The 57,671-nt window shown below is 68.7% G+C and carries 55 protein-coding genes (1 of these 55 running past the window's edge); 34 read left to right on the top strand and 21 right to left on the bottom strand.

Annotated features, from left to right (window positions below):
* Together A5694_RS07535 and A5694_RS07530 are read right to left on the bottom strand one after the other, a co-directional pair.
* Positions 1–31, bottom strand: partial view of a hypothetical protein gene (locus A5694_RS07535; RefSeq protein WP_064921213.1) — the start only. Its footprint begins 488 nt before the window's first position; the window shows 31 of its 519 coding nt (coding positions 1–31); the start codon lies at positions 29–31; the stop codon falls past the left edge of the window.
* A 199-nt stretch (positions 32–230) separates the two neighbouring features.
* On the bottom strand, positions 231–830 hold the full coding sequence (locus A5694_RS07530) for a TetR/AcrR family transcriptional regulator (protein WP_082952568.1): 600 nt from the start codon (positions 828–830) through the stop codon (positions 231–233).
* A 69-nt stretch (positions 831–899) separates the two neighbouring features.
* Between A5694_RS07530 and A5694_RS07525 the strand changes: the two genes are divergently transcribed.
* The 7 genes from A5694_RS07525 (at position 900) to A5694_RS07495 (ending at position 7,749) form a co-directional block, all read left to right on the top strand.
* Positions 900–3,101, top strand: coding sequence for a molybdopterin-dependent oxidoreductase (locus A5694_RS07525; RefSeq protein WP_082952564.1), 2,202 nt, complete (start codon positions 900–902; stop codon positions 3,099–3,101).
* A gap of 17 nt (positions 3,102–3,118) precedes the next feature.
* A complete protein-coding gene (locus A5694_RS07520) occupies positions 3,119–4,057 on the top strand; it encodes an NADP-dependent oxidoreductase (RefSeq protein ID WP_064921211.1) in 939 nt (312 codons plus the stop codon).
* 6 nt (positions 4,058–4,063) lie between these two features.
* A complete protein-coding gene (locus A5694_RS07515) occupies positions 4,064–5,038 on the top strand; it encodes an LLM class flavin-dependent oxidoreductase (RefSeq protein WP_064921210.1) in 975 nt (324 codons plus the stop codon).
* Entirely contained in the window at positions 5,025–5,672 is a 648-nt protein-coding gene (locus A5694_RS07510; RefSeq protein WP_064921209.1) for a maleylpyruvate isomerase family mycothiol-dependent enzyme, read from the top strand. The genes A5694_RS07515 and A5694_RS07510 overlap by 14 nt, the downstream gene beginning before the upstream one ends.
* 187 nt (positions 5,673–5,859) lie before the next feature.
* Positions 5,860–6,819: a TNT domain-containing protein gene (locus A5694_RS07505; RefSeq protein ID WP_064921208.1), complete on the top strand. Its 960-nt coding sequence runs from the start codon at positions 5,860–5,862 to the stop codon at positions 6,817–6,819.
* A 253-nt stretch (positions 6,820–7,072) separates the two neighbouring features.
* Positions 7,073–7,345, top strand: coding sequence for a type II toxin-antitoxin system Phd/YefM family antitoxin (locus A5694_RS07500; RefSeq protein WP_064921207.1), 273 nt, complete (start codon positions 7,073–7,075; stop codon positions 7,343–7,345).
* Positions 7,342–7,749, top strand: a complete 408-nt coding sequence (locus A5694_RS07495) for a type II toxin-antitoxin system VapC family toxin (RefSeq protein ID WP_064921206.1) — start codon at positions 7,342–7,344, stop codon at positions 7,747–7,749. Before A5694_RS07500 ends, A5694_RS07495 begins: the two co-directional genes overlap by 4 nt.
* 306 nt (positions 7,750–8,055) lie before the next feature.
* Here A5694_RS07495 and dnaB read toward each other — a convergent pair whose 3' ends face one another.
* From dnaB to rpsF, 5 genes are all read right to left on the bottom strand, one after another.
* Positions 8,056–9,432, bottom strand: coding sequence for a replicative DNA helicase (dnaB, locus tag A5694_RS07490; protein WP_064921205.1), 1,377 nt, complete (start codon positions 9,430–9,432; stop codon positions 8,056–8,058).
* 484 nt (positions 9,433–9,916) lie between these two features.
* Positions 9,917–10,375 carry a 50S ribosomal protein L9 gene (rplI, locus tag A5694_RS07485; RefSeq protein WP_064921204.1) on the bottom strand — a complete coding sequence of 153 codons (459 nt, stop codon included), beginning with the start codon at positions 10,373–10,375 and terminating at the stop codon, positions 9,917–9,919.
* Between the two features lie 31 nt (positions 10,376–10,406).
* Positions 10,407–10,661: a 30S ribosomal protein S18 gene (gene rpsR, locus A5694_RS07480; protein ID WP_019736050.1), complete on the bottom strand. Its 255-nt coding sequence runs from the start codon at positions 10,659–10,661 to the stop codon at positions 10,407–10,409.
* 33 nt (positions 10,662–10,694) lie between these two features.
* Positions 10,695–11,207: a single-stranded DNA-binding protein gene (locus A5694_RS07475; RefSeq protein WP_185746628.1), complete on the bottom strand. Its 513-nt coding sequence runs from the start codon at positions 11,205–11,207 to the stop codon at positions 10,695–10,697.
* A 70-nt stretch (positions 11,208–11,277) separates the two neighbouring features.
* Entirely contained in the window at positions 11,278–11,568 is a 291-nt protein-coding gene (rpsF, locus tag A5694_RS07470) for a 30S ribosomal protein S6 (RefSeq protein WP_064921203.1), read from the bottom strand.
* A 206-nt stretch (positions 11,569–11,774) separates the two neighbouring features.
* Here rpsF and A5694_RS07465 point away from each other — a divergent pair, with 206 nt between their 5' ends.
* On the top strand, positions 11,775–12,422 hold the full coding sequence (locus A5694_RS07465) for a sensor domain-containing protein (RefSeq protein ID WP_064921202.1): 648 nt from the start codon (positions 11,775–11,777) through the stop codon (positions 12,420–12,422).
* A 13-nt stretch (positions 12,423–12,435) separates the two neighbouring features.
* On the opposite strand, the gene A5694_RS07460 is transcribed toward A5694_RS07465, so the two are convergent.
* The 6 genes from A5694_RS07460 to A5694_RS07435 all read right to left on the bottom strand — a co-directional run bounded on the left by A5694_RS07460 (position 12,436) and on the right by A5694_RS07435 (position 20,954).
* Positions 12,436–13,233, bottom strand: a complete 798-nt coding sequence (locus A5694_RS07460) for a sensor domain-containing protein (protein WP_125225100.1) — start codon at positions 13,231–13,233, stop codon at positions 12,436–12,438.
* A gap of 34 nt (positions 13,234–13,267) precedes the next feature.
* Complete coding sequence (locus A5694_RS07455) at positions 13,268–13,885, bottom strand: sensor domain-containing protein (protein ID WP_165605193.1); 618 nt, start codon at positions 13,883–13,885, stop codon at positions 13,268–13,270.
* Positions 13,886–14,085: 200 nt separating this feature from the next.
* Positions 14,086–15,678, bottom strand: a complete 1,593-nt coding sequence (locus tag A5694_RS07450) for a glycosyltransferase family 87 protein (protein WP_064921199.1) — start codon at positions 15,676–15,678, stop codon at positions 14,086–14,088.
* Positions 15,675–17,897, bottom strand: a complete 2,223-nt coding sequence (locus A5694_RS07445; RefSeq protein ID WP_275080501.1) for a transglycosylase domain-containing protein — start codon at positions 17,895–17,897, stop codon at positions 15,675–15,677. The genes A5694_RS07450 and A5694_RS07445 overlap by 4 nt, the downstream gene beginning before the upstream one ends.
* Positions 17,898–18,049: 152 nt before the next feature.
* Positions 18,050–20,611: a transglycosylase domain-containing protein gene (locus tag A5694_RS07440; protein ID WP_428844261.1), complete on the bottom strand. Its 2,562-nt coding sequence runs from the start codon at positions 20,609–20,611 to the stop codon at positions 18,050–18,052.
* Positions 20,529–20,954, bottom strand: a complete 426-nt coding sequence (locus A5694_RS07435; protein ID WP_064921198.1) for a DUF5318 domain-containing protein — start codon at positions 20,952–20,954, stop codon at positions 20,529–20,531. The genes A5694_RS07440 and A5694_RS07435 overlap by 83 nt, the downstream gene beginning before the upstream one ends.
* A 103-nt stretch (positions 20,955–21,057) precedes the next feature.
* Between A5694_RS07435 and A5694_RS07430 the strand changes: the two genes are divergently transcribed.
* The 9 genes from A5694_RS07430 to A5694_RS07390 all read left to right on the top strand — a co-directional run bounded on the left by A5694_RS07430 (position 21,058) and on the right by A5694_RS07390 (position 29,390).
* Positions 21,058–21,909: a DUF1707 SHOCT-like domain-containing protein gene (locus A5694_RS07430; protein ID WP_428844262.1), complete on the top strand. Its 852-nt coding sequence runs from the start codon at positions 21,058–21,060 to the stop codon at positions 21,907–21,909.
* 174 nt (positions 21,910–22,083) lie between these two features.
* On the top strand, positions 22,084–22,626 hold the full coding sequence (locus A5694_RS07425; RefSeq protein ID WP_064921196.1) for a PadR family transcriptional regulator: 543 nt from the start codon (positions 22,084–22,086) through the stop codon (positions 22,624–22,626).
* 76 nt (positions 22,627–22,702) lie between these two features.
* Positions 22,703–23,794, top strand: a complete 1,092-nt coding sequence (locus A5694_RS07420; RefSeq protein WP_064921195.1) for an inositol-3-phosphate synthase — start codon at positions 22,703–22,705, stop codon at positions 23,792–23,794.
* A gap of 70 nt (positions 23,795–23,864) precedes the next feature.
* Positions 23,865–24,749, top strand: a complete 885-nt coding sequence (locus A5694_RS07415) for an alpha/beta fold hydrolase (protein WP_064921194.1) — start codon at positions 23,865–23,867, stop codon at positions 24,747–24,749.
* Between the two features lie 31 nt (positions 24,750–24,780).
* On the top strand, positions 24,781–25,578 hold the full coding sequence (locus A5694_RS07410; RefSeq protein WP_064921193.1) for an LLM class F420-dependent oxidoreductase: 798 nt from the start codon (positions 24,781–24,783) through the stop codon (positions 25,576–25,578).
* Between the two features lie 157 nt (positions 25,579–25,735).
* Positions 25,736–27,403, top strand: coding sequence for an ABC transporter substrate-binding protein/permease (locus tag A5694_RS07405; protein WP_234786335.1), 1,668 nt, complete (start codon positions 25,736–25,738; stop codon positions 27,401–27,403).
* Positions 27,400–28,146, top strand: a complete 747-nt coding sequence (locus tag A5694_RS07400; protein ID WP_064921192.1) for an amino acid ABC transporter ATP-binding protein — start codon at positions 27,400–27,402, stop codon at positions 28,144–28,146. Before A5694_RS07405 ends, A5694_RS07400 begins: the two co-directional genes overlap by 4 nt.
* A 57-nt stretch (positions 28,147–28,203) precedes the next feature.
* Entirely contained in the window at positions 28,204–28,725 is a 522-nt protein-coding gene (locus tag A5694_RS07395) for a MarR family winged helix-turn-helix transcriptional regulator (protein ID WP_064921191.1), read from the top strand.
* Complete coding sequence (locus tag A5694_RS07390; protein ID WP_064921190.1) at positions 28,725–29,390, top strand: SDR family oxidoreductase; 666 nt, start codon at positions 28,725–28,727, stop codon at positions 29,388–29,390. Before A5694_RS07395 ends, A5694_RS07390 begins: the two co-directional genes overlap by 1 nt.
* Positions 29,391–29,436: 46 nt before the next feature.
* On the opposite strand, the gene A5694_RS07385 is transcribed toward A5694_RS07390, so the two are convergent.
* Complete coding sequence (locus A5694_RS07385) at positions 29,437–30,108, bottom strand: sensor domain-containing protein (protein WP_064921189.1); 672 nt, start codon at positions 30,106–30,108, stop codon at positions 29,437–29,439.
* A 42-nt stretch (positions 30,109–30,150) separates the two neighbouring features.
* Entirely contained in the window at positions 30,151–30,813 is a 663-nt protein-coding gene (locus A5694_RS07380; protein ID WP_064921188.1) for a sensor domain-containing protein, read from the bottom strand.
* 158 nt (positions 30,814–30,971) lie between these two features.
* On the opposite strand from A5694_RS07380, the gene A5694_RS07375 reads away from it, so the two are divergent.
* Genes A5694_RS07375 through A5694_RS07355 form a run of 5 tightly spaced genes read left to right on the top strand, consistent with a single transcriptional unit; the run spans position 30,972 to position 34,438 of the window.
* On the top strand, positions 30,972–31,685 hold the full coding sequence (locus A5694_RS07375) for a sensor domain-containing protein (protein WP_064921187.1): 714 nt from the start codon (positions 30,972–30,974) through the stop codon (positions 31,683–31,685).
* On the top strand, positions 31,682–32,491 hold the full coding sequence (locus A5694_RS07370; RefSeq protein WP_064921186.1) for a sensor domain-containing protein: 810 nt from the start codon (positions 31,682–31,684) through the stop codon (positions 32,489–32,491). The genes A5694_RS07375 and A5694_RS07370 overlap by 4 nt, the downstream gene beginning before the upstream one ends.
* Positions 32,492–32,510: 19 nt before the next feature.
* A complete protein-coding gene (locus A5694_RS07365; protein WP_165604283.1) occupies positions 32,511–33,206 on the top strand; it encodes a sensor domain-containing protein in 696 nt (231 codons plus the stop codon).
* 27 nt (positions 33,207–33,233) lie between these two features.
* Complete coding sequence (locus A5694_RS07360) at positions 33,234–33,851, top strand: hypothetical protein (protein ID WP_064921184.1); 618 nt, start codon at positions 33,234–33,236, stop codon at positions 33,849–33,851.
* 8 nt (positions 33,852–33,859) lie between these two features.
* The gene (locus tag A5694_RS07355) at positions 33,860–34,438 is read left to right on the top strand and encodes a hypothetical protein (protein ID WP_131809539.1); all 579 of its coding nucleotides are present in this window, start codon (positions 33,860–33,862) and stop codon (positions 34,436–34,438) included.
* A gap of 248 nt (positions 34,439–34,686) precedes the next feature.
* On the opposite strand, the gene A5694_RS07350 is transcribed toward A5694_RS07355, so the two are convergent.
* Positions 34,687–36,180: a hypothetical protein gene (locus tag A5694_RS07350; protein WP_064921182.1), complete on the bottom strand. Its 1,494-nt coding sequence runs from the start codon at positions 36,178–36,180 to the stop codon at positions 34,687–34,689.
* A 5-nt stretch (positions 36,181–36,185) separates the two neighbouring features.
* The gene (gene leuS, locus A5694_RS07345) at positions 36,186–39,062 is read right to left on the bottom strand and encodes a leucine--tRNA ligase (protein ID WP_065019422.1); all 2,877 of its coding nucleotides are present in this window, start codon (positions 39,060–39,062) and stop codon (positions 36,186–36,188) included.
* Positions 39,063–39,247: 185 nt separating this feature from the next.
* On the opposite strand from leuS, the gene A5694_RS07340 reads away from it, so the two are divergent.
* Both A5694_RS07340 and A5694_RS07335 read left to right on the top strand, forming a co-directional pair.
* The gene (locus A5694_RS07340) at positions 39,248–40,126 is read left to right on the top strand and encodes an LpqN/LpqT family lipoprotein (protein ID WP_064921180.1); all 879 of its coding nucleotides are present in this window, start codon (positions 39,248–39,250) and stop codon (positions 40,124–40,126) included.
* Between the two features lie 28 nt (positions 40,127–40,154).
* The gene (locus A5694_RS07335) at positions 40,155–40,592 is read left to right on the top strand and encodes a hypothetical protein (RefSeq protein WP_064921179.1); all 438 of its coding nucleotides are present in this window, start codon (positions 40,155–40,157) and stop codon (positions 40,590–40,592) included.
* 18 nt (positions 40,593–40,610) lie between these two features.
* Here A5694_RS07335 and A5694_RS07330 read toward each other — a convergent pair whose 3' ends face one another.
* A complete protein-coding gene (locus tag A5694_RS07330) occupies positions 40,611–41,216 on the bottom strand; it encodes a YqgE/AlgH family protein (protein ID WP_064921178.1) in 606 nt (201 codons plus the stop codon).
* A gap of 130 nt (positions 41,217–41,346) precedes the next feature.
* On the opposite strand from A5694_RS07330, the gene A5694_RS07325 reads away from it, so the two are divergent.
* Both A5694_RS07325 and A5694_RS07320 read left to right on the top strand, forming a co-directional pair.
* Positions 41,347–42,654: an MFS transporter gene (locus A5694_RS07325; RefSeq protein WP_109535628.1), complete on the top strand. Its 1,308-nt coding sequence runs from the start codon at positions 41,347–41,349 to the stop codon at positions 42,652–42,654.
* Entirely contained in the window at positions 42,641–43,414 is a 774-nt protein-coding gene (locus tag A5694_RS07320) for a TIGR03084 family metal-binding protein (protein WP_064921176.1), read from the top strand. Before A5694_RS07325 ends, A5694_RS07320 begins: the two co-directional genes overlap by 14 nt.
* A 165-nt stretch (positions 43,415–43,579) precedes the next feature.
* Here A5694_RS07320 and A5694_RS07315 read toward each other — a convergent pair whose 3' ends face one another.
* From A5694_RS07315 to A5694_RS07305, 3 genes are all read right to left on the bottom strand, one after another.
* Complete coding sequence (locus tag A5694_RS07315; protein WP_064921175.1) at positions 43,580–44,446, bottom strand: PE-PPE domain-containing protein; 867 nt, start codon at positions 44,444–44,446, stop codon at positions 43,580–43,582.
* 325 nt (positions 44,447–44,771) lie between these two features.
* Positions 44,772–45,311 (bottom strand): hypothetical protein, encoded by a 540-nt coding sequence (locus A5694_RS07310; RefSeq protein WP_064921174.1) that lies wholly within the window; start codon positions 45,309–45,311, stop codon positions 44,772–44,774.
* A 25-nt stretch (positions 45,312–45,336) separates the two neighbouring features.
* Positions 45,337–46,779, bottom strand: a complete 1,443-nt coding sequence (locus A5694_RS07305) for a CCA tRNA nucleotidyltransferase (protein ID WP_064921173.1) — start codon at positions 46,777–46,779, stop codon at positions 45,337–45,339.
* Positions 46,780–47,030: 251 nt separating this feature from the next.
* On the opposite strand from A5694_RS07305, the gene A5694_RS07300 reads away from it, so the two are divergent.
* The 8 genes from A5694_RS07300 (at position 47,031) to A5694_RS07265 (ending at position 57,604) form a co-directional block, all read left to right on the top strand.
* The gene (locus A5694_RS07300) at positions 47,031–47,795 is read left to right on the top strand and encodes an NUDIX hydrolase (RefSeq protein ID WP_064921172.1); all 765 of its coding nucleotides are present in this window, start codon (positions 47,031–47,033) and stop codon (positions 47,793–47,795) included.
* Between the two features lie 98 nt (positions 47,796–47,893).
* Positions 47,894–50,203, top strand: a complete 2,310-nt coding sequence (locus tag A5694_RS07295) for a hypothetical protein (RefSeq protein ID WP_082952567.1) — start codon at positions 47,894–47,896, stop codon at positions 50,201–50,203.
* Positions 50,200–53,598, top strand: coding sequence for a murein biosynthesis integral membrane protein MurJ (gene murJ / locus A5694_RS07290; protein ID WP_064921220.1), 3,399 nt, complete (start codon positions 50,200–50,202; stop codon positions 53,596–53,598). Before A5694_RS07295 ends, murJ begins: the two co-directional genes overlap by 4 nt.
* 87 nt (positions 53,599–53,685) lie before the next feature.
* On the top strand, positions 53,686–54,294 hold the full coding sequence (sigM, locus tag A5694_RS07285; RefSeq protein WP_064921171.1) for an RNA polymerase sigma factor SigM: 609 nt from the start codon (positions 53,686–53,688) through the stop codon (positions 54,292–54,294).
* 32 nt (positions 54,295–54,326) lie between these two features.
* Positions 54,327–54,830 carry a hypothetical protein gene (locus tag A5694_RS07280; RefSeq protein ID WP_064921170.1) on the top strand — a complete coding sequence of 168 codons (504 nt, stop codon included), beginning with the start codon at positions 54,327–54,329 and terminating at the stop codon, positions 54,828–54,830.
* Between the two features lie 73 nt (positions 54,831–54,903).
* Positions 54,904–55,905: a thioredoxin-disulfide reductase gene (gene trxB / locus A5694_RS07275; protein ID WP_064921169.1), complete on the top strand. Its 1,002-nt coding sequence runs from the start codon at positions 54,904–54,906 to the stop codon at positions 55,903–55,905.
* Positions 55,902–56,237 carry a thioredoxin gene (trxA, locus tag A5694_RS07270; RefSeq protein ID WP_064921168.1) on the top strand — a complete coding sequence of 112 codons (336 nt, stop codon included), beginning with the start codon at positions 55,902–55,904 and terminating at the stop codon, positions 56,235–56,237. Before trxB ends, trxA begins: the two co-directional genes overlap by 4 nt.
* A 146-nt stretch (positions 56,238–56,383) precedes the next feature.
* Positions 56,384–57,604 (top strand): N-acetylmuramoyl-L-alanine amidase, encoded by a 1,221-nt coding sequence (locus A5694_RS07265; protein WP_064921167.1) that lies wholly within the window; start codon positions 56,384–56,386, stop codon positions 57,602–57,604.
* Positions 57,605–57,671: the final 67 nt, after the last annotated feature.

The raw sequence follows: 57,671 nt of genomic DNA, 5'->3' as shown, positions 1-57,671 counted from the left end.
GCACCGCGATCGCCAAATGCCGGTCGCTCATACGGTTTACCCGAAACGATGCCTGATACGCCCCGTACCCTTGCTCTCGGGCGATCGCCGCCGCACGCGGGGTGAGGTCATCCTGCGGCGCTGGAAGTCGTGCAGTCATAAGGCCCGGTCTCGTCGGGTGCGGCGGCCCGGGTGGGCCACCCGGCCTAGTGTGCGCCTCTGTCCGACCACACCGCCGGTGCGCCTTCGCGTCATCGGCCAACGACGATACCGTTGAGCAGGTTTTCCAGGGCCACGAGGGAATCCTTGCTCGCGCGCTTCGGGTCCGCTGAGCGGGCAACCGTCATCGCGGCTTCGCACATCGCGCCGTGAATAAGGTGCGCCAGCGGCTCCACGCGCTGGCGGCCGAGGTGGCCGTCGGCGATCGCTTGCGACAGGCCCTGCCGCAGCAGGGAAGTGACATGCTCGTCCTCAAGCTTGCGCATCATCTCCCAGCCGAGGACAGCGGGCGCGTCGATCAGCGTGATGCGCTGAACCCCCGGATCCAGCACAGCGTCGAAGAACGCTCGGCAGCCGGCCAGGAAATTCTGCCAGCTGCTCTTGCCGCCTCGGGCAGCGCGCAGCACCGCCTGGCCGATCGCGGCCTGCTCGGCTTCGTAAACCGCGGCGAACAGCGCGCGTTTGCCGGCGAAGTGGTGGTAGAGGGCGCCCTTGGTCATGCCGGCACGTTCGACGATGCCATCGACGGAGGTGGCGTCGAAGCCGTCATCGGCGAATGCGCGGCGCGCCACCGACACGATTTGCTCGATGGTGACGCGCGTGCGTTCTGCCTGGGTACGCGGGCCGGTCACAGCGGTCAGCATAACGTACTTGCGGTACATACTTGCGGTACATACCGGCAGTCTGTTTATACTGCCGGTATGCAAATCCGACGGCATGTCTGTTCGCTCTGCGAGGCCGGTTGCGGTTTGGAGAGCAGCGTGGACGGGGGCGCGGTCGTCTCGATTCGCGGCAATCGTGACCACGTGTTGAGTCGCGGACATGTGTGCCCGAAAGCCCTCGGGCTCAAGGAGCTTCACGTCGATCCCGACCGGTTACGTACACCGCATCTTCGCGGCGCCGACGGGCGGCTCCAGCCCACGTCCTGGGAGGAGGCGTTCGCGGTCGTCGATCAACGACTCACCGCGGTGATCGACCGGCACGGTGCAGATGCCGTGGCCGTGTACCTCGGCAACCCGGTGGCACACGACTTCGCCACGACGCTGTATGCCAGTGCCGCGATGCGGGCCCTGGGCTCACGCAATATCTACACCGCCAACACCGTCGACGCGATGCCGAAATTCGTTTCCTGCCAGCTGATGTTCGGCGGGATGTACACGGTGCCGCTGCCCGACGTCGACCGCTGCTCCTATCTGTTGATCTTGGGCGCGAATCCGGTGGTGTCCAACGGAAGCCTGCTCACCGCTCCCGGGATGCGGGCCCGGCTACGCGCACTGCGTCACCGCGGCGGACGGTTGATCGTGGTCGACCCCAACCGAACTCGAACCGCCCAGGAGGCCGACGCGCACTACCCAATCCGGCCGGGGACCGACGCGCTGCTACTGGCGTCGTTAGCGCAGGTGCTGTTCAGTGAGGGTCGAATCGATCTTGGTCGGCTGGGCCCGCACGTTCGCGGCGTCAAGACCGTGGAGGAGGTCGTGCGCGAGTTTTCTCCGGAGACCGTTGCGCCCTATTGCGACATCCCGGCCGAGGAGATCCGCGGGCTCGCACGTGATCTCGCCGCCGCGCCGGCCGCGGCCGTGTACGGCCGTACCGGCACCTGCACTCAGCGATTCGGGACCGTGACGAGCTGGCTGGTCGACGTCCTCAATGTGCTGACCGGCAACCTCGATCGGCCCGGCGGTGCCATGTTCGCCCGCCCGGCGGCCGATCTGCGACTGGTGACGGCGGGGCGGACGGGCAGCACGATCGGGCGGTGGCGCAGCCGGGTGCGAGGCGCCCCCGAAACGCTCGGCGAGCTGCCGCTGGCGTGCCTTGCCGAGGAGATCGACACGCCGGGAGCAGGGCAGGTGAAGGCGCTGATCACCGTAGCCGGAAATCCGGCGCGCTCAGCCCCGAACAGCTCTCGCCTCGCGGCGGCGTTCGAGCAGCTCGAGCTCATGGTCAGCCTGGATCTGTACCGCAACGAAACGACCCGGCACGCGCACGTAGTGTTGCCGGCGCCCTCGCCGCTGACCAAGCCCCACTACGACTTGTTTTTCGGCCATTTCGCGATCCGCAACACCGCGACCTATTCGCCGCCGGTGCTGCCCGCGCAGCCCGGAGACCAGGCGGACTGGCAGATCTTGCTGCGCTTGATCGGAATCCTGGCACGGCAAGGCGCCGCAGCCGACCTGAATGTGATCGACGATATGGTCGCCGAAACGCTGAACCGTGCCGTCTACGGGGCCGGGGAAGCCGGCGTCGATTCGCCGGCCGAGCTGGGCGGCCCGGAACGTCTGCTGGACATGTTGTTGCGGGCCGGGCCGTACCGCGACGGTGACCAACCGCTGACCCTGGCCCGAGTGCGCGAGTACCCCGACGGGATGGATTTCGGCCCCCTGACCCCACAACTGCCCGGGATACTCAACACGCCGTCGGGGCAGATCGAGCTCGCCCCGCCACCGCTGGTCGACGATGTCGCCCAGCTGCGCACCAGGCTGCTCCGGTCCCCGAAACGCAGCATGGTGTTGATCGGGCGGCGTCACCTGCGGTCGAACAACTCCTGGATGCATAACCTGCCCACGCTGGCCAAAGGACCAGACCGGTGCACGTTGCAAATTCACCCGACCGACGCCGCACGCCTGCAGCTCAGCACGCACGCCCGGGTAAGGTCGCGCGCCGGCGTCGTCGACGCCCCGGTGGAGGTGACCGACGCGGTGCGCCCCGGCGTGGTCTCACTACCGCATGGGTGGGGACATGACGAACCCGGAACGGTTGCCGCTTTCGCGGCACAACAGCCGGGAGTCAACAGCAACATCCTGGCTGACGGTCTAGAACTCGATCCGCTATCCGGCACCGCGGTGCTCAATGGCATCCCGGTACAGCTCACTGCGGCCCCCGCACCGCCGACCAAACCGTAACTGAGGAGGCAACGTTCGTGCGCGCCATCATCCAACATGCGTGGGACGGCCCCGCCTCGGTACGGTTAGCGGAGGCCCCTGAACCGCGGCCGGCTCCGACCGAGGTGAAAGTCCGGGTCCACGCCGCAGGCGTCAACCCGGTTGACTACTACACAAGTGCAGGTCGGGCATACAATCGGGTGCTCACTCTCCCGTTCATTCACGGCTGGGACGTGGCAGGGGTCATCGAGGAGATCGGCTACGGCGTCAACCGATTCCAGGTCGGCGATCGGGTTTTCGGAATGCCGTGGTTCCCGCGGCAAGCGGGCGGGTACGCCGAGTTCGTCACCGGGCCGTCACGGCACTTCGCGGCGATGCCCGCCGGATTAGACTTCACCGAAGCAGCCGCCCTTCCGCTCGCCGGGCTCACCGCATGGCAGATGCTGGTCGACGTCGCCCACGTTGCGCCCGGCCAGCGCGTGCTGATATCGGGAGCCGCTGGGGGCGTTGGGCATTTGGCGGTCCAGATCGCCAAGGCGCGCGGCGCCTACGTCATCGGCACCGCCCGCGCCGCCAAACACCGTTTCCTTGCCGAGCTGGGTGTTGACCAGGCGGTGGATTACACCGTCACGCCGGTCCACGAGGCGGTCCGCGAGGTCGACGTGGTGATCCAGATGTTCGGGGGTGATGCCGGTATCGAGGCATTGGCGTGTCTTCGTCCCGGCGGGATCCTGGTCAACGCTCAAGCCGCCTGGACGCCAGGGCTTTACGAGCGTGCGAAGGAACTCGGCGTTCACGCCCGCGGCTACCTGGTCGAGCCCGACGCGGCCGGCCTGCAGAACCTCGCGCAACTCGTCGAATGCGGACAATTGCGGGTGCACATCGCCGAGCAGCTCCCGCTCTCCGCCGCCGCACGTGCCCTGACCATCAGCAGCCAGAGCCGCACCAGCGGCAAGATAATTCTCACGGTGGCGTGACCGACCATGACTTCTCATGCATTGCGTGTCGGGGTGGTGGCGCTGCTGGCCGCCGACCAGTGGCCGGGTACCGAACCTGGCCAACTCGTCCGTATGGTGCGAACCGTCGAGGATCTCGGCTTCGACTCGCTGTGGGCCAACGACTCGTTGATTGGCCCCCGTATCGAAGCACTGACATTCCTTGCGGCCGCCGCTTCGGTGGCTGAGCGGCTAACACTGGGCACCGCCGCGCTTCTTCCCGCATTACGCAGACCTGTGCAAGCCGCGCAAACGCTGGCCTCCCTCGATCGATTGGCGCAGGGTCGACTCGTCGTCGCCGTCGGTGCCGGCTTTCCGGGGCTATCGGAGACCGAATACGCGGTGTCGGAAGTATCCTGGCGACGCCGCTCCCGGCGGCTCGATGAGACCGTTGCGCTCTGGCGGCAGCTCTGGGCCGGAGCGGGCCCGAGCACGTTTCGCGGCGAAACGCTGAGTCTTAGTGACATCCCCTCTGGCATAACGCCGTTCAATTCGGGCGGGCCGCCGGTCTGGCTTGCCGGCGACACTGCGCGCGCCCGTGCCCGCGCGGGGTCGACCTATGACGGTTGGCTGCCCTACCCGCCGACACCATCGCGTTTCGCGACCGGTCTCGGTGAGGTTCACGCCGCAGCCGCGCTGGCTGGGCGAGCGACTGACGCCGTCACCCCGGCGCTCTTTGTGACGGTCCTGGTGACGGACTCGCCAGATGGCGGCCGATCCGAACTTGATCGATTCACCACCGCTACGTATGGATTTCCGCTGGCGGCCGTCGAAAGTATCCAGGCCTTCGCCGCCGGGTCCGCTGAGGCGGTTGCGGCCAAGCTGGCGACCTACATCGAGGCCGGAGCGCGTCACTTAGTCTGCCGTATCGGAGTGCTCACGCAGGACGCGTTCCAGGTGCAGCTGAGGCGGCTGCGAGATGTGCAGGAACGCTTGGAGGAGTCGTCCTGTGCTCACCCGTGAGCGCACGACGGCCGGCTTGCTCCGCGAGTACCAGAGCTTCGCGGATCTGCTGGCCACGCTCGATACATCGATGTGGACTTGTGCCAGCCGCTGCACCGGTTGGCAGGTGCGCGACGTCGCCGCCCATGTGGTGGGTCAGGCGCTCGACACCGTCACGGGCGCAAGCGGGACGCGCAACGCCGATAAGCAGGCGGCGTCGCTGCGCGCCCAACCGCCCACCGGCCTTGCCGCCCAGATGCGGAAGATCGGCGAGGCGATGGCCGAGCTGGTGGCCGCCTTCGACGACCACATCTGGGCCCGGCCCAGCCCCTTACCGCGTTTCACTATTGGTGAGGCGATACATGCGCTCTTGATGGACGCCTACGTGCACGCCGACGACATCCGCAACGCCATCAAGGCGCCATCGGATTTGGGCGAGGGGCTTTATGACAGCCTGGATTTCGTCCTTGGCGCCCTACGCCGCGACCCGATCGCTGCGGCCGACTCGGGCTTGGCCCGCCTGCTTGCGATACCGGCCGCGGCATTCCCGGAGGAAAGCGGAATCGACGCCCACGAATTCCTTCTCGCTGCTACCGGGCGCCACGACCCACGCACCCTGGGACTTCGCGAGACAGTCAACATCTTTCGGGTGTGACCGGTGACGGTGCCGGCAACTCCGTAGCCGAGATAATCGGGCACGGGGCGATGCGTTCCCAGCCTACGCGACATCCGCCGGCGCTTGCCGCATGGCCTTCCGGCTGCCGGGTCGCCCGATGACTGAGCCCCGCGCGCCGGCGGCGTTCCGTGCGGCGCATCGCAGGGAAGTTGGTTAGCCTGAGTCGGTGATCGTGGAGCTCAACGGGAGCCAACGGGGAGGGTGGCTCTATGCCGACGGCACCCCTTATGCGCAGCGATCGCTTCCTCCCAATCTAGCGATCAGAGAATTCTCTCGGTTCGAGCTCGCCAGTGGCAGCGAGCTTCCCCTCGGATGGCATATCGAGTCGTTCGTCGCGGCTCCATGGTTCGGCCAGCCTGGCGGTGGTACTGCGTATCGGCTGCTCGATCAGAACAACCACACCGGCCCCTTGTTACGGCTCATCGATGCCGGGCTCGCGAGACCGACGCGTGCCGAGATCGCGTCGCTCCCCCTACCCCCGGACCACATCGCAGTTCCCAGGGTCGATCTGCGTGCCTACCCCGAGCCGTACCGCCCTGTCGCCCAGGCGTGGTTTCAGTGGCGGATTATCGCGACCGAGGGCAGGCACCCGTTTTTCGACGCCGAACGATTTCCTTGGCTGCCTGCGGACTTTGGGCCTTTGTTGACGGCCAGCGAGAGACTGTGGGGTGAGGAGCACCCGTCAGTCACCGATGGCATGCTCACCTTCAGTCTGGGCGGTATTGAGTTCGGGTTATTTCTCAACTCCGACGACAGATGGGTTGTACAGCAACGTGATCGCAATACCTGGCGCCAGAATTGGGGGTTCCTCCTACTCGACGACGCTCAGAAGTTCCTGTTGTTCCTGATCGCAGAGGAAGCCAGAGCCTTGCGCGGACTACCGAACATCGGCACCAGCTGGTACCGCGACAAGCCGGCTCGCGGAATCGAATTCGTTCGATACCAGCAGGACTCGCGCGCAGGGGCGGTGTTCGTACGGACTGCGGGGTCCATGAGTGAGTACTTGGCGTGGATGGACGAGTGGGATGCCACCCGGTTCGCACCCGCTTTCGGGTACAGCTACGACGAACTGCACACGGTTCTCAGCCAAGATATTCCACCCGCGTGGTTCGTCGAACTCGAGTGAGCCGCTGCATGAAGACTGCCCCCGCCCGCATGACACGAGTTGAGACGTACGGCCAGGGCATGACACCGTCACGCCCCGTGAGGCACTAAAGAGCAACGTGCGCGACATCGCGTTCAATCTTGTCGAGCACGCCTTCTCCGCGACGATCCCGGCGTAATAGCCGACGCGATTGCGCCATCTCGCCGCTGGGCCGAGGACGCCAAGTGCCGTACCCGCACGTGTTGGTAGCACTTTATGTGCTACAGTCCGGGGCGTGAACGTTATTGGGGTCCGCGAGTTACGACAGAACGCGAGTAAGTACCTGGCCCGGGTCGACGCGGGTGAGGAGCTGTCGGTAACGATGCGGGGCCGGTTGGTAGCGCGGCTGGTTCCGGTCACCGCCACTGACCGCACCCGAGACAGCCTCATCGCCAGCGGTTCCATGAAGCCGGCCCGCCGGCGCGGCGGTCTCGCTTCGATCGAGACCGAGGGCCTGCCACGGCGGGACTTGAGTGCGGTCCTGACCGAGTTGCGCGAGGACCGATGATCTACATGGACACCTCCGCGCTGGTGAAGCTGATCGTGCGGGAGCCCGAGTCGGCCGATCTTCGGCGGTGGCTGGTCAACGCCCAGGACCGCGACCATGTCACCAGTGCGGTGGGGCGCGTGGAGTTGATGGGAACCGCGCTCCGGAGCGGGGACACCGAGATCGTCGCCACCGCGCGGCGCATCCTGGACGAGGATCTCGACATCCTTGCCGTCACCGACGAGGTGGTCGAGATGGCCCAAACGATCGGACCGGAGACGCTGCGCTCTCTGGACGCCATCCATCTCGCGTCCGCTGCCCAGCTGGGTGATGCGCTCACTGCTGTCGTGACCTACGACCACCGACTGATCGAGGGCTGCCGCGAGCTCGACTACCCGGTCGAAAGTCCTGGAGCAGTCCGGTGAGGCTACAGCCATCGGAGACCGACGTTTAGGCGCGGCCTCGAACGGAGCCCGGGCAGGCGCGCTCGAACGAAGCCGGGCATTTCACGCGGCTATCCTGGCTGCCGCCACGGACATCGGCCTTGCTTTGTAATCAATTCCATTTCTACTCATTCCTATTGGCGCCCGCTCGCGTCACGACTGCTAGCGGGGCCGGTGCGAGCTACATGGGTGCGGGCGCGCGACACGTTCGTGAGACACATGACAAGGACGTGACACGGCCGCGGAGAATATGACACGCAGCGTGAGACCCTACAAAACTGGCAGTCCCTAGTGCGCCATATTCGTAAACCGCGACAAGTGCAGTTGATGCGCCACCGTTACGGTCTTCGTCGGCCCATTGCGGTGCTTGGCCAAAATCAGGTCGGCCTCTCCCCCGCGGGGGTCGTCGCGCTCGAAGGCGTCAGGGCGGTGCAAAAGTATAACCATGTCCGCGTCTTGCTCCAAACTTCCACTTTCGCGAAGATCTGCCAGCATTGGCTTCTTGTCGGTGCGCTGCTCGGGGCCACGGTTGAGCTGGCTAAGGGCGATCACCGGCAGCTCCAGCTCCTTAGCCAAAAGCTTGAGATGCCTTGAGAATTCAGAGACCTCGATCTGCCGCGACTCCACCTTTTTGCCGGAGGTCATCAGCTGCAGGTAGTCGACGACCACCAGGCGCAGGTCGGCCTTCTGCTTGAGCCGGCGGGCCTTGGCGCGGATCTCCATCATGGTCAGGTTCGGCGAATCGTCGATATACAGTGGCGCTTCGCTGATTTCGCTCATCCGCCGCGCCAGCCGGGTCCAGTCGTCGTCGGTCATCCGGCCCGAGCGCATGTCGCCCAGCTTGATCTTTGCCTCGGCCGAGAGCAGCCGCATGACGATCTCGGACTTGCCCATTTCCAGCGAGAAGATGACGCTGGGCAGGCGGTGTTTGATCGAGCACGACCGCATAAAATCCAGTGCCAGAGTCGATTTGCCCATACCCGGCCTCGCCGCGATGATCACCATCTGCCCCGGGTGCAGCCCGTTGGTCACCTCGTCGAGGTCGGTGAAGCCCGTCGGCACGCCGCGTGCGATCCCGCCGTGCGAGGCGATCGCGTCGATCTCGTCCATGGTGGGCTGCAAAAGGTCTTCGAGCGGGACGAAGTCCTCGGACAGGCGCCGGTCGGCGACGTCGTAGATCTCGGCCTGGGCCCGATCGACGATCTCGGCCACATCGGCGCCCTCGGCGCCGGCGTAGCCGTACTGCACCACGCGGGTGCCGGCCTCCACCAGCCGGCGCAGCAGCGCCTTCTCGGCGACGATGCCGGCGTAGTAGCCGGCGTTGGCCGCCGTCGGCACCGTCGAGATCAGCGTGTGCAGATACGGAGCCCCACCCACCCGGCGCAGCAGGCCGCGGCGGTCGAGTTCGGCGGCCACCGTCACCGGGTCGGCCGGCTCGCCGCGCCCGTAGAGATCCAGAATCGCGTCGTAGATGTTCTGGTGCACCGGCCGGTAGAAGTCGCCGGGCCGCAGCCGCTCCAGCACGTCGGCGATGGCGTCCTTGCTCAGCAGCATGCCCCCGAGCACCGACTGTTCGGCGGCGACATCTTGGGGCGGCTGGCGGCCGACATCCTCGCGGGGCGGCTCCTCGAGCTCAGAGTGCCCACGATCGTCGACCACTGCCATACGCCCCACCTCCTCCGCGGCACGTTCGAACGTCTATTCGACGCTGATGCCGCGACCATAATCGCGGGCACCGACACCCCCGTCGCTTCGTGCCGGGTTGACGGTAGGCGTTGCTGGCGGACGCACCAAACGCGCTTGTTCACAAAGCTGTGGATGAAGTGTGCACACCGGTCCTCCACTTGTTTGGGACGGTGGGGAAGACCTGTGGATTGTTCCCTTCCGTTCCGCTATCTCCGCAGGTAAGCGCACCACACCGAGGCGTTCGAGCTGTGGAGGACAATCTCTTCGGCGTGTCGTTTCAGGTTGCCATCTTGGGCGTGTTGCCTTGCGAGCAGGTGGACGGCGCTCCACGACCCGGTAAATAGCACCAGGACTATGCACGTGCCCAAAAGTTAGCCAGAGTTAACCGACGTTAACCGGATCCGAGCACAGCAAAGCCCCGGCGGAGCCGACCAGGGCCCGCCGGGGCTGTGCGAGTAAGCGCTTAGTTCGCCGCGGTGACGTCGAGCGTGACGTCGACGTCGACGTCGGGGTGCAGGTGCACCGACACCGGGTGGCTGCCGACGGCCTTGATGTGGGCCTTGGGCAACCGGACGATCCGCCGGTCGAGGTTGGGCCCGCCGGCCTTCTTGATCGCCGCGACCACGTCGGCGGCGGTCACCGAACCGAACAGCTTGCCCGAGTCGGCGGCGGTCTTCATCGGCAGGGAAACGGTGCCCAGCGCCTGCAGAGCCTCCTTGAGCTCCTTGGCGTGGTCGAGGTCGCGCACCTGCTTGGTCTCGCGGGCCCGGCGGATGTCGTCGGCCTGCTTCTGCGCGCCGCGCGAGGCGACGATCGCCAGCCCCCGCGGGAGCAGGTAGTTGCGGCCGTATCCGTCCTTGACCTCGACGGTGTCTCCGGCCGCCCCGAGGTGATCCACCTCAGCGGTCAAAATCAGCTTCATCGTTTCGTACTTTCTCGGCTGGACTGATCGGCTAGCGCGCCGACGAGGTGAAGGGCAGCAACGCGACCTCGCGGGCGTTCTTCACCGCGAGCGCGATGTCGCGCTGGTGCTGAACGCAGTTGCCGGTCACACGGCGGGCGCGGATCTTGCCCCGCTCAGAAATGTAGGTGCGCAGCAGCGAGGTGTCCTTGTAGTCGATCACCTGCTTCTTGTTGGAGCAGAATGCGCACTTGCGGGTCTTGATCGGCTTTTCGGGAGCCGGCCGCCGCTTGTTGGATTTCGCCATCTATCTATCTCTTTCGTGCTGTGGTTCGTTGGTCTAAAAGGGCGGTTCGTCGTCGGCGCCGCCGAACGAGCCGGACGCCGGAGCACTGCCCCACGGGTCTTCGGCGGGCGCGCCGCCGGACGGGCCCGCCGAGGCCGGCATGCCGCCGCCCCCGCCGAAACCGCCTCCGCCGCCGCCGCGGCTGACCTTGTTGATCTTGGCGGTGGCGTACCGCAACGAGGGGCCGATCTCGTCGACCTCCACCTCGTAGACGGTGCGCTTCTCGCCCTCGCGGGTTTCGAAGGACCGCTGCCGCAGCCGCCCGGTGACGATCACCCGCGATCCGCGGGTGAGGCTCTCGGCGACGTTCTCCGCGGCCTCACGCCAGATATTGCACCGCAGGAACAGCGCGTCGCCGTCCTTCCACTCACCGCTCTGCCGGTCGTAGACCCGCGGGGTGGACGCCACCGTGAAGTTGGCGACCGCCGCCCCCGACGGGGTGAACCGCAGATCCGGGTCCGCGGTCAGGTTTCCGACGACGGTAATCGTGGTGTCACCAATAGCCACGGGGCCCTCCTAGGGTCGGTGTCGACGCTGCATGTGTCAGCTGAGCCTACGCAACGGCGGCGACAGCCTGCTACGACTTGTCGGTCCGCATCACCTTGGTGCGCAGCACTGCCTCGTTCAGGCTGAGCTGACGGTCAAGCTCGGACACCGTGGCCGGGGCGGCCTTGACGTCGATGACCGCGTAGATGCCCTCGGCATGCTTGGCGATCTCGTAGGCCAGCCGGCGCTTGCCCCAGATGTCGACCTTCTCGACCGTTCCGCCGTCCTTGCGGATGACGTTCAGGAACGTCTCCAGGGACGGGGCGACGGTGCGCTCGTCGAGGGTGGGGTCAAGGATGACCATGATTTCGTATGGACGCATGGGAACCTCATCACCTCCTATGGTCGTAGTGCGGCCGTGGATCTGACCACGGCAGGAGGGTCGCCTGCGTCGGCAACCCGGCTAGGTTACCGGAGGCAGACCGCCGGTGCGAAATCGGTCGGACCTGCCCCCCGATTAGGCTCACCGCCATGGTGAGACTCCGTCATGGCCGCGCTGTCCCGTCACGCCACCGCCGATCATGCGTCGTGGGGGCGATTGCCGCTGCGGCACTGGGCGCGTTTCCGGCTCCGGCGGTCGCCGACGACAACTGGGTGCAGCCCGGCCAGGTCATGACGCTGATCCCGTCCGACGACGAGGTCAGCGGCTACGCCGGGATGCCCATGTCCAGCACGGGTCCGGTGAGCATGGTGCCGGCGCCGCCGGAGCGGCTCCGCCAGCGAGATGACTGTCGGGCCTTCTACGAGGTGGGCACCACCGAGCTGGTGGGGAGCAACTATGCATCGCACCGATGGCAGCGGTGGGAGAACCGCTCCCAGGACGCAGCCGCGGTCGTCGCGGTGACGACCTTTCCGTCGGTGGCGGAGGCGGACGCGGCGTTCACCAACACCTACAACCGGCCCGCGATCGACCGCTGCCGCAATGCACGGCTGGCTGGGGCCGATGTCGATCCGGGCGTCACCATGGACCTGGTGCACATCGAATCCAACCCGGACGCGAGAGTGATCTCCTGGCTGCTCTCGGCTCGCCACAACGGCGCGAATATGGGATTCACCTCTGCGTTCCTCGTCGCCGTCGGCGCCAACTTCATGATCGAGGTGATGACCAGCCAGTGGGGCAACGCCGCGGTGACGATGGATCGGCTCAGCCAGCACGTCTTGGACCGGGTGCACTGACCCCGGCCGCGGGTCAGACGGCCGGGATCCAGACCATCAGCCGCTCGGCGAGTCGGGCCGCCTCCTCAGCCCCGCCGCCGTCGCGCCGGCACAGCGAGGTGTACAGCAGCACATTGCTTTTGACGTCGGCCTCATAGGCGCAACTCCAGTCGACCGGCTTACCGTCGACCAGCTGCACGCGACTCCACTGCGCGCGGGTGCCCTCGACGGTGGTGACGTGGAACTGCCAGCTGAGGTTGGCGGCGGTGTCCCGTGGGTTGTGCACCGCAACCCCGTCGCACTTGCGCAGCTCGGCGGGGAACGCCGCGGCGAACGCGGCGCGGGCCTTGTCCGGGTCGGGGTAGGACGCCACGCCCTGACCGACGACGGTGTCGGCGTTGTCTTCCCGGTCCTTCTGCTGGGCGCCCTTGTAGGCCGTCCACTCGAAGCCGAAGGCGGGCATGGCCGGGCCGAGCAGCACCGCGCACTCGGCGTGCTCGCCCAGATCCACCGGTGGGGCGGGCTGGTCGTAGCGCTTCTCGAAACCCAATGGTGACCCGACGATGGGGCCGGAGACGTCGGGCGGCAACAGCAGCGTGCGCAACCGATCCGGCAGCACCAGCGGTGGCGGAACCGGGGTCATCGAGGAACGGGCGGCGGGCTCCCCGGTGGGGGCCACCGCCTCGGACGTCTGGGCTTTGGTGGTCTCCCCCGGGGCCGGCAGCCGGACGGCCTGCGCGGGTTCGTCGGCCGGGTCACCGTTGTGCGAACACCCCAGCAGCGCCATCGCCGACAGAGCCGCCGCACCCATCCCTGCAAAAACCCGCTTCATCAGGCCACTCCTGGACGATTCGTCGTTCACCTAATCAGCCACCGATCCGGTCTGAGATCAGATCCGCCATCTGTTGTGCGGTTGCCACCGGGTTACCGAACTGGCATGCCCCAGCGCGCTGCATCACGTTGCGCTGCACGCGGATCCGCGTTGAGCAGCGCCATCCGGTCATCTGTTGGTGACGGATTTCCGACAGCGTCACGGACAATGCGGAGCCGGTCACCGTGAGCGAATCGACACGCCACGTCGTCTGCTCATCGTTCTCGGCGGGCAGCGTCGCCGTTTTGCAGCGCGCCTGCAGACCGGGGTTGATGCTGCGCTGAAACACCCGGGACGCGGTTCGGGTGTCCTCGTAGGTTGCGGCACCCTGCCACGCGAAGAAGTTCACCTCGTCGCTGTCCTGATGTGCGACCTGCCGGTAGGCGGTGAAGTCACTGGTCCACAGATCCTGGTCGGAGACCGTCAAGACCTTGCAGTCGTTGCGATCCCGCAGCGTGACCACAGCACCGGGCCTTTTCCAGCTGCCGGTCGGCTGCATCGGCAGCCCGACGATGTTGCTGATCGTGTCGTCGGAGAGCAGCAGGGCACCGAGGCGCCCGGGCGGCAGCCCGTCAGGGGGCGACGCGGCGGTGGTCTTGGCGGCCGAAGACACATCGGCCATCATCGCTTCGACGGGGACTCCTGCCGTGGTCGTGCTACAGCCGGCCGTCGCCAGCAAGACCAGCGAAGAGCACGCCGCGACACGAACTGCACGGTTCATCGGATATCCCATATCTCTCGGTAGCAGCGCCGGGTCAGATCGTCATGATCGTAGCGGCTACTCGACGGCGGAGGGCTGTTCTGCCATCGGGTTCATGCGGCGGTCCCGGCTTCAGCTCCCCGCCGTCGAGCCGCGCTGAACCGCCGGGCATCGGGCACCCGGTCGAACACCCCGCCGGCGGGGTCGTCGACGCCGCGCTCGCGCACCAGATCCAGCTGCGGGCGATAGATCTGCCGAATCACCAAGGCGCACAAGCCCAACACCGCCAGATCACGCACCAACACCGTGGTGGTGAACCACTGCTCGGGCAGACTGCGATCCGGGACGCTATAGAGGTAGTACATCCGCGGCACCCACACCAGCGCGTCGACGGTCATCCAGGCCAGCAGCAACCGGCGGTGCGGCAAGGCCAGCACGGCCAGCGGGACCAGCCACAGCGAAAACTGCGGACTCCACACCTTGTTGGTCAGCAGGAAGGCGGCGACTACCAGAAAGGCCAGCTGGGCCAGCCGTGGCCGCCGCGGCGCGGTCAACGCAATGTAGCCGATGCCGACGCAGCACAGCCCGAACAACACCATGACCACGATGTTGAGCACCGTCGGGGGTTCCCACAACCCCAGTTCGCCGTCGAACCCGCGCCAGCCGGTCAACGACTTCACCACGTTGTACAGCGAATCCATGTCGTCGCCGCGGCGGGAGTTCAGCCGGAAGAATTCACTCCAGCCGCGCGGGGCGAACACCAGCACCGGCAGGTTCACCACCGCCCAGGCCAACGCCGCCGCCACCGCCGTGCGCCTGACCTCACGCAGCCGCCCGGTCCTCAGCCCCAGCACCAGCAGCGGGAACAGCAGCAGCACCGGATACAGCTTGGCCGCGGTGCCCACCCCGAGCAGCACCCCGGCCGCCATCGGCCGCCGTCGCGCCCAGGCCAGCAGCCCGCACCCGGCGAACGCGGTGGCCAGCGCGTCGAAGTTGGTGAAGATCTGGAAGATGACCAGCGGTGAGGCGGCCACCAGCGCCGCATCCCACACCCGCCGCCCGGCCAGCCCGGCGGTGGACCACACCGTCGCCAGCCAGGCCAGGGCCAATCCCAGCGCGACGACGTCGAAGAACACCACCACTTCGGCAACCCCGCTGAGCGCCGGGATCTTCACCACTTTGCTGATCGCCGTGTAGGTCTTGGCCAGCGCCATCGCCGAGTACTGGTAGAGCCCGGTCACCACCGGATACTCCATGTAGCGCTTCGCGGGCTGCCCGTCGTAGCGGATCTGCTCCTTGCCCGAGGAGTCCTTCTCCACCCAGCTGGACTTGTAGGGGAACTTGCCCTGGTTCAACAGCTCGGCGGTGTAGAGCGGTACGACGTCGGAGTAACACAACTGGAAGTAGGCGCGTTCGTTGTTCCAGTTGGCCACCCGCTGATCGGGTCCGCCGCTGCCGATGCTCTGCAGGCATGGCGACTTGGTCGTCCAGCCCAACGCCAGGAACAGCACGGCGATCAGGAACATCACCCGCAGCGGCGTCATGAACCGACTGCGCCCGATCAGCGCGTGCCGGCCCACCGGCCCGCCGATGGTGTTGGACAGGGCGTGCACGATTGCGTCGGTGCGGCTGGGCAGGTCGCGGTCGTCGGCGCTGCGCAGATCAGCGGCCAACGGCTGCGGCGAGCAGACCGTGCGTTCCGTCACGGCAGAGCCTCCGGTGGCGGTGGCGGTGGCGGGAACATCTCCGGCAGCGGGAAGGGCGGCGGCGGAGGAAGTTCCGCCGGCTCGTCCGGTGGCGGTGGCGCATACCAGATCGGCGGCGGGGGCGGCGGCGCCGCGGGCACCCCGGCGAAGCCTCCGATCGCGGCGGGCTTGGGGAAGCCCCGGATGGGGGTGCCCGACAGCGCACCGTCCATGCTGGCCTTCCAGATCTGCGCCGGCAGGCCCGCGCCGTACACCGGCCCGCCCCACTTGTTCGTCAGCGGCTCATCTCCCTTGTCGGTGCCGACCCAGACCGCGGTCGACAGAGTCGGTGTGTAGCCGACCATCCAGGCGTCCCGGTTGGCACCGGTGTTACCGAGCTGGGTGGTGCCGGTCTTGGCGGCAGCGGGCCGCCCGCCGGCCAGCTCGTGCCCACCCGCCCAACCCGGGATCGCCTTCATGGCGTCGGTGACATTGTCGGCCACCGCCGTGGGGATGCGCTGCTCGCCGGTGTCCCGGGCGGTGACTGTGACGTCGAACAGTACCCGGCCGTCCGGCCCGGTGACCTTCTGGATGAAATGCGGCCGGTGATAGACGCCCGAGTCGGCCAGGGTGGCGTAGGCCGAGGCCATGTCGATCACCCTGGTCTGGTACTGGCCGAGCACGATGCCCGCCGCCGGCGGCCCGCCGCGGCCGTCCTCGGACAGCGTGTAGGGCACACCTGGGAAGCTCTCGGCGATGCCGGCGGCGTGGGCAGCATCGGCGACGTCTTGCGGGCCGTGCTCGAGCTTGAGCATCAACCGGTAGTAGGCGGTGTTCAAGGAGCGCTTGAGCGCCTCGGCGATGGTGCAGACCCCGCAGCTGGCGCCGCCCACGTTGGTGATCGTGGTCCCGCCGACCGTCAACGGTGCGCTATCGACTCGGTAGCCCAGGCCGAGGCCTTGCTCCAACGCGGCGACCAGCGCGAACACCTTGAACGACGACCCGGTCTGCAGCCCGGCCTGGGCGAAGTCGAAACCTGCCGGATCGGCTCCGCCGTAGTATGCCCGGACCGCGCCGCTGGTCGGGTCGATGGCGACCACCGCGGCGCGCAGCGCCGATTTCTGCCCGGCCATGACCGCGCCCACCGCCTTCTCCACCGCCCGTTGCGCTTTCATGTCGATGGTGGTGGTGATCCGCAGCCCCTGCATGTTCAGCGTCTGCTCGTCGATGCCGAACATATCGAGCAACTCGGCGATGACCTGACGCTGAATCAGCCCGCTGGGCCCGGACGCCTGGTCGGCGTTGCGCGCCTGGTCCGGTGGGATGGTGGCCGGGAACCGCTGCCGGGCCCGCTCGGCGAACGTCAACGCACCAGTCGTCACCATCCCGTCAAGCACCCAGTTCCACCGGTTGACAGCGCGTTCGGCGTTGATCGCGGGATCCAGGGCCGACGGCCGCTGGATCAGCGCCGCCAGCAGAGCACCCTCGGCGACGGTGAGGTCCTCGACGGGTTTGCCGAAATAAGCCCGTGCCGCCGCGGCGATCCCGTAGGCGGTGCGGCCGAAGTAGATGATGTTGAGGTAGGCCTCCAGCACCTCGTCCTTGGGCCACGCCTGCGACATCTTGGTGGCGACGACGAGCTCTTTGCCCTTGCGGACCACGCCGGCGACACCGGCGCGCTCGGAGCCGACCAGCGCGTTCTTCACGTACTGCTGGGTGATGGTCGAACCGCCCTGGGTGTCGCCGCCGAGCAGGTTGTTCTTGACCGCCCGGAACAGTCCCGGGAACGAGTAGCCGGAGTTGGTGTAGAAGTCGCGGTCCTCGGCGGCCAGCACCGCATCGCGCACATGGACCGGCACCTGGTTGATCATGACGTCGATCCGGTTGCCTTCCGGCGGAACGATTCTCGCCAGCTCGGTACCGTCGGCGGCGAGGATCGTCGATACCTGATCGGTGTGGATGTCGCCGGGGTCGGGAATCTCGACGGTGCGGTAGGCCATCCCGAAGGTCACCATCGGGGCCACCAGCACCGTCGCAGTGACGGCATAGAGGCCCCGCCGGATCCAACGCCAGTTGCCTCGCCGGCGGTCCACGGTTCCCCGGGAAACCCTTGCCGAACACGGCTTTTCGGGCAGCGGCCGCTCCAGGGCCGCGACGACCAGCTCGATGGGGTCGCGCAGATCCGGTTCGTCGGCGATGGTGCTGTCGAGACCCGGCGCCGCCGGGCCCCCGTTCTTCACCGCAGGTGCGCGCAGCGGCCGGAAGTCACCCCGGTCAACGGCGAAGCGCCTGGAAGCCCGTCCTCCCGCATGCGTCGCTGCAGTCGCATGCTCACCAGCGTACGTCTGCGGCGGCCGGCGTCGCGCTGAATCCAGACGCCGAAAGGCGCTGGCTAGGGCGCTGGAACCGCCGGTTCGGCCGGCGCGGGCGCGGACTGCTCGGGTCCCCCCGGAGACTGTGGTTCCTGGGCCGTGGAGGGCGCCGGTGGTACGGCCGAGATCGTGGTGGGCGGACCGATCGGGATGGTGATGCCCGGCGCGATCTCGATCGTCGGCTGGATGACTGTCTCCGAGGGTTCGGTCGGCGGCGCGGACTCCGGCGCCAGCGGCGGTGGCGCAGCGGCCGGCACGCCCGCGTAGCCGCCGATCTCGGTGGGCGTCGGGAAGGATTCGTTGGAGGTGCCGCGCAAGGCGCCGTCCATGGTGGCCTTCCAGATGTCGGCTGGAATGCCCGCGCCGTACACCGGCCCGCCCCACTGATTCACCAGTGGCTCATCGCCGCCGGTGGTGCCGACCCACACCGCGGTCGACAGCGACGGCGTGTAGCCGACCATCCAGCCGTCCCGGTTGGCCCCGGTGTCACCGAGCTGAGTGGTGCCGGTCTTGGCCGCCGACGGCCGGCCCCCGGCCAGGTTGTGCCCGCGCGACCAGCCGGCGATGGGCTGCATGGCCGCGGTGACGTTGTCGGCGACCGCCTTGGGGATGCGCTGCTCGCCGGTGTCTTCCGAGGTCTGCGCGTCGAACAGCACCTGGCCCTCGGCGTTGACCACCTTCGCGACGAAATGCGGCGGGTGGTAGACCCCCGAGTCGGCCAGCGTGGCGTACGCCGAGGCCATGTCGATCACCCTGGTCTGGTACTGGCCCAGAACGACGCCGCCTTCGGGCGGGCCGCCGTCTTGGGAAAGGGTGTGGGGCACACCGGGGAAACTCTTGGCGACGCCGGCGGCGTGCGCCGCGTCGGCGACGTCCTGCGCCCCGTTCTTGAGCTTGAGCATCAACCGGTAGTAGGCGGTGTTCAGGGAGCGTTTGAGGGCCTCGGCGATGTTGCAGACTCCGCAGCTCTCGCCCTCGGAATTGGTGATCTTGGTTCGGCCATTGTCGAGGGTCAGCGGCGAGCTGTCGATCTGATACCCCAGGCCGATGCCCTGTTCCAGCGCGGCCACCAGCGCGAACACCTTGAACGACGACCCGGTCTGCAGGCCGGCCTGGGCGAAGTCGAAGCCGTTGGCGTCCGAGCCCCCGTAGTAGGCGCGCACCGCGCCGTCGCGCGGGTCGATGGAGACCACCGCCGAGCGCATGTTGGGGATCTGGTCTTTGAGGTAGGTCTCCACCGCGTCCTCGGCGGCCTTCTGCGCCTGCGGGTCGATGGTGGTGGTGATCTGCAGGCCCTGGGTGTTCAGGGTCTGCTCGTCGATATTGAACAGCTCCAGCAGTTCCTTGGTGACCTGGCGCTGGATCAGCCCGTTGGGCCCGGTGGTGATGTTCTGGGAGCGGGCCAGCTCGGGCGACACCGTGTCCGGGAACTGTTGGGCGGCACGCTCACCGGCCGTCAACGCTCCGGTCTCCACCATGCCGTCGAGCACCCAGTTCCACCGATCGAGCGCACCTTCGGGGTCGACGGCCGGATCCAGGGTGGACGGACGCTGGATCAGCGCGGCCAGCAGCGCGCCCTCGGCGACGTCGAGCTGTTCGACGGGCTTGTCGAAATAGGCCTTGGAGGCCGCGGCGATCCCGTAGGCGCCGCGGCCGAAGTAGATGATGTTCAGGTAGGCCTGCAGCACATCGTCCTTGCGCCACGCGCTGGACATCTTGGTGGCGATCACGAGTTCTTTTGCCTTGCGGACCAACCCGCCCAGACCGGCGCGCTGCGATCCGACCAGCGCGTTCTTGACGTACTGCTGGGTGATCGTCGAACCGCCCTGGGTGTCACCGCCGAAGAGGTTGTTCTTGATCGCGCGGGCGAACCCGGACACCGAGAAGCCGGGGTTGGAGTAGAAGTCGCGGTCCTCGGCGGCCAGCACCGCGTTGCGCACGTGCACCGGCACCTGGTTGATGTCGATGTCGACCCGGTTGCCTTCCGGCGGAACGATTTTGGCCAGCTCGGAGCCGTCGTTGGCCAGGATCGTCGACACCTGGTTGGTTCGGATATCCCCCGGCGAGGGCACGTCGGTGATGGAGTAGGCCATCGCGAAGGTGATGATCGGCAGCAGCAGCATCACCGCGACGGCGATGTAGAGCCCGCGCCGGATCCACTGCCAGTTCGGTGGGTGCCGGCGCAGCCAGTCCCGCAGGTCGGGTGCAGCGGGCCGCTCCGTCTGCTCGGACCGCGTGGTTCGCCGCGGCAGCACCGGGGCCGGTTCCTCCGGCGGTGGCCGCCGGGAACTGCGTCCGCTCAACGCCTGCTCGCGTTGCCGCGGCGCACCGTCGAGAGCCGCCTTGACGGCGTCGATCGGGTCGCGCAGGTCGGCGGTGACGGCGTCGTCGACGGCCGGGATGATCGTGGTCTGCCGGTCATCGGGCGCCGCCGGCGCGCGGCGAGCCCCGACGTCGGAAGACCCGGCCGAGGAAGCCTCCGGCCGGTCGTCGCGGTGTTTACTCACTGGCGGTACGGGCTCCGCTGCGTGCCGTCCGCCGACCCCGGGACCCCTTCGGCGGGCGCGCGAGGCCCAGCACATATGACTTCACCAGATGATTCCAGCTGCAGGTCCGGCACACCTCGACCACGTGCACCGAGAACTCCGGGTAACGGGTGGCCAGCAGGACCAGTTCCTCGGCGGAACGCGCCGAACCCGACACCGGCCCCAGGTCGTCGCCGTAAACCCACGAGACCAGGGTGAGCTGCTCCTTGCGGCAGATGGGGCAGACCACCGCACTGGGCTTGCCGTGGAACTTGGCCGCCCGAAGCAGATACGGGTTGGCGTCGCACACCTCGGACACCCCGGTACGCCCGGAGTAGACCTCGGCCAGCAGGGAACGGCGCCGAAGCGCGTAGTCCACCACCTGTCGCTGCAATCGCACGGTGACCAGAGTACGTCGGGTCCGCGCGGGCGGGTGTGACGAACGCCCCTATCCCGCACCGACCGGCGGATTCGCCGGCCCTCGTTGGCCTCGGGCTTCTAGCATCATCGCCGTGGCAACGCGGCAGACGCCCGGAACCCGGGCCAAGGACAGTGACCGAGATGACACCTGCCGGATCCTCGATGCCGCTCTGGCCGACGGCCAGTTGTCGTCCGAGGAACACCGGGAACGGATCAGCGCGGCCACCCGCGCGGTCACCCTCGGCGAGCTGCGCGACCTGATCACCGATCTGCAGACCGCCAGCGCGCCGGTGCAGCTGCCGGTCCTGGCCAAGCCGTTGAAACTGCCTAGTCGCGGTATCGCCGCGGGGGCGTTGGTCGCCGCCGGCCTGCTCGGGATCGGGATCGGCTGGGGCGTCTACGGCAACACGAGTTCCCCGCTGGATTTCACCAGCGACCCCGGAGCCAAACCGGATGGCGTCACCCCGGTGGTGCTGACCGCGCCCCGGCAGCTGCATTCGCTGGGCGGGTTGAGCGGCCTGCTGGAGCAGGCACGCCAGAAGTTCGGTGACACCGTGGGATACCGGCTGGTCATCTACCCCGAATACGCGTCGCTGACCCGGCCCGATCCCGCCGAGGCCCGCCGCGAACTGAACTACACCTATCGCGGTGGCTGGGACGACCCGTCCAGCTCGGCCAAGAGCAGCGATGCCGTCGCGGTCGACCTGAGCGGGTTCGACCCCAAAGCCGCGGTCGGAATCCTGCGCGGAGCCCCCGAAACGCTGGGGATCAAGCCCTCCGACGTCAAATCCACCTATCTGATCGTCGAGCCGGCCCGGGATCCGACCACACCGGGCGCGGTATCGCTGTCGGTCTACGTCTCCAGTGACTACGGCAGCGGCTACATCGCCTTCGCCGGCGATGGCACCGTCAAGCGCATCAATTACCCGTCCTGACCGGCCGACTACGGCGGGCGGTGTAGTTCGGCGAGCACGAAATCCGGCTGGCAACCTCGCCCCGGTGAACGTTGGGCGAACGCTAGGCCACTTGGGTTCGGTTATATCGGCGCGATACTATGGCCCGAACCGTCGAACGGTCGTAGCTAACTCATCAAAACGGGAGGTGAATCGGTGCTTGAGCTTGCCATACTCGGCTTGCTGCTCGAGTCGCCGATGCACGGCTACGAGTTGCGGAAGCGGTTGACCGGTCTGCTGGGCGCGTTCCGGGCGTTCTCCTACGGCTCGCTGTATCCGGCGCTGCGGCGCATGCAGACGGCCGGGTTAATCGCCGAGGACGCTGCACCGGCCGGGACCCCGGTGCGCCGGGCCCGGCGGGTGTACCGGCTGACCGACGCCGGCCGTCAGCGCTTCAACGAGCTGGTGGCCGACACCGGACCGCAGAACTACACCGACGACGGCTTCGGGGTTCACCTGGCCTTCTTCAACCGCACCCCCGCCGAGGCGCGGATGCGGATCCTCGAAGGCCGCCGCCGCCAGGTGGAAGAACGCCGCGAGGGCCTGCGCAACGCCGTGACGCGGGCCAGCAACTCGTTGGACCGCTACACCCGCCAACTGCACCAGCTCGGGCTGGAATCCAGTGAGCGGGAGGTCAAATGGCTCAACGAGCTGATCGCGGCCGAACGCGTCTCGCAGGGCCGAGCCGAATCCTCTTGAGCCTGCACGGCGCGGGTCTCAGGACAACACAAACAAGCACGTCAGCAGTGACAGCAGAAAAAGGAGAACGTCGGAAATGACTGAGCAAACGACGGATGTGCGGGTCGCCATTGTCGGCGTCGGTAACTGCGCCTCCTCGCTGGTCCAGGGCGTCCAGTACTACCAGAATGCCGACGACAGCTCGACGGTGCCCGGCCTGATGCACGTGCGATTCGGTCCCTATCACGTCCGCGACGTGAAGTTCGTCGCTGCGTTCGACGTGGACGCCAAGAAGGTCGGCTTCGACCTGTCCGAAGCCATCTTCGCCTCAGAGAACAACACCATCAAGATCGCCGACGTGCCGCCGACCAACGTGGTGGTGCAGCGTGGCCCGACCCTGGACGGTATCGGCAAGTACTACGCCGACACCATCGAGATCTCCGACGCCGACGCCGTCGACGTGGTCGCGGTGCTCAAGGAGGCCAAGGTCGACGTGCTGGTCTCCTACCTGCCAGTGGGCTCGGATGAGGCCGACAAGTTCTATGCCCAGTGCGCCATCGACGCCGGGGTGGCCTTCGTCAACGCGCTGCCGGTGTTCATCGCCTCGGACCCGGTCTGGGCCAAGAAGTTCACCGACGCCGGCGTGCCGATCGTCGGCGACGACATCAAGAGCCAGGTCGGCGCCACCATCACCCACCGGGTGATGGCCAAGCTGTTCGAGGACCGCGGCGTCACCCTAGACCGCACCTACCAGCTCAACGTCGGCGGCAACATGGACTTCAAGAACATGCTCGAGCGCGAGCGGCTGGAGTCGAAGAAGGTGTCCAAGACCCAGGCCGTCACCTCCAACCTGACCGGCTCGCTGGCCGGCAAGGTCGAGGACAAGAACGTGCACATCGGGCCGAGCGACCACGTGGCCTGGCTCGATGACCGCAAGTGGGCCTACGTGCGGCTGGAGGGCCGGGCCTTCGGTGACGCGCCGCTGAACCTGGAGTACAAGCTCGAGGTGTGGGACTCGCCGAACTCGGCCGGCATCATCATCGACGCGGTGCGCGCCGCCAAGATCGCCAAGGACCGCGGCATCGGCGGGCCGATCATCCCCGCCTCGGCATACCTGATGAAGAGCCCGCCCAAGCAGCTGCCCGACGACGTTGCCCGGGCCGAGCTCGAGCAGTTCATTGTCGGCTAGGCGTTGACTCTGCGCTGAGGGCCCGGTCTACTCGCACTTTTCCGCCGTGGACGCTGAGTCAACGCCCAAGATGACTGACGACGAGCTGGCCGGGCTGGGCGAGTTCGCGCTGCTGGCCGGCAACGCCGAACAGGCCGGCGTGACCGGTCCGTTGCCCGCCGTACAGCGCATTCAAACCGCAGACGTCAGCGCGCTGAGCTGGGGGACCGCGCCGCCGCGGGTGGTGTTCCTGCACGGTGGCGCGCAGAACGCCCACACCTGGGACACCGTCGTCCTGGGCCTCGGGCTTCCCGCGCTGGCGGTGGATCTGCCCGGTCACGGCCGTTCCGCCTGGCGCGACGACGGCGACTACTCCCCGCAGCGCAACGCCACTGCCCTGGCGCCGGTGCTGCGCGCGCTGGCGCCGTCCGCGGAGTTGGTGGTCGGAATGTCGCTGGGCGGGCTGACCGCGATCCGGCTGGCGGCCACCGCGCCGGAGCTGGTTCGCCGCTTGGTGCTCGTCGACGTGACTCCCTCGGCGCTGCAACGGCATTCGCAGATGAGCGCCGCCGACCGCGGCACCGTGGCGTTGGCCCAGGGCGATCGGACGTTCGATGATTTCGGCTCGATGCTGGCCGCGACCACGCTGGCCGCACCCCACCGCGACCCGGAATCGCTGCGCCGCGGGCTGTTCCACAACAGCCGGCGGCTGCCCGATGGCCGCTGGACCTGGCGGTACGACAACATCCGCAGCGTCGGAGATTTCAGCGAACTCTGGACCGACGTCTCGGCGATCACCGCACCGACCACCTTGATCCGCGGTGGTGACTCGGCGTTCGTGTCCGCCGAAGACATCGCCGAGTACGCCCGGCGCTCGCCGGGCCTGACCACCCACGTGGTGGCCGGCGCCGGCCATTCGGTGCAAAGCGATCAGCCCCGGGCCCTGGTCGAGTTGCTGCGTGCAGCACTCACCTGATAGCGGCCGATTCCGGGGATAGGGTGGCGAAATGACCCGACCTATCCGCATCGGGGTGCAACTGCAGCCCCAGCACGCCCCGCAATATCGCGCGATCCGCGACGCCGTCCGGCGCTGTGAGGATCTCGGTGTCGACATCGCCTTCAACTGGGACCATTTCTTCCCGCTCTACGGCGACCCCGACGGGCCGCATTTCGAATGCTGGACCATGCTGGCGGCCTGGGCTGAGCAGACCTCGCGCATCGAGATCGGCGCGCTGGTCTCCTGCAACTCCTATCGCAATCCGGAGCTGCTCGCCGACATGGCCCGCACCGTCGACCATATCGGCGGCGGCCGGCTGATCCTGGGCATCGGCTCGGGCTGGAAGGACCGGGACTACCACGAATACGGCTACGACTTCGGAACCGCCGGTAGCCGGCTCGATGACCTGGCGGCCGCACTCCCGCGAATCAAAACCCGGTTGGGGCAACTGAATCCGCCGCCGACCCGGGCGCTGCCGATACTGATCGGAGGTGGCGGCGAGCGCAAGACCCTGCGCCTGGTCGCCGAGCACGCCGATATGTGGCACAGTTTCGCCGACTCCGACGTCTATCCGCGCAAGGCGGCGATCTTGGCCGAGCACTGCGCCGCGGTCGGACGCGACCCGGCCAGCATCGAACACTCGGCCGCGTTAGGCGGCGACCAGACGCAGGGCAATGTGACCGACTTGCTCGCCGAGGCCGAGCTGTTGACCGGCCTCGGGGTGCGACTGCTGACCCTCGGCTGCAACGGCCCCGACTATGACCTGACCGCCGCCGAGGCGCTGTGCCGATGGCGCGACCAGAACTAGCCGCCCGCGTTAGCGTTGCCTAGTGAGGTCCCGCGCGCACCGGGTAGCGCTACTGGGCAGGAAACTGTCGGCCCTGATCGCCGCGTTGGTGATCGTGGGCAGCCTGGCAACGGCGCCACCGGCGGTTGCCGGACCCGATCAGTGCGCACCGCCGGGCATGGAGGGCGCCGTCGTGCTGCCCCACCAGCTGGCCACCGCCAAGCGGCCGCGCGAGGACAAATACACCACGGCCGGCGTCGAACCGTTGAGCTCGATCGACGTGACCAAACTGGGCCTGGCCACCCCCGGGGTGCTGACCGTCGGCACCCTGACCGAGAGCCCGCCGACCAACTGCATCAACGCCAAGGGCCGGTACACCGGCTTTGACAACGAGCTGCTGCGGGCCATCGCCAAAAAGCTGGGCCTGCGGATCCACTTCGTCGGCACCGATTTCTTCGGGCTGCTGGCCCAGGTGGAGTCGGGACGCTTCGACGTCGGTTCGGCCTCGATCAACGCCACCGACGAGCGCCGCCGCACCGTCGGGTTCACCAACGGCTACGACTTCGGGTACATGGCCCTGGTGGTTCCGGCCGGCTCGGAGATCACCGGCTTCGACAAGCTGACCGCCGGCCGGCGAATCGCGGTGGTGCAGGGCACCGTGGAGGACGCCTACGTTGTCGACACCCTGGAGCTGGAACCGGTGCGGTTCCCCGACTCGATCACGCTGTATGCCAGCTTGAAAAGCCATCAAGTCGACGCATGGGTGGCGCCGTCGCTGACCGCGATCAACCTCCAGCGGCCCGGCGACCCGACCGAGATCGTCGGCTACACCTTCAGCCCGGCCGGCTTCGAGGCGTACGCGGTGGCCAAAGAGAACCGGGCGCTGATCTCGGCGTTGAACTCGGGTCTGGATGCGGTGATCGCCGACGGCACCTGGCCGCAGCTCTACACCGACTGGGTGCCGCGGCCGTTGCCGCCGGACTGGCAGCCGGGCTCCAAGTCGGCGGCTACCCCGCACCTGCCGGACTTCGTGGCCATCGCCGCACGCCACCACAAGGCCGAGTCGCAGCCGTACGCGCCCAAATCGACTCTGGCGCAGCTGCGCGACTCCTTCTTCGACTGGCAGCTGTACCGCGAAGCCCTGCCCGACCTGCTCAAGACCGGCCTGCCCAACACCCTGCTGCTGACCGTGAGCGGCGGCATCATCGGCTTGGTGGCCGGGCTGGGCCTGGCCGTCGCCGGGATCTCGCGCACCCGGTGGCTGCGCTGGCCGGCCCGGGTCTACACCGACATCTTCCGTGGCCTGCCCGAGGTGCTGATCATCCTGCTCATCGGCTTGGCGGTCGGGCCGCTGGTGAGCGGGCTGACCCATAACAACCCGTACCCGCTGGGCATCGCGGCGCTGGGACTGACCGCCGCGGCCTACATCGGGGAGATCCTGCGCTCAGGCATCCAGAGCGTGGAGTCCGGCCAACTGGAGGCCGCCCGGGCGCTGGGGTTCGGCTACCCCGAGTCGATGCGCCTGGTGGTGATTCCGCAGGGCATCCGGCGGGTGCTGCCGGCGCTGGTCAACCAATTCATCGCGCTGCTGAAAGCCTCAGCGCTGCTGTATTTTTTGGGCCTGGTCGCCGGCCAGCGCGAACTGTTCCAAGTAGGCCGCGACTTCAACGCCCAGACCGGCAGCTTGTCCCCCCTGGTGGCGGCCGGTGTCGTGTACCTGGCGCTGACCATCCCGTTGACGCATCTGGTGAACGTCGTCGACCACCGGCTTCGGCGTGGGCGGCCCGCCGAGCCCGACGATTCGGTTGAGCTGAGCCCGGCGCTGTCCAGTCAGGAGATGACGTGACCGCGGCAGCCTCCCGTGAGCCGGTGTCGTTGGTGGCCAAAGGGATTCAGTTGTCCTTCGGGAAGAACGCCGTGTTGCGCGGCGTCGACCTCGACGTGCCGGCGGGCAGCACCGCGGCGGTGATCGGGCCGTCCGGCTCGGGTAAGTCGACGATGCTGCGCACGTTGAACCGGCTGCATGAGCCCGACGCCGGCGACATCCTGCTGGGCGGTCGATCGGTGCTCGGCGACGATCCCGACCAGCTGCGCCAACGGATCGGCATGGTGTTCCAGCATTTCAATCTGTTTCCGCACCGCAGTGTGCTGGACAACATCAGTCTCGGCCCGCGCAAGCTGCGCGGGATGTCCCATGAGGCCGCGCGCGAGCTCGCGCTGAGCCTGCTGGAGCGGGTCGGGCTCAAGAACAAGGCGGCCGCGCGGCCCGCGGCGCTCTCGGGCGGGCAGCAGCAGCGGGTGGCGATCGCCCGGGCGTTGGCGATGGCCCCCCAGGTGATGCTCTTCGACGAGGCCACCTCGGCGCTGGACCCCGAGTTGGTCAAGGGGATCCTGGCGCTGATCGCCGAACTCGGCGCGGACGGCATGACCATGGTGGTGGTCACCCACGAGATGGCCTTTGCCCGGTCGGCGTCGGACACCGTGGTGTTCATGGACCGCGGGAAGGTGGTGGAATCGGGTCCGCCGGAGCAGATCTTCGACAACGCCGAGACCGAGCGGCTGCAGAAGTTCTTGTCCCAGGTGCTCTGACAGCAACCTGCGCGACCTATCCCCCCTCATGAGAACCACAGGTTAGACTGGCGAACTATGGCGGAGAGCAAAGCCGATACGCCGCAGGTGACGGCGGTCGCAGAAGGCTTGCATCGTTCGCTGTCGAAGCTGTTCTCGATACTCCGGCGCGGCGAAATCAGCGGCGGCGAGAAGACCGGTGAATTGACGCTCGCTCAGCTGTCGATCCTGGTCACGCTGCTGGACCGTGGGCCGATCCGGATGACCGAACTGGCTGCCCATGAACGGGTGCGTACCCCGACCACCACGGTGGCGATCCGCCGGCTGGAGAAGATCGGCCTGGTCAAACGCAGCCGTGACCCCTCGGATCTGCGGGCGGTGCTGGTCGACATCACCGAGGAGGGTTTGGCGAGTCACCGTCAGTCGCTGGCCAACCGGCATGCAGCCCTCGCGGCGATGCTGAGCCGGCTCAGCCCGGAGGACTTGGACACCCTGACCCGGGCGCTGGAACCCCTGGAGCGGCTGGCCAACTGCGGTGCCGCCGACGTGGCCGCTGCGTCCGGGGACGATGCGGCGGACTGCCCGCTGGATTGCGGTTGATGCCGACCGCGCTGATCACCGGCGCCGGCGGCGGGATCGGTTCGGCGATCGCGACCGCCCTGGCGCCCACTCACACGCTGCTGCTGGCCGGCCGGCCGTCGGCACGCCTGGACGCCGTGGCCGAACGGCTCGGCGCTACCACCTGGCCGCTGGACCTCGCCGACGCCGAGGAGATCGAGTCGGCCACCGAGATCGTCGACCAGCTCGACGTGCTGGTGCACAACGCCGGGGTGATGCTGCCCGGCGCGGCCGGCGAGTCCTCGATCGAAGAGTGGCGGGCCACCTTCGAGGTCAACGTCTTCGGCGCGGTCGCCTTGACGTGCGCGCTTTTGCCCGCGCTGCGGCAGGCTCGCGGACAGGTGGTGTTCATCAACTCCGGTGCCGGACAACGGGTTTCGCCCGGGATGGCGTCGTATTCGGCCAGCAAGTTCGCGCTTCGGGCGTTCGCGGACTCGCTGCGCAACGACGAGCCTGCGCTGCGCGTGACCACGGTCTACCCCGGCCGCGTCGACACCGAGATGCAGCAAGACCTGGTCGCCTACGAGGGTGGTGAGTACGACTCGGGCCGCTTCCTGCGTCCCGACACCGTCGCCGAAGTGGTGGCTGCCGCGGTGCACACCCCGGCCGAGGCGCAGCTGCAGGAAGTGGTGGTGCGGCCGCGCTAGCAGGCCTCCGCCGGCAGTCGCCGCGGGTGGTGGTGCCGGCCGGAGATCAGCCGGTGATCTCCGCGCGGACCCGGTCCGCGACCTTCAGCGCCTGATCGGACATGATCCCGGTGGTGCACGCCAGCACCTCGATGGCCACATTGGCCTTGCCGGTGATCACATGTGAGCAGGTCGAGTGGTCCGATACCCGGTTGGTCCGCACCGCGAACGCGTCGCCGGCTTCGCCCGGCGTCTGCACATACCATTTCTCGTCGTCCTGGCCGGCCAACGTCAGGTTGACCTCTTCACCGCTGCAGTTCTGCCAGGACTGTCCGGTCTCGCTGACGAACGCCGTTGCGGCTTCCTCGGTGGGGAACGCCGCGATCGCCGTGGTGACCCGCACCCGGACCGGCCCGGTGGTGTCGCTGGTCAGGGTCTGCACATCGATCGCCCGGTAAGAACTGCCCCCGTAGGCCGATTCGGTCCCGGGGTAGACCGCCCCGACGCAGGCCCGCTCGGTGGACACGTAGTTCTGCAGCCCGGTGGAGTGGCCGGTGACCGTCAGCGACGGATTGCGCAGGCCCGGGCCGGCGAAGAGGTCGTTGAGTGCGGCCGGATCGGGCTGCAGACCGGCCAGGTCGCCGGTGTCGACCGGCGCCGCGAACGCCGGTGCGGCACACAGCAATCCAGCTGCGGCGATGACGGTGGTGAACATGCCGAGGGGGTGCGAATCGCGCATGGGGAAGCGGACCTTTCCTGGTTCGGAGGTTGCCGATTGCGGCTAGCCGAGGTTGCGGACGATCTGCGAGCGCAGGCTACGTCCCTTGCCGCCGGGGTTGGTGTCGTTGCAGAGCCGGACGTCGACGACGTAGTTGTTCTTGGCCTGCAATACCCGCTCGCAACCGGCGCTGCCCTTCATGGGATTGGTGAACAAGGTGGCGACCAGCTCCAGCCCTCCCGCGGTCACGACCCCGGCCTTCAAGTCCGCGGTCATGCCATTGGTGTATTCGGCGGTGAACGGGGTGCCCTTGCAGTTCTTCCAGATGCCGGCCTGCTCGTTGAGGTAGGTCTGCGCCGCTTTGGCGTCAGCGAATTCGGCTACGGCCTGAACCACATTGGGGCTCACCTCCCCCCCGGGCTGGCGAAGGGTCTGCACCACGATGTCGGTGTAGCCCGAGCCGTCGTAGCCCGCCGCGGATCCGGGCGCATACACCGAGGCGCAGTTGGCCGGCGTGGTGGTCGGGGTGGTCAGGGGACGGGTGCCGGACTCGGAGCTGATCACCTGCATCGGGGTGTCCATCCGCTCGCTGATGTCGTCGGCCGAGAGCAGCACCGTGGCCAGATCCGCCGCTTCCGGGGCGGCGTGCGCGTGCGCGCCGGTCAAAGTGCCACCGATCAACGCCGCGGCCGAGACTGCCACCATCGCGGCCAGCTGAATACGCATCGCACACCACTCCGTTTCGCCGTCCTGAGTCCCCGGCCGGCGGCCGGGGCTGTCCGCATGCTAACCCGGTGTTCGTGGTGGACCGCAGGCGAACCCACCCCCGAATATGGTTCTATTCGGTGGAGGAAAGGCCACAACCCCAACGTGAAGGACGTGCAATGCAACGGGACGACACTGACCGGCGGAGCGTCGGTTACCTGGCGCTCGCGGCCGTGACCTGCGCCGTCGGGGCGCTCACGGTTCTGCCCGGACCGGCCTCGGCCACCCCGGGAGCCCCCGGGATCGACAGCATCACCAGCGTCGACCTGGCCGCCCTGCAACTCACCTCCGCGGAGGCAGCGCCCATCGTCAAGTGGCCATCCGACCCGCCTCCGGAGCTGACGGTGTACAAGACCCAGACCGCGCCGATCACCGGTTCGGCCGGCACCTCCGATGCCCAGTGCGCCTCGGCGGTCTACGCCGGTTTGGACAGCACCTATGACGGCACCGGCTTCACCGACCTGAACTACCAGGAGCTCACCGGATTCGGGTCCAAGAACAGCTATTCGGTGGTCTCGGTGGCCTCAAGCTACGACGACGAGCACGCCGCGGCCAACATGGTCGCCAACACGATCCAGAAGTGGAATGACTGCAACCGCAAGAAGGTGACCGGCGATCTGAGCGGCGCAAGCGAGACCCGGACCGTCAACAACGTGGTCTCCACACCCGACGACATCTATCTGGTCAACAACGTCGCCGAAGGTGGCGCCTGCTCACACGCCATGACCTCGCAACGCAACGTGGTCGTGGAGGTCTCGGCCTGCCGGACCAATATCGGCCTGGTCAAACAGGGCCTACAACTGGCCAACAAGATGCTGGTGAAGCTGCCATGACACATCGACTTCTCGCCGCCTGCTGTGTTGGGCTGGCCGCTTGGGCGCTCGCCGGCTGTTCCGGGGACGACCCCGACCGCGACGACGCCGCCGCCGCGGTGGCACCCGCCGCCGCCGCGGCACCGAGCCTCCAGCAGGACCCGACGGCGCCAGCGGCGCCCGCCGCGGAACCGAGCGCACCGCGGGAGGCATCTCCGACGCCGGCGGCCGGACCCCGCCTGGTAACACCGGGCAAGCTCAGCGCCCTGCTGGTGCCGGTCGAGGAGCTCAACGACCTCGTCGGCGCGAAACTGGGCTTCGAGACGGTGTTCAACAGGCCCGCTGCGCCGGCCGGCGGACTCGGCGACAAATCGGGATGCGCGGTGTTGTTCGGATCGAACTCCGACAGCTACGCCAACCAGTACACGGGCTTCCGGCGGCAGAGCGTGCGGGACGGCGAGGACAGCTCGCAGCACTTCGTCGCCCAAGAAGTGGCCACCTTCGCCGATGTCGCCACCGCCACCGAGAACTTCGGCAAGGCCTTCGACAAGACCGCGCTGGCCGGCTGTGACGGTGCTGTTGTGCACCGCCAGGGCGACGACGACCGCATCACGTGGCGGATCAACGTGACCGGCATCGGCGCCGACGACGCCCGCTGGACGCTGACGCAGCACGCTGACGGCAAACCCAACGACTGGATCTGCGCCCACCAGGCCCGGACCCGTAGCAACGTCGAGTTCGCTGTTACCGTCTGCCAATTCGGCAATGGGGCACCCGCCGCCACCGCAATCGGCAACCAGATCGCCGACTGGATTCCGCAACCGTGACCGAGGAGATGGGGCAACCATGAAGGGACCGAAGCGTTCGCGTCTTGCGATAGGCGGCGTGGCGTGCCTGGCCGTGCTGTCCGCCGGCTTCCTGCCCACCGCCGCGGCCGACTCGGCCGATCCGTACGTGCCGGCCGGCAAAGTGGAGTCCCTGCTGGTGCCCGCCGAAAGGATCGGCGACATCGTCGGGGTGACCTTCGAATACCAGAAGTCCAATCGGCGGCCGTTCCGGTCCGACGACCTCGGCAAGGACTCGGCCTGCGCGATGATGATGGGCCCCGACGTCGAAACCTTCGGTCGGGACTTCACCGGATACCGGTTTCGGGTCGACCGGGACACCGCCGAGGACGCCGATTTCATCGTCCAGCAGCGGGTGGCGACCTACGAGGATTCCGCCACCGCGGCACAGGCCTTCGGCAAGACGTTCAACAAGGGCGTGCTGGCCAAATGCAACGGCAGCGTCGTCGCGATCAAGGGCGACGACACCGATACGCAGTACCGGCTGCGGATTCAGTCGATCACCCCTAACTCCGCGCGGTGGGTGAAAGACCAACTGCTGCGCGAAGAGCCGATGGGCTTCAGCTGCTCGAACGTCGCCGGGGTGAAAGGCAACGTGCTCTATAGCGCCAAGGTGTGCCAGTTTGGCAACGGCGCGCCCGCCGCGGCCACCATCGCCGAGCGCATCACCAGTCAGGTGGCCGGCGTCCGCGCCTGATCGGGCACATCAACCCTCCGAGAATCCATGGCCCCGAACAACTTCGAGCACCGCACCGCATCGCTGGGCCGGTGGCTGCGCGGCGAGCTCAGCCGGCTCAAGCTCGGCCAACTGCGCTCGGTTGCCGCCGGGTTGATCCTGGCCGTCGCCGGATTCTTCGGCGGGCTGGACACCGTCGATTCCGGCCCGACGGTGTTCGCCGCCGACGAACCCCACAGCGACGGCCAGTACACCCTGACCGTCGTGCGCGCCACGGTGGTCGACGAGCTGCGGGCCGGTCGGCGGCTCATGGCGCCGGCGCAACCCGGTCTCCGCTATCTCGGTGTGGTGAGTACCGTTCGCAACGACGGGACGATCCCCGGGCGGTTGCTGGGCGAATTGCAATTGGTCGGCCAGCCGCAAAGCACCCCCGTGGGGGTGTTCCGGCTGGCTGACGGCGCCCCCGCCACCCAGTTGGGGCCCGGCCTCGAGGACAAGCTGGTGTTCGTGTGGCGGATCCCGGACAGCGCGATCCATCCGGATCTCGAAGTGACCCTGCGGGTCCCGCAGAAGCGCTTCACCGAGTTGCTGGTCACCTACGGCAGGAATTGGGTGGACAGCCCGACCGACTACGCCGAGATCACTTTGCCGGTGACGGTCAAATGAACGCCCCCGTGCGGCGACCACCGCGGGGACTGACCGCCCTGTGGGCGGCGCCGATCCTGGTGGCCGCCGCGCTGCTCTGGCAGCACCTGCCGGACAGCACCCAGGTTTACGCGCCGTTCGACGTGTACGGCCGGTTCGGTGCCCCGGCGAGCGGGCGGGCTCTGACCGTCACCGTTGACGACGTGCGGCTGGCGCCGAGGGCCCAGGGATCGGCACGGTGGGCGCTGCCGCCGCCGGTCACCCCGGCCGGCCGGTGGTTGGTGGTGCGCGCGACCGTGTCGGCGACACGGCAGACGGTGCTAGCCAACGCGCAGCTTCGGGTCGGCCCCAACACCTACCGGCCGTCGGACCGGTTCCCCGGCTACGCGATGGGTGACCGGGTCGATCCGGGAATCAGCCAGCACGGCAGCTGGGTGTTCGATGTCCCGCCCGGCCTGTTCGACCCGCCCGGCCCCGACCCCTTCGAACTCCTGGTGTGGCCGGGCCTCGACGAGCGCCTCGATGACCGGCTGGTCATCACCCTGCGCGGCCACCTTCAGTCCGAATCGGACACCGTCACGGTCTTCGCCCCCGAGGTCAGCGGATGACGCCCCGCACGCTCATGCTGTGGCAGCGCAACGTGATCGGTCTCGCGGTGGCCGCTGTGGCCATGGTGGTTCTCGGTATCACCGACTTGTACCCGCACTGGTCGGCCTACCGCGCCGGCATCACCCCGGCCCGGGTGATCGCGAAAGGGGACACCGCGACCGTTGACGGACAGACGTGGCGGGTCGGGGCGATTCATCACCTCAACGCGGTGCCGCACGCTCGGGAGCGTCTGCCGGCCCATACCGCGCTAACGGTCGTCACCGTCGAGCGGACCGGTACCCCACCGCCCCCGGAATGCACTGCCGTCATCACCGACGGGCGGCGTCGCTGGCAGACCGCTGCCCTCTCGAATCGCGCGCCACTGGTCGGCGGCGCCACCGACCGGTGCAGCAGGCCCGGCCCACTGCAGCTGAGCTTCCTGCTGCCCTCCGATGCGGTCCCCACCGCCGTGGACCTGATCGATGCCAACAACGCCATCATGCTGCGAATCATGTTGTGAGCCGGTGACTTCACCGGCGGCGGCGTTGGCGCGGTACACGCAGTAGGCGAACATCGCGGCGATAAGGGTGATCCGCAGCGGTTGCACGATCAGCTGCGAGATCAGGCTCATGGTGCCGCCGAATGCCGACCAGAACTCCGGGCCGTGCGGTCCGACAAGCTTGGCCATGCCCCGGAATAGATAGCCTTCGGTCAACTGGGTCCGGTAGAAGCTGCCGCGCATGTCCAGCCACGCCAGCACGAGATAGGCCAGTATGTAACCCGACAGGGCGACCGGGCCGCCGTGCAGGATCAGCCGGGCGGCATCGACGATCGGGCCGAACCTCCCGGTCTTCGACCGGGCGTACTCCGACGCCCGCGACCGCAGCTGTTCCGGTGCCTGACGCCAGCGCTGCGCGAACCCGGCCGCCGCGTCGCCGGGAGCCGGCCGCCGCAGCATCGCCGGCCAGTGGATCTGCGTCGACACCCCATAGACGATTCCGGCTGCGGCCAGCCACATCAGCGGAACCGCGGCTCCGCCGAACGCCGTCCGCACCAGCCACATCAGGCCCTGCCATCCCGACTCCAACGGTTGAACGTGCGAGAACGCTTCCGCGCGTAGGTTGTTGAACCACACCACCAGCCGACGGTGACTGAGCCACTCTCCCGGCTTGATCAGGAAGGTGATGCCCGCCGCCAGCGAGAAGGTCAGCACCAGAAACACCCACAGCGCGTCGATGTAGACCCGCACCGCGGTCAGCGCGGCCGGCAGCCGACCGCTGAAGTGCGCCAACACGAATCGGGCTGCCAACGCAGCACCCACCACCACCCAGGTGACCCGGGAGATCGGCAGCATCTCGGTGTTGACCCCGCTCATCGCGTCGGCCACCCGATAGTTGAGCGCCAGGCGCTGGTAGGCCAGCCAGTCTTCCTTGAACATCTGCCAACCGAGATAGATCGCGAAGAACGGCACGATCACGCCGGTGAACAGATCGACGCTGCGCAGCGACCGGCGCGGCATCCCCGCCAACGCCGGGATTCCGGTCCGCAGCACCAAAAACATCGCCACATACGAGCCCAGCTGGGCCAGCCCGGCGCAGGGCATGATCAGTGCCGCCCAGAGCGGATTACTGTGTCCGGTCCAGGCGGCCGCGGCGATCACCACGCGGCGGACGACCAGGCCGACCAGATAGCACGCTGCCAGCTGCGGCCAGTACCGCCACCACAACGTGAAAGGCGTCAGTAGGTTCCGCAGCACCGGCATCGTTCTCACACCACCAGATTCACCAATCGGCCGGGCACCACGATCACCTTCTTCGGGGTGGCACCGGACAGGAACGCCTGCACCTTCTCGTCGGCCAGCGCAGCGGCCTTGATCTCGTCCTGGCCCGCGTCGGTGGCTACCGTGACCAGTCCACGCTTCTTGCCGTTGACCTGCACCGGGTATTCGACGGTGTCGGTTACCAGATAGGCCGGGTCGGCCACCGGGAACGGTCCGTGCGCCAGCGAAGACGCGTGGCCGAGCCGCTGCCACAGTTCCTCAGCCAGGTGCGGGGCCAGTGGCGCGAGCATCAGTGCCAACGGCTCGACAGCAGCGCGTGGAACGCCGTCCCGGTGCTCCTTGGTCAGGTGATTGGTGTACTCGATCAGCTTGGCTGCGGCGGTGTTGTTGCGCAGTGCGGCATAGTCTTCCGAAACGCCCACGATTGTCCGGTGCAGCAGGCGCAGCGTCTCGGTGTCCGGCTCGGAGTCGAGCACCCGGGTGGCGCCGGTCTCCTCGTCGACGACCAGGCGCCATACCCGCTGCAGGAAGCGATGCGCGCCGATCACGTCCTTGGTGGCCCACGGCCGCGACATGTCCAGCGGACCCATCGACATCTCATAGACCCGCAGGGTGTCGGCGCCGTAGCTGTCGCAGATCTCGTCGGGAGACACCGAATTCTTCAGGCTTTTACCCATTTTGCCGTATTCGGCGAAGACTTCGGTGTCACCGTCGGCGCCCGGGAGGTAGAACTTCCCGTCGCGTTCCACGACATCGGCGGCCGGCACATAGGACCCGCGGGAGTCGGTGTAGGCGGCCGCCTGGATGTAGCCCTGGTTGACCAGGCGGCGGTAGGGCTCACGCGAGCTGACGTGCCCGAGGTCGAACAACACCTTGTGCCAGAAACGGCAGTACAGCAGGTGCAGCACCGCGTGCTCGGCACCGCCGACGTAGAGGTCCACGCCGCCCGGATCATCGGGACCGTGCTCGGCAGGCCGCGGGCCCATCCAATACGCCTCGTTCTCCGGCGCGCAGAACTGCTCGGCGTTGTGCGGGTCGGCGTAACGCAGCTCGTACCAGGAGCTTCCAGCCCACTGCGGCATGACGTTGGTGTCTCGGGTGTAGGACTGCAGGCCGTCGCCGAGGTCCAGCTCGACGTGAACCCAGTCGGTGGCCTTGGCCAATGGCGGCGAGGGTTCGCTGGCGGCGTCGTCTGGGTCGAACAGCACCGGCGAGTAGTCGGCGACGTCGGGCAGCTCGACCGGCAATGCCGCGGAGTCCAGCGGGTGCGCGCGGCCGTCGGTGTCGAACACGATCGGGAACGGCTCGCCCCAGTACCGCTGCCGGGCGAAAAGCCAGTCCCGCAGCTTGTATTCGACGCGGGCCCATCCACGGCCATCGGCCTCCAGCCGTTGCGTCATCGCCTTCTTGGCGTCGGCGACGGTCATGCCGTCCAACGGGCCGGAATTGACCAGAGTGCCGTCCCCGGCATACGCGGCCTGCGAGATGTCGCCGCCGGCAATGACTTCCAGTACCGGCAGGCCGAATTCGGCGGCGAACTCCCAGTCCCGCTGATCGTGGCCCGGCACGGCCATGATGGCCCCGGTGCCGTAGCCGGCCAGCACATAGTCGGCAATGAAGATCGGTATCTGCTTGCCGTTGGCCGGGTTGGTGGCGTAACTGCCAAGGAACACCCCGGTTTTGGCCTTGTTCTCCTGGCGTTCCAGATCGGATTTCGCCGCGATCGCCTTGCGGTAGGCGGCCACGGCTTCCGGCGGCGTGGCGGCTCCGAACGTCCAGCGTTGATCAACTCCCGCTGGCCATTCCGCGACGGTCAACCGATCGACCAGGTCATGTTCGGGGGCGAGCACCAGGTAGCTGGCGCCAAACAGCGTGTCCGGACGGGTGGTGAATACCTCGATGTCCACTGCAGCGCAGTCGGTGGTGTCGGCGCCGAACAGCGCCGCCGCCCCGGTCGAGCGCCCGATCCAATTGCGCTGCATGGTCTTGACCTTCTCCGGCCAGTCCAGCACATCGAGGTCGTCGAGCAGCCGGTCGGAGTAAGCGGTGATCCGCATCATCCACTGCCGCAGCCGCTTCCGGAACACCGGGAAATTACCCCGGTCGCTTCGCCCGTCCGCGGTCACCTCTTCGTTGGCCAGCACGGTGCCCAGCCCCGGGCACCAGTTGACCATCGAGTCCGAGCGGTAGACCAGCCGGTAGCCGTCGATGATGTCGGCCCGCTCCCCGGCCGACAGCTGCGCCCAGTCCCGCCCGTCGTCGAGTGCCCGGGTGCCGGCATCGAATTCGGCGACCAACTCGGTGATCGGGCGGGCTTTGTTGGCGCTGGTGTCGAACCAGGCGTTGTAGATCTGCAGGAAGATCCACTGGGTCCATTTGTAGAAGTCGACGTCGGTGGTGGAGAAGCTGCGCCGACTGTCGTGGCCGAGCCCCAGGCGGCGCAGCTGCCGGCGGAAGTTCTCGATGTTGGCCTCGGTGCGGATACGCGGATGGGTGCCGGTCTGCACCGCGTACTGCTCGGCGGGCAGGCCGAACGCGTCGAAGCCCAGTGCATGCAGCACGTTGTGGCCGGTCATCCGGAAGTAGCGGGCGTAGACGTCGGTGGCGATGTAGCCGAGCGGGTGGCCGACATGCAGGCCGTCGCCGGACGGGTAGGGGAACATGTCCTGGACGAACATCTTGTCGGCGGGCACCGCGGAACCGTCCGACGGTGCCAGCGTGCCGACCGGGTTGGCGACGTTGAAGGTCCCCGCCCGCTCCCAGTGTTCCTGCCAGGCGCCTTCGATGCGCCCGGCCAGTGCCGCCGTGTAGCGATGCGGGGGTGCCTGGTCGCCGGGTTCCTGGGTGGTCGGGGCTTCGTTCACCTCAACAGGGTAAAGGGCGGGGTTCGCCAGGCCGCTCGCCACAGCTTGATATCGGTTGCGTTGCAGGCCGATGAGGGGTTCGTTCCAGCTCGGTTGCAGCCCTGGTGGGGTGCCGCACTGCTGGTTACCGTCGAGGCACGGTCGGGGCTCCCTTGCCCGGCCCGTCGGTGGAAGGACCTGAGGAGATGACGAACACCGTCCGCCGTTGGCGGCTACTGGTCGGCTTCGCGGCTGTCACAGCGGCAGGCTTCGGCGGCCCGGTGGGGATCCCGGCCGCCCTGGGCGACCCGCTGCTGCCGACGCCGCCCAACCCGTACGGCCCGGCTGCGCAACCGGCTGCCGTGCCGGTGACCCCGCCGCTCCCGGGGGTACCGCGGCTGGTGCCGCCGCTGCCGGCGGCGCCCGGACCGGCCGTCGTACCGGGATCTGCGGTGCCCGCCGCGGCCCCGGCTGCGCTGGTTCCGGCGACCTCGGGAACGTTGCGGGACTACTTCGCCGCCAAGAACGTGCAATTGGAGCCGCAGCAGGCCGCGGGCTTCACTGCACTCAACATCACCCTGCCGATGCCGGTGGGCTGGACCCACGTGCCCGACCCCAACGTGCCGGACGCGTTCGCGGTCATCGCCGACCGGCGCAGCGGGTCGCTCTACACCCCCAACGCGCAGGTGGTGGTCTACCGCCTGGTCGGGCAGTTCGACCCGAAAGAGGCGATCACCCACGGGTTCGTCGACAGTCAGAAGCTGATGGCCTGGCAGACCACCAATGCCTCGCTGGCCGACTTCAACGGGTTCCCATCCGCGGTGATCGAGGGCACGTACCGCGACGCCGACATGACCCTGAACACCTCCCGGCGCCACGTGATCGTGCCGACGGACGACACCGCCTACCTGGTGTCGCTGACCGTGACCACCGGGGCCGGGCGCGCGGTGGGCAATGCCCCGGCAACCGACGCGATCGTGAACGGCTTCCGGGTGGAGCGCCCCGGCGTCGCCCATCTACCGAACGCGCCGCACGGACCCGTGGCGCCGGCCCCGGGGCAGCTGCGGACGGGCACCGCAGGCTGACGGTCCGTCCCCTCGTATCCTGGAGCCCATGCTGATCATGGGTGTGTTGTGCCTGATTGGGGCCGTCGTGTCCCTGGTGTTCGGAGTGCGGACCCTGGCGCGCCCGCTCACCGGCGACCCCGAGCAGTTGGTGCTGCGGGCGGTCGCACCCGCTCAAGTCGCCGTCGGGGTGGTCCTGGCCGTGGGCGGGGCACTGGTACTGGCCGGCCCGCCCTCGCTGGCGCTGCTGGCCCTGATCATCTCGATCACCGGCGCGTTGGCCATCCTGGCGGCCGGCGCCTGGCAGGGAGCGCGCTACGCGGCGCGCCAGGCCGAGGCGGCGGCATCCGGTGGCTGCGGCTCGGGCTGCGGCTGCGGCGACAGCGCCCCCGCCGACGAGGTTGGCTGCGGACCCGGCTGCGGTTGTGCCGAGAGCGCACCGCCGGAGCCGGCGTCGGGCTGCGGCAGTGGTTGCGGCTGCTCGTAACCGGCTTGCCGGCGCCGCTCAGTTGCGGCTGATGTCGATCGGATGGGTGGCCAGCAGCGCCGTGGGCCACGGCTGGCGCCGCAGCGCCCGGCCCCACAGATCCACCCGCGGCGGCACCAGCACGTCCGACGGCAGCGCCGACAGCACGATCCAGTCATCGCGCTCGATCTCACCCTCGAGCTGGCCGATGGTCCAGCCGGCGTAGCCGGCGAAGATCCGCACCCCCTCCACATGGGGGGCGATCGTCTCGGGTTCGGCGTCAAGGTCGACCATCACCAGCCGGCCGTCGATGTGGCGCAGGCCCGGGACACCCTGGGGTTCGGCACCGACGCGCAACAAGCCGACACACAGTGCGGCGTCGCGTTTCACCGGGCCGCCGATGAACATCGTCTTGGGCTTGGCGGCCAGCTCCGACCATTGCGGCAGCACGTTGTAGACCGCGGTCTCGCTCGGGCGGTTGAGCACCACGCCCAGCGTGCCGCCGTCGTTGTGCTCGACCACATAGATCACGGTGCGGCGAAAGGTGGGTTCGAGCAGGTCGGTGTTGGCCAAGAGCAGCGTCCCGGCCCGGACCCGATGCGCAGCGGGCGCGACGTAGTCCTCGGGGTCTTCGGGATGCGCCACCCTCCCATAATGTCACCCGAACCCGGTGAACGTGGGTCAGCTGTGCCAAACGCCAAGCGACCTCGAAGATTTGTACTCTGGTTTGGGGCCGGTGCCGCGCCGCCGCCCGCGTCCGGAAGTAGGTCTTGTGGTGGACACCCGCGCACCCGCATCGCTGTGGCGATCGGCGCGCAGCCTGCCGGAATTCTGGCGGCTGCTGGAACTGCGGGCGGCAAGCCAGTTCGGTGACGGCCTGTTTCAGGCCGGCCTGGCCGGCGCCCTGCTGTTCAACCCGGACCGGGCCGCCGCCCCGTGGGCGATCGCCGGGGCCTTCGCGGTGCTGTTCCTGCCGTATTCGGTGTTGGGACCGTTCGCCGGCGCGCTGCTGGACCGCTGGGATCGGCGACTGGTGCTGGTGGTGGCCAATCTGGCCCGGCTGGTACTGGCGCTGGGCATCGCCGCGCTACTGGCGATCGGCGCCGGTGACCTGCCGGTGCTGTGTGCGGCGCTGATCGCCAACGGGTTCACCCGGTTCATCGCCTCCGGGTTGTCGGCGGCCCTGCCGCATGTGGTGCCACGTGAGCAGGTCGTCACGATGAACGCGCTGGCGATCGCCACCGGTGCGGTGGCGGCGTTCCTGGGCGCCAACTTCATGCTGGTGCCGCGCTGGCTGGTTGGCGCCGACGACCGCGGCGCGGCCTCCATCATCGCCGCGGTGGCGGTGCCGGTCACGATCGCGCTGGTGCTCGCGCTGCGCTTCGGATCCCGCGTACTCGGCCCCGACGACACCAAGCGCGCGATCCATGGATCGGTGCTCTATGCGGTGACCACCGGCTGGCTGCACGGCATCCGGACGGTGCGGGCCCGGCCCACCGTCGCGGCGACGCTGTCCGGGCTGGCCGCGCACCGGATGGCGTTCGGGATCAACACATTGCTGGTGCTGGTGCTGGTGCGCCACGTCGGCGAGCACACGGTGTCCGGGCTGGGGACCACGGCGTTGTTCGTAGCCGCCGCCGGCGCCGGCTCGTTTCTGGCCACCGTGCTCACCCCGCCGGCAGTGCACCGCTGGGGCCGGTACGCCACCGCCAACGGAGCGCTGGCGGCCGCGGCGGTGATACAGCTCGCCGGGGTCAGCCTGTATCTGCCGGTGCTGGTGCTCTGCGGATTCCTGCTGGGAGTGGCCGGGCAGGTGGTCAAACTCTGCGCTGACACCGCCATGCAGATCGATGTCGATGACGCCCTGCGCGGACACGTGTTCGCGGTGCAGGATTCGCTGTTTTGGGCGTCGTTCATTCTTGCGGTGGCCGGCGCCGCGGCGGTGGTGCCCCCCGATGGCCAAGCGCCGGTGCTGATCGTGGCCGGGACCCTGCTGTACCTGGCCGGTCTGGCCGGGCACAGCCTGATCGGGCGGCAACGGGATCCGGTGGGCGGCATACAGTACGGGCATGGCAGAAACTGAACCGATCGTTGCCGACCTGAGTGCCGAGAGCGACGACCTGGACACCTTGGTGGCTCCGCTCACCGACGGCCAGTGGGGGGCACCCACGCCGGCGGCGGGCTGGAGCATCGCCCATCAGATCGCTCATCTGCTGTGGACCGACCGGCTCTCGCTCAAGGCCATCACCGACGAGGCCGGGTTCGCCGAGGAACTCGCGGCGGCGATGGAGAACCCGACCGGGTTCGTCGACGCCGGGGCCGCCGAATTGGCGACGCGGGCGCCGGCCGAGCTGCTGGCGGACTGGCGCTCGACCCGGGCGCGGCTGCACGAGGCGCTGCTGGGCGTGCCCGACGGGCGCAAGCTGCCGTGGTTCGGTCCGCCGATGAGCGCGGCATCGATGGCCACCGCCCGGCTGATGGAGACCTGGGCCCACGGCCTGGATGTCGCCGATGCCCTCGGGATTCGGCGGGCCCCCACCGCGCGGTTGCGGTCGATCGCGCACCTGGGGGTGCGGACCCGCGACTATGCATTCACCGTCAACAACCTGACGCCACCGGCCGAACCGTTTCACGTGGAACTGCACGCCCCCGGCGGCGGGGTCTGGGCGTGGGGACCGGTGAACGCCGGGCAGCGGGTGACCGGGTCGGCCGAGCATTTCTGTTTCCTGGTCACCCAACGTCGTGCACTGGCTGATCTGGACGTCGCAGCGCACGGGGATGACGCCCAGCGCTGGTTGGAGATCGCTCAAGCCTTCGCGGGGCCTCCCGGCCGGGGGCGATGAGCGCGCCAGCGCGAAGAGAGACCCGGCCGCACCACCACCGCCGGGGGCGATGAGCGCGCCAGCGCAACTCCCCTCCCCGACTGGGAATTCGCCGAGGTACTCGCGGCGTGGCGCGTGGTCGGATTCCCACTCGGCGGTACCGTCGCAGCACTGGCGCCGCGCGGCTCAGAACCAGGCCAAGACTCCGCCCACGATCATTTCGGCCGAGTTCAGCAACGCCTGGAACATGTTCACGTTGGCGGAGTCGATCATGTGGTACGTCGTGTTTCCGATCACCTCGTCGGTTGCGGAGCTGATCTCCTCCGGCGACAAGCCCAGGTACGCCAGGTGATCGCTGAACATGCCGAACGTTTGGTGGCCCTCGTCCCAGTTGGCGAACCCGTCGCTGGACAGGGAGTACACATCGGTCGTGAAGAGGTCACTTGGGGTCACCAGGCCGATGACTGAGTCGATGTGCATCATCTCGGCAAACTGATAGACCATCTTGATCACGTCGTCATGCCACGACTCCGGAAACCAGCCGAGCAACGTGGGCAAAAACCCGCTCAGGAATCCGCCCTGCGCCGCGCTGTTCCCCACCATCACGAAATGCAGCGCATCCAAGGGCATGTCGGGATATTGCTGATGGAGTTGTTGCTCAGCCAGCCCTGCAGCGGCGTTGGCCTGCGAATAGCCGAAGATGTATAGCGGATCCTCTGCGCTGAAGCTGCCCTCTCCGTCGTTCCACCGCTCCGCGATGGCGTCGACCAGGATCTTGGTCGCACCGGTGATGCTCGCGTTCAGGTCAGAAGTCTCGGGCACCTGCAGGAACGTCGCGGTGCCATTGCTGGGAAACCCGTTCGGTTCCAGATACAACTCTTTGCTCAGATCGAGCCAGTTCTGGTTCATCGCCGGGATCATCACCAGGGCTTCGGCGGCCAGCGCGTAGTCCAGGATCAGATGATCGCTGCCGGCGGCGGGTGCCGGGGCAGCCGTCGCGCCCAAGACGACTACCGGTGCCGCCAGCAGTGCCCCCACGGTGGTCTTGTTCACTGGTCCTCCCCGTTGCGGCGTGTTTCTAAGAGCCAGCGGAATGTTCCGGCGCCGTCATTAACTTAGCCGATCCGACATGGTGGAGTCCACTAAAGCGATCTTGCGCCGCGGAATCCGCTCGAACTCCCACAAAAATGGTGGTGAGTGTCGCAAATGTGTTCGGCATCCGTCCGGAGCGTCGCGCCGGGCTCCCAGCCGCCGCGCAGAACCGGCGTTTTGGAGTTGTCCACGCCGGCTGCCTCAGCCGGCCGCAGGATCAGTATCCGCGTCCGGAGCGCTGCGATCAACGGAATGCAGCGGCGAAAACCGGCGACGCTTGCCGGCCTCACAAGCGGGCGGCGCCGTCAGCGGCGCCGTCACCGTCGGCATCGGTGAGTTTGACGTCCCACCGACCGTCGCCGTCGGTGTCGACGTAGGCCGCCCGGTAGCCGAGAGGCCCGTCCACGTCGTTGCCGATCAGCACCCGGTCGGCGCGTCCATCACCGTCGGAGTCGAGCAGCAGGTCATTGATGCGTCCATCGCCGTCGAAGTCCACCAGCGGCCCACCGGTGTGCTCGACCTCGTCGAGCCCCCACCAGCGCAACCCACCGGACCGGTCTGCTGAGCCCGCCGCGACACCGTGGCCCCAGGTGCCGGAACCGTCGTCGGTGAAGGAGGCCTCCGGGCTCCCGTCGTCGTCGAGATCGAGCATCAAGTGGTCGGCCACCCCGTCGCCGTCGAGGTCGACCAGCGCGTCGTCGCGCAGGCCATCGCCGTCGAAATCGAGGCTGATCGCATCGGCGATCCCGTCGCCGTCGAGATCAAGGTCGGGCGGGCCGGTCCACATCGTCGCCGCGCCATCACCATCGCCGAGGCAGTAGTCCATACCCGAATCAGACGAACTCGCGCGGCTATTGGTTCCCCTGGTCCTGCCACCACGCCAGCAGTTCGGCGGTGGCCTCCTCGCGCGACAGTGGCCCGCGCTCCAGGCGCAGCTCCTTGAGGTAGCTCCAGGCGCGGCCCACCTGCGGACCGGCCGGGATGCCGAGCAGTTCCATGATCTCGTTGCCGTCGAGATCCGGCCGCACCCGCTGCAGATCCTCCTGCTCGGCCAGCACGGCGATCCGTTCCTCGAGCTGGTCGTAGCTGGCCTGCAGGCGAGCCGCCCGCCGCTTGTTGCGGGTGGTGCAGTCCGCGCGGACCAGCTTGTGCAACCGGCCCAACAGCGGTCCGGCATCGGTGACGTAGCGGCGCACCGCCGAATCGGTCCACTTGCCGTCGCCGTACCCGTGGAAGCGCAGATGCAGATACACCAGCTGCGAGACGTCGTCGACCATCTGCTTGGAGTAGCGCAGCGCGCGCATCCGCTTGCGGACCATCTTCGCGCCCACCACCTCGTGGTGGTGAAAACTCACCCGGCCGTCGGCCTCATGGCGCCGGGTGTCCGGCTTGCCGATGTCGTGCAGCAGCGCCGCCCAGCGCAGCACTAGATCGGGGCCGTCATCCTCAAGGTCGATCGCTTGGCGCAGCACGGTCAGGGAATGCTGGTAGACGTCCTTGTGCTGGTGGTGCTCGTCGATCGCCATCCGCATGGCACCGACCTCGGGCAGCACCACCTCGCCCATCCCGGTGGCCACCATCAGGTCGATACCGGCGGCCGGGTCGGCGCCCAGCAGCAACTTGTCCAGTTCCGTGGCGACCCGCTCGGCGGTGATACGGGACAGCTCCTGGGCCATCTCCTCGATCGCCGCACGCACCCGCGGCGCCACGGTGAACCCGAGTTGGGCCACGAACCGGGCGGCGCGCAGCATCCGCAACGGGTCGTCGCCGAAGGAGTCCTGCGGCGCCGTCGGGGTGTCGAGCACCCCGTCTCGCAATGCGGCCAGCCCGCCCAGCGGGTCGAGGAACTCCCCCGGGCCGGCCGGGGTGATGCGGACGGCCATCGCGTTGGCGGTGAAATCCCGGCGCACCAGGTCTTCGTCGAGCGAATCGCCAAAGCGCACTTCGGGATTGCGGGACACCCGGTCGTACTGGTCGGCCCGGAAGGTGGTGATCTCCAGGCGCTGGCCGCCCAGGGCGGCACCGATAGTGCCGAACTCGATGCCGGTGTCCCACATCGCCTCGGCCCGGCCCCGCAGGATGCGCTGCACCTGCTCGGGGTGGGCGTCGGTGGTGAAATCCAGATCGGGGCTGGGCCGGCCCAGCAGGGCGTCGCGGACCGATCCACCGACCAGGTACAGCTGGTGGCCGGCGGCGTCGAACATGGCGCCGAGGTCACGCAGCAGCTCGGCGTGCCGGTTCAGCACGACGGCCGCCGTTGTCAGCAGGTCGACGTCCTGATGGGTTTCGGGCACGTTCGATGAGCCTAGCGGTGGTCGCAAGCGCGGCGGAGCCGGGCGCAGCGGGCCACCGCCGTCGACACTAGCGGTGGTCGCAAGCGCGGCGGAGCCGGGCGCAGCGGGCCACCGCCGTCGACACCAGCGGTGGTCGCAAGCGCGGCGGAGCCGGGCGCAGCGGGCCACCACCATCGACACCACCACCGCCAGAACCGTCAGCCCGGCGAGGGACGCGGGTTGACCCGCTGGTGCCAGCTACTATCGCATGGGTGTCGGCCGACGGCGGAGAAGCCAATTCGGGACGGCGCCGCAGGCGGCGCCGCGGTCGACGCACGTCAGGTCCGCAAACCAACCACACCGAGCCCACGGCCAGCGACGGCAACACCGGTGCGGCCGCGACAACGGCTCGCTCGGCGCAGCGCCGGCCCCGCAGCGCACGGCACGGGCCGGCGCGACTGCGCACCGTGCACGAAACCTCCGCCGGCGGTCTGGTCGTCGATGGCATCGACGGGCCGCGGGAGGATCAGGTCGCCGCGCTGATCGGGCGCGTCGACCGGCGGGGCCGGATGCTGTGGTCGCTGCCCAAGGGCCATATCGAGGTCGGCGAGACCGCCGAGCAGACGGCGATCCGCGAGGTCGCCGAGGAGACCGGCGTCCAGGGCGACGTGCTGGCGGCCCTGGGCAGCATCGACTACTGGTTCGTCACCGACGGCCGCCGGGTGCACAAGACGGTGCACCACTACCTGATGCGGTTCTCCAGCGGGGAGCTGTGCGACGACGACGTGGAGGTCACCGAGGTGGCGTGGGTGCCGATCCGGGAGCTGCCGTCCCGGTTGGCCTACGCCGACGAACGCCGCCTCGCCCTGGTCGCCGACGAACTGATCGACCGGCTGCAGGCCGACGGCCCGGCCGCGCTGCCGCCGCTGCCGGTGACCACGCCCTGGCGGCGCCAGCAGACCCATTCCCGCACCCGCCACTCTCGACCCGACGAGCACGCACCGGACCGGAAGAACGGTCGCGGGCTGGACCCGTGAGCCGCACCCGACGCAGCGGCCGGGGTCACGTGCCCGCCTTCGCGCGGCCCCGCACGGCCCCGCTGGCGGTGGTGGCCGCCTTCCTGATCGCCCTGGGCATGGCTCTCGGTGCCGCCGCCGCCCCACCCGCCACCGCCGGCGAGCCCGGCGCGGCACCGTTCGTCCAGATCCGCATCGACCGGGTCACCCCGGAGGTCGTCACCACCTCCAGCGACCCGGTCGTCACCGTCGCCGGCACAGTGAGCAACGTCGGCGACCGACCGGTGCGCGATGTGATGGTGCGCCTGGAGCAGGCCGCCGCCGTCGCGTCCTCGGCCGGCCTGCGCACCAACCTCAGCGGCGCCAACGACCAGTACCGGCCGGTCGGCCCATTCAACACGGTCGCGACCGAACTGCAACGCGGCCAGGAAGCCCGTTTCACGCTGTCGGCCCCGCTGCACTCGTCGAGCCAACCGGCACTGAACGTCGACCGTCCCGGCATCTACCCGGTGCTGGTCAACGTCAACGGCACCCCGGACTACGGCGAGCCGGCCCGCCTCGACGACGCCCGCTTCCTGCTCCCGGTGGCCGGCCTGCCGAAAGCCGAGGCCGACTCCGGTCCCCTGGCCGGCGCCATCGCGCCGGACACCTCCCAGCCGGTGCGACTCACCATGTTGTGGCCCCTGGCCGACCGTCCCCGGCTGACACCCGGGGCGCCCGGCGGCACACTGCCGGTTCGGCTCACCGACGATGACCTGGCGACCTCGCTGGCCCCGGGCGGCCGGCTCGACGCCCTGCTGTCCGCCGCCGAGTTCGCCACCAGCCCGACCGTCGACGGTGGCGGGGTGGTTAACCAGGCGCTGTGCCTGGCGATCGACCCCGACCTGCTGGTCACCGTCAACGCGATGACCGGGGGCTACGTCGTCGCCGACTCCCCCGAGGGCGCCACCTCCCACCCCGGCACCGGACGCGCGGCGGCCACGACGTGGCTGGAGCGACTGCGCCGGCTGGCGCGCCACACCTGTGTCACCGCGATCCCCTACGCGCAAGCCGACCTCGACGCACTGGCCCGCGTGGGCGACCCGAAACTCGACGCGATCGCGGTGAGCCGGCCGGCCGAGGTCGTCGACCGGATCCTGCAGGTGTCGTCGACCCGCGGCGCCGTGGTGCTCGGCGACGGGAAACTCACGGCCGGCGCCGCGAAACTGATCGGCGCGCAAGGCGATGCGGTGGTGATCACCGCCGGCGACTGCTCGGCCCACGACTCGGTCACCGGCGCGTCGGCCACCGCCGACGTCACCCCGCGGCGGCTGTCCCCGCAACTGGTGGCCGCGCCGTACGACCCGGCCGTCGGCGCCGCCCTGGCGGCGTTGGGCACCGACCCGGTGGCCCCGACCTACCTCGACGGTTCCCTGGCGGTCCGGTTGCATCACGACTCCGCGCTGGCTCGCCGGCAAGACGCCCTCGGGTCGATGTTGTGGCGCGCGCTGGAGGCCCCCGACGGTCCCGGCGCAGCACGCAACGAGATCCTGGTGCCACCGGCGTACTGGAAGCCGCGGGCCGACGACGCCCAGGCGGTGCTGACCACGTTGGCCACCGCACTGCGATCCGGACTGGCCGTGCCCCGTCCGCTCAGTGCGGTGATCAGCGAGTCCCGGGGCGTCACCGCGGCCCCAGCGCATCCGCTGCCGGCCGAGCAGACGGCGGGCGGTTTCGGCCCGGAGATCGTCGCCGCCGTGGCCAGTGACATCGGCCGGCTCTGGGGATTGACCTCCGCACTGACCACCGACGTCCGCACCGGCTTGACCGGCGAGGCCTACACCGCGCCGCTCGCCGAGGACATGCTGCGGGCGCTGAGTCAGTCCGAGCCGCTCGACGTGCGCGGCGGTGTGGCAGCGCAACGGCTGACGATCGTCGGCGACACCGTCGCGGATCTGATCAGCGCGGTCACCATCGTCAACCCGGCCGGCTCCTACACCCTGGCCACCGAGCACAGTCCGCTGCCGCTGGCGCTGCGCAACGATTTGGCGGTGCCCATCCGGGTGCGCCTGCACGTCGACGCGCCGCCCGGCATGACGGTGGCCGATATGGGAGACCTGGAGCTGCCGCCCGGTTACCTGCCGCTGCGGGTTCCGGTGGAGGTTCGGGTCAACCAACACTTCGTCGTCGACGTGGCCCTGCAAACGCCCGGCGGGCTGCCGCTGGGCGAGTCCGCGCGGTTGTCGGTGCATTCGAATGCCTACGGCATGGTGCTGTTCCTGCTCACCATGACGGCAGCGGCGGCGCTGACGGTACTGACCGGGCGGCGACTGTGGCACCGCTTCCGCGGCCAGCCCGACCGCGCCGACTTGGACCGCCCCCGCACGCCGGGCCCGGACCGCCCGCCCGCGGCAACCGTGGGCCGGCCCGACCGGGGTGCGGGCCGGTGAACGCGCCGGCGCCGCAGCCGGCGCGCCCGGAGCTGACCGACGCCGCAGTGGTGTCGCGGTCGTGGGGCATGGCGCTGGCCACCCTGATCAGCCGCATCACCGGGTTCGTCCGCATCGTATTGCTGGCCGCGATCCTGGGTGCGGCGCTCTCAAGCGCCTTCTCGGTGGCCAACCAGCTGCCGAACCAGATCGCCGCGCTGGTGCTCGAGGCGACGTTCACCGCGATCTTCGTGCCGGTGCTGGCCCGCGCTGAACGCGACGACCCCGACGGCGGCGCCGCGTTCGTACGGCGCCTGGTCACGCTGGCCACCGCGCTGCTGCTGGCCACCACGGTGATCTCGGTGGCCGCGGCGCCGTTGCTGGTCTCGTTGATGCTGGGCGGTGACCCGCAGGTCAACCAGCCGCTGACCACGGCGTTCGCCTATCTGCTGCTGCCGCAGGTGATCTGCTACGGACTGTCCTCGGTGTTCATGGCAATCCTGAACACCCGCAACATCTTCGGGGCGCCGGCCTGGGCGCCGGTGGTCAACAACGTCGTCGCGATCGCCACGCTGGTCGTCTACCTGCTGGTGCCCGGGGAACTGGCCGTCGACCCAGTGCGGATGGGCAACGCCAAGCTGCTGGTGCTGGGCGTGGGCACCACAGCCGGTGTGGTCGCCCAGACCGCGGTCCTGCTGGTGGCGATCCGGCGGGAGCGCATCAGCCTGCGCCCGCTGTGGGGTATCGACGACCGGCTCAAGCGTTTCGGGGCGATGGCCGCCGCGATGGTGCTCTACGTGCTGATCAGCCAGATCGGCCTGGTGGTGACCAACCAGATCGCAGCCACCTCGGCCGCCTCCGGCCCGGCGATCTACTACTACGCCTGGCTGCTGCTGCAACTGCCGTTCGGGATGATCGGGGTGACGGTGCTGACGGTGGTGATGCCGCGGCTGAGCCGCAACGCGGCCGCCGGCGACGACCCCGCGGTACTCGCCGATCTGTCGCTGGCCACCCGGTTGATGATGATCACGCTGATCCCGATCGTGGCGCTGATGACCGTGGGCGGGCCGGCGATCGGTAGCGCGCTGTTCGCCTACGGCAACTTCGGCGACGTCGACGCCGGCTATCTGGGCGCCGCCGTGACGATGTCGGCGTTCACCCTTATCCCCTATGCCCTGGTGCTGCTGCAGCTGCGGGTCTTCTACGCCCGCGAGCAGCCGTGGATCCCGATCGCGATGATCGTCGTGATCACGACGGTGAAAATCGTCGCCTCGGTGGCCGCCCCCCACCTGACCGACAATCCGGAGTTGGTGGCCGCCTACCTGGGCCTGGCCAACGGCGTGGGCTTCTTCGCCGGCGCCGCCGTCGGGCACGTCCTGTTGCGGCGCGCGCTACGCCCCGTCACCGGTCACCTCCTCGGCCCGGAGGTGGTGCGCACCGTGTTGGTCACGGTGACAGCATCCCTGCTGGCGGGGCTGGTCGCCGAGGTGCTCGACCGGGTGCTCGGGCTGCGCGGTCTGACCGATCACGGCGCAGCCGGATCGATGCTGCGCCTGGTGGTGCTGGCCGCGGTGATGCTGCCGATCATCGCGGCGGTCATGGTCCGCGCCCGGGTGCCCGAAGCCGAGGCGGCTCTGGCCGCGGTGCGCCGCAGGCTCGGTGCGCAACGCCTGGATATCAGCGCGTCAAACCGGCCGTCCCGCGATCCCCGCGTCCCGTACGCTGAGCACAACCATTTGCCCACACCGGGCGGGGACGTGACGAACGCTTCCGCCCGGCGCATGCCTCCGGAGCACGTCGCCGGGGGCTGGACACCGAAAGGTACGGAGGTGGCCAACAAACCTTCGGAGGGTCCCGGGGCTGGCGCGGCGTCGCGATCGGTTGCTCCGCCGCAAACCCCGCGGCCCGCCGGCGGCCCGGCCACCCCCGAGCCGGCCGTCGACGCTCAGGCCGGGGATCCGCTGACACCGGGGCTGAGCATCGCCGGCGGACGCTACCGGCTGCTGGTACGCCACGGCGGCACCGCGGTGCTGCAGTTCTGGCAGGCGCTGGACACCGCGCTGGAGCGGCAGGTGGCGCTGACCTTCGTCGACCCGGGGCAGACCATGGCCGAGGAGCAGTTGGCCGGCGTCCTGTCGCGCACCCAGCGGCTCAGCCAGATCGACCTGCCCGGGATCGCCCGCGTGCTCGACGTGGTGCGGATCGGCACGGGGGGGCTCGTCGTGTCCGAATGGGTCCGCGGCGCCTCCCTGCAAGAGGTCGCCGGCACGGCGCCGTCGCCGATCGGCGCGGCCCGCGCGATGCGGGCCCTGGCCACCGCCGCCGAGGCCGCCCACCACACCGGGGTCGCCCTGTCCATCGACCACCCGGCCCGGGTCCGGGTCAGCATCGACGGCGACGTCACCTTGGCCTTCCCCGCCACGCTGCCCGAGTCCAAGCCCGAGGACGACATCCGGGGCATCGGCGCCACCTTGTACGCGCTGCTGGTCAACCGGTGGCCCCTGGATTCCGGCGCCGGCTGCGGGATCGCCCCGGCCGACCGGGACGCCGCCGGTAATCCGGTCAACCCCGACGCGGTCAACCCGGAGATCCCGTTCCAGATCTCCGCGGCCGCCAGTCACGCGATCCAGCCGGACGGCGGCATCCGCGGCGCCTCGACGTTGTCGAACCTGCTACAGCAGGCCACCGCCCTGCACGAACAGACCGAGCTGCTGGGGCCGATCGACGACGAGCCGCCCGCGCCACGGCGCGAACCGCCGCCGTTGGATGCCGAGAAGCGCGCCGAGCGGCGCCGCCGGGTACTCATCGGGGCCGGGATCGGCGGCGCCGTCATCCTGGTCGCCCTGCTGGTGCTGGCCTCGGTGCTCAACCGGATCTTCGGCGACGTCAACGGGCTCGACAAGACGGAGCTGGGCCTGAGCAGCCCGTCGGTGTCGTCGTCGCGGTCGGGTTCGGCCAGCCCGGGCAGCACCGTGAAACCCGTGCAGGCGACGGTCTTCTCGCCCGGCGGCGAGGCCGACCGGCCCCAGGACGCCGGGCTGGCCATCGACGGAAACCCGGCCACCTTCTGGTCGACGGACACCTACTCCGATCCGGTGCCGTTTCCGAACTTCAAAAGCGGTGTCGGGCTGGTACTGCAGCTGCCCAAGCCCACGGTGATCGGCAGCGTCGGGATCAACGTCTCCAGCACCGGGACAAAGGTGGAGCTGCGCTCCGCCTCGACTCCGAAGCCGACCCGGCTCGAAGACACCACGCTGCTGGCGCCCGCCAAGGCGCTGCAACCCGGCGCCAACAAGATCTCGGTCGACTCGTCCTCGCCGACCTCCAACCTGCTGATCTGGATCACCACGATGGGCAGCACCGGCGGGGAGAGCCGCACCCAGATCTCCGAGATCACCGTGCAAGCGGCGTCGTAGGGCGACGATCGCACGCGGGTCGCCGAGACGGCTCACCCTGTGCATAGCCGAAGTGCCGTCTGGCCGCCGGCTGGTTAGTGTCCGGCCATGGGGCACCCAGACCGCAGCGACGCCGAACTGCTGGCCGCGCACATCGCCGGTGACCGCGACGCCTTCGGCGAGCTCTACCGCCGCCACCAGCGCCGGCTGCGCCGGCTGGCCCGGCTCACCACCGGCTGTCCCGAAGATGCCGAAGACGCCCTGCAGGAGGCGATGCTCTCGGCGCACCGGGGCGCCGGGTCGTTTCGCCACAACGCCGCCGTCGCCAGCTGGCTGCATCGCATCGTCATCAACGCCTGCCTGGATCGGCTGCGGCACAGCCGGATTCACCGCACCGAAGCGCTCGGCGAGCATGTCGCCGTCAGCGATCGCACTGCGGAGGTGGAGACCGCAATGGAGGTGCACGCCGCGCTGCGCCGGTTGCCGGCAGCACAGCGCGCCGCGGTGGTGACCGTCGACATGCACGGCTACTCGGTCGCCGATGCCGCCCGTGCCCTCGGCGTGGCGCAGGGCACGGTCAAGAGCCGCTGCGCCCGCGGCCGGGCCCGGCTCGCGGTGCTACTGAGCCAAGGCCATACCGGTGTGCCCGGCGGCGGCGGCCGGATAGCCTTGACAGCTGACGGCGCCATGCACAGCCGGATCGACGACTGCGCATAGCCACCAGGTCGAGCGGAAGCAGCGGCACTGCCATGGATGCAGGTGATCGAGAAGCCCCCGAACACGCAGGGCATCCGGCGCATGCCAGCCGGCCGCTGCCCCGGTTCAACCGGATCGCCGCGGCGGCCGGGACCGCGGCGGCCCTGCTCGCGATCGGATTGGGCACGACGGGCTTGATCCGCTTCCCCGCTGACACACCCAGCGGCCCGCGGTCCTTCGACGCGATTACGGTGGCGTCCGAACCGGACCCGGTGCTGCCGCTGACCGAAGCAGAGCTCCTCGAGTTGCTGGACCGCAGCCCCGAATACGGCGCGCTGGCCGACCCTGGGCGCCGCACCGGCTGCCTGGCCGGGCTGGGCTATCCGGCGTCGACCCGCGTGCTGGGCGCACGCGAAGTCGCCGTCAACGGGCATCCCGGGATCGTGCTGCTGCTGCCCGGCGCCGCGACCGGCACGATCGTCGCGCTGGCGGTGGCCCCCAACTGCAGTTCCGCCGATACCGGACTGCTGGCCGACACGACCGTTCGCCGACCGTAGCGGCTCGGGGAACAACCGCCGCCTACGCTGACGTTGATAGCCCCTGTAACCGACCCGAGCGGAAAGGCTCTCGATGCCCTCGCTGCCTGAGACACCGACCATCCACGATGTGATCATCATCGGTTCCGGCCCGGCCGGGTACACCGCGGCCATCTACGCCGCCCGGGCACAACTGGCTCCGCTGGTGTTCGAAGGAACCTCGTTCGGCGGGGCGCTGATGACCACCACTGAGGTGGAGAACTACCCCGGCTTCCGCAACGGCATCATGGGGCCCGACCTGATGGACGAGATGCGTGAACAGGCGCTGCGCTTCGGCGCCGACCTGCGCATGGAAGACATCGAATCGGTGGTCCTGGACGGCCCGGTCAAGTCCGTCGTCACCGCCGACGGCGAAACACACCGGGCGCGGGCGGTCATCCTGGCCATGGGGGCCGCCGCCCGCTACCTGAACATCCCGGGCGAGCAGGAACTGCTCGGCCGGGGCGTGAGCTCGTGCGCCACCTGTGACGGATTCTTCTTCCGGGACCAGGACATCGCCGTCATCGGCGGTGGTGACTCGGCGATGGAGGAAGCCACCTTCTTGACCCGGTTCGCCCGCAGTGTGACCCTGGTGCACCGCCGCGAGGAGTTCCGCGCCTCCAAGATCATGCTCAACCGGGCGCGCGAGAACGACAAGATCCGGTTCCTGACCAACACGGTCCCGGTCGCAGTGGAGGGCGAGAGCACGGTGACCGGGCTGCGGGTGCGCGACACGGTGACCGGTGCGGAGTCCACGCTGCCGGTGACCGGGGTGTTCGTCGCGATCGGCCACGACCCCCGTTCGGAGCTGGTGCGCGGAGCGGTCCAGCTCGACGCCGACGGCTACGTGCTGGTCCAGCAGCCGAGCTCGCGGACCTCCCTGGCGGGGGTGTTCGCCGCCGGCGACCTGGTGGACCGCAGCTACCGACAGGCGATCACCGCAGCCGGCACCGGCTGTACGGCCGCCATTGACGCCGAGCGCTGGCTGGCCGAATCGGCCGAGATCGACTATCCCCAGGACACCACTACCGAAACCTTGATGGGAGCACCACAGTGACTGACAACGGCCACCACACCGTCACCGTCTCCGACGCCACCTTCGCCACCGACGTGCTGGGCAGCAGTAAGCCGGTGCTGGTGGACTTCTGGGCGACCTGGTGCGGCCCCTGCAAGATGGTCGCACCGGTGCTCGAGGAGATCGCCGCCGAGCAGGCCGGCCAACTCACCGTCGCCAAGCTCGACGTGGACGCCAACCCCGAGACCGCTCGGGAGTTCAACGTCGTCTCCATCCCGACGCTGATCCTGTTCAAGGACGGTCAGCCGGTCAAGCGGATCGTCGGCGCCAAGGGCAAGGCGGCCCTGCTGCGAGAGCTTTCGGACGTCAGTTAGCGCCCCGAGCGGGCGGTTGCAACCGGCACCGTTCTGGCCTCGTCGTTTTCAATAATCCGGCCAGCATCTGAGACAATGCTGACTAACCCGCTGGTAACCGCCAGCGACGTTTTGGCAGCCACCAGCGACGACCGGAGGGCTCAGTGATGTCGGGTCGGCACCGCGGCGCGGACGACGTGCTGCGCCGCGGCGACCGCAGCAGCGCCGTGGTCGAGATCCGCGAGACGCTGGCCACGCTGGGCCTGCTCGATAGCCCGGATGCGGATCTGACCACCGGCAAACACGTCGCGCTGGATGTGTTCGACGACGATCTCGACCAGGCGGTGCGCGCCTTCCAGCAGCAGCGCGGGTTGCTCGTCGACGGGATCATCGGCGAGGCCACCTACCGCGCGCTCAAAGAGGCGTCGTATCGGCTGGGTGCGCGCATCCTCAATCACCAGTTCGGCGCGCCGATGTACGGCGACGATGTGGCCACGTTGCAGGCCCGCCTGCAGGATCTGGGCTTTTACACCGGAATGGTCGACGGCTACTTCGGCATCCAGACGCACAATGCGCTGATGTCCTACCAGCGGGAGTACGGCCTGTACGCGGACGGCATCTGCGGGCCGGAAACGTTGCGGTCCTTGAACTTTCTGGCTTCACGGGTGACCGGAGGATCGCCACACGCGATCCGTGAAGAAGAGTTGGTGCGGCGCTCGGGACCGCGGCTGTCCGGCAAGCGGATCGTCATCGATCCGGGCCGCGGCGGCAGCGACCACGGGCTGATCACCCAGACACCGTCGGGCCCGATCAGTGAAGCAGACATTTTGTGGGACTTGGCAAGTCGTTTGGAAGGCCGGATGACGGCCATCGGAATGGAGACCTTCCTGTCCCGCCCGAACGGCCGCAGCCCGTCGGATGCCGAACGCGCCGCCACCGCGAACGCCGTCGGCGCCGACTTGATGATCAGCCTGCGCTGCGCGACCCACAGCAGTCCGGCGGCCAACGGGGTCGCGTCGTTTCACTTCGGCAACTCCCACGGCTCGGTGTCCACCATCGGCCGTAACCTTGCCGACTTCATTCAACGAGAACTCGTGGCGCGCACCGGATTACAGGATTGCCGTGCCCACGGTCGGACGTGGGACCTGCTGCGCCTGACCCGGATGCCGACCGTCGAGGTGGACGTCGGCTACATCACCAGCCCGCGCGATCGCGGGATGCTGGTCTCCCCCGCGACGCGTGACGCCATCGCCGAGGGAATGCTGGCCGCGGTCAAGCGGCTGTACCTGCTCGGCAAGAACGACCGGCCCACCGGCACCTTCACTTTCGCCGAATTGCTGGCCCACGAGCTGTCGGTGGAGCGGACCGGCCGGCTCAGCGGCGGTTAGCTGGCTGTGGGTCGTGTCAAGTCATGCGGCCACGCGTGGGGCATTGTCGCCGGTGGTTGCTGGCGTT

The sequence above is a fragment of the Mycolicibacter sinensis genome, assembly GCF_001667945.1.
In the GTDB taxonomy this organism is placed as follows: domain Bacteria; phylum Actinomycetota; class Actinomycetes; order Mycobacteriales; family Mycobacteriaceae; genus Mycobacterium; species Mycobacterium sinense_B.
This window is presented reverse-complemented; position numbering and strand designations above follow the sequence as displayed.

What these genes read in the sequence shown, in the direction of transcription:
- A5694_RS07335 (WP_064921179.1), top strand. Translation starts at nt 40,155, where the DNA reads ATGCTGATCATGGGTGTGTTGTGCCTGATTGGGGCCGTCGTGTCCCTG.
- A5694_RS07390 (WP_064921190.1), top strand. Translation starts at nt 28,725, where the DNA reads ATGCCGACCGCGCTGATCACCGGCGCCGGCGGCGGGATCGGTTCGGCG.
- A5694_RS07415 (WP_064921194.1), top strand. Translation starts at nt 23,865, where the DNA reads ATGACTGACGACGAGCTGGCCGGGCTGGGCGAGTTCGCGCTGCTGGCC.
- A5694_RS07310 (WP_064921174.1), bottom strand. Translation starts at nt 45,311, where the DNA reads ATGGACTACTGCCTCGGCGATGGTGATGGCGCGGCGACGATGTGGACC.
- A5694_RS07395 (WP_064921191.1), top strand. Translation starts at nt 28,204, where the DNA reads ATGGCGGAGAGCAAAGCCGATACGCCGCAGGTGACGGCGGTCGCAGAA.
- rpsR (WP_019736050.1), bottom strand. Translation starts at nt 10,661, where the DNA reads ATGGCGAAATCCAACAAGCGGCGGCCGGCTCCCGAAAAGCCGATCAAG.
- A5694_RS07405 (WP_234786335.1), top strand. Translation starts at nt 25,736, where the DNA reads ATGGAGGGCGCCGTCGTGCTGCCCCACCAGCTGGCCACCGCCAAGCGG.
- A5694_RS07420 (WP_064921195.1), top strand. Translation starts at nt 22,703, where the DNA reads ATGACTGAGCAAACGACGGATGTGCGGGTCGCCATTGTCGGCGTCGGT.
- A5694_RS07515 (WP_064921210.1), top strand. Translation starts at nt 4,064, where the DNA reads ATGACTTCTCATGCATTGCGTGTCGGGGTGGTGGCGCTGCTGGCCGCC.
- dnaB (WP_064921205.1), bottom strand. Translation starts at nt 9,432, where the DNA reads ATGGCAGTGGTCGACGATCGTGGGCACTCTGAGCTCGAGGAGCCGCCC.
- A5694_RS07280 (WP_064921170.1), top strand. Translation starts at nt 54,327, where the DNA reads ATGGATGCAGGTGATCGAGAAGCCCCCGAACACGCAGGGCATCCGGCG.
- A5694_RS07385 (WP_064921189.1), bottom strand. Translation starts at nt 30,108, where the DNA reads ATGCGCGATTCGCACCCCCTCGGCATGTTCACCACCGTCATCGCCGCA.
- A5694_RS07410 (WP_064921193.1), top strand. Translation starts at nt 24,781, where the DNA reads ATGACCCGACCTATCCGCATCGGGGTGCAACTGCAGCCCCAGCACGCC.
- A5694_RS07360 (WP_064921184.1), top strand. Translation starts at nt 33,234, where the DNA reads ATGGCCCCGAACAACTTCGAGCACCGCACCGCATCGCTGGGCCGGTGG.
- trxB (WP_064921169.1), top strand. Translation starts at nt 54,904, where the DNA reads ATGCCCTCGCTGCCTGAGACACCGACCATCCACGATGTGATCATCATC.
- A5694_RS07440 (WP_428844261.1), bottom strand. Translation starts at nt 20,611, where the DNA reads ATGTGCTGGGCCTCGCGCGCCCGCCGAAGGGGTCCCGGGGTCGGCGGA.
- rplI (WP_064921204.1), bottom strand. Translation starts at nt 10,375, where the DNA reads ATGAAGCTGATTTTGACCGCTGAGGTGGATCACCTCGGGGCGGCCGGA.
- A5694_RS07380 (WP_064921188.1), bottom strand. Translation starts at nt 30,813, where the DNA reads ATGCGTATTCAGCTGGCCGCGATGGTGGCAGTCTCGGCCGCGGCGTTG.
- A5694_RS07460 (WP_125225100.1), bottom strand. Translation starts at nt 13,233, where the DNA reads ATGAAGCGGGTTTTTGCAGGGATGGGTGCGGCGGCTCTGTCGGCGATG.
- A5694_RS07350 (WP_064921182.1), bottom strand. Translation starts at nt 36,180, where the DNA reads ATGCCGGTGCTGCGGAACCTACTGACGCCTTTCACGTTGTGGTGGCGG.
- A5694_RS07340 (WP_064921180.1), top strand. Translation starts at nt 39,248, where the DNA reads ATGACGAACACCGTCCGCCGTTGGCGGCTACTGGTCGGCTTCGCGGCT.
- A5694_RS07495 (WP_064921206.1), top strand. Translation starts at nt 7,342, where the DNA reads ATGATCTACATGGACACCTCCGCGCTGGTGAAGCTGATCGTGCGGGAG.
- A5694_RS07375 (WP_064921187.1), top strand. Translation starts at nt 30,972, where the DNA reads ATGCAACGGGACGACACTGACCGGCGGAGCGTCGGTTACCTGGCGCTC.
- A5694_RS07265 (WP_064921167.1), top strand. Translation starts at nt 56,384, where the DNA reads ATGTCGGGTCGGCACCGCGGCGCGGACGACGTGCTGCGCCGCGGCGAC.
- A5694_RS07295 (WP_082952567.1), top strand. Translation starts at nt 47,894, where the DNA reads ATGGCTCTCGGTGCCGCCGCCGCCCCACCCGCCACCGCCGGCGAGCCC.
- A5694_RS07365 (WP_165604283.1), top strand. Translation starts at nt 32,511, where the DNA reads ATGAAGGGACCGAAGCGTTCGCGTCTTGCGATAGGCGGCGTGGCGTGC.
- A5694_RS07370 (WP_064921186.1), top strand. Translation starts at nt 31,682, where the DNA reads ATGACACATCGACTTCTCGCCGCCTGCTGTGTTGGGCTGGCCGCTTGG.
- rpsF (WP_064921203.1), bottom strand. Translation starts at nt 11,568, where the DNA reads ATGCGTCCATACGAAATCATGGTCATCCTTGACCCCACCCTCGACGAG.
- A5694_RS07320 (WP_064921176.1), top strand. Translation starts at nt 42,641, where the DNA reads ATGGCAGAAACTGAACCGATCGTTGCCGACCTGAGTGCCGAGAGCGAC.
- A5694_RS07525 (WP_082952564.1), top strand. Translation starts at nt 900, where the DNA reads ATGCAAATCCGACGGCATGTCTGTTCGCTCTGCGAGGCCGGTTGCGGT.
- sigM (WP_064921171.1), top strand. Translation starts at nt 53,686, where the DNA reads ATGGGGCACCCAGACCGCAGCGACGCCGAACTGCTGGCCGCGCACATC.